General features: G+C 45.4%; 53 protein-coding genes (2 of these 53 cut by a window edge). 31 read left to right on the forward strand and 22 right to left on the reverse strand.

Going from position 1 to position 57671, the window contains the following annotated elements; all coding sequences use genetic code 11:
* Positions 1–99, forward strand: the end of a protein-coding gene (locus tag ASG85_RS06405; protein ID WP_082587992.1) for a cation diffusion facilitator family transporter. 900 nt of this gene lie to the left of the window's left edge; the window shows 99 of its 999 coding nt (coding positions 901–999); its start codon lies beyond the left edge, outside the window; its stop codon occupies positions 97–99.
* A 28-nt stretch (positions 100–127) separates the two neighbouring features.
* The gene (locus ASG85_RS06410; RefSeq protein WP_060645670.1) at positions 128–502 is read left to right on the forward strand and encodes an ArsR/SmtB family transcription factor; all 375 of its coding nucleotides are present in this window, start codon (positions 128–130) and stop codon (positions 500–502) included.
* A 46-nt stretch (positions 503–548) separates the two neighbouring features.
* Here the strand turns inward: ASG85_RS06410 and ASG85_RS06415 are convergent, their stop codons facing one another.
* The 5 genes from ASG85_RS06415 to ASG85_RS06435 form a co-directional block, all read right to left on the reverse strand.
* The gene (locus ASG85_RS06415) at positions 549–1682 is read right to left on the reverse strand and encodes a YheC/YheD family protein (protein WP_060645671.1); all 1134 of its coding nucleotides are present in this window, start codon (positions 1680–1682) and stop codon (positions 549–551) included.
* A gap of 6 nt (positions 1683–1688) precedes the next feature.
* Positions 1689–2816 carry a YheC/YheD family protein gene (locus ASG85_RS06420; protein WP_060645672.1) on the reverse strand — a complete coding sequence of 376 codons (1128 nt, stop codon included), beginning with the start codon at positions 2814–2816 and terminating at the stop codon, positions 1689–1691.
* Positions 2816–4180, reverse strand: coding sequence for a YheC/YheD family protein (locus ASG85_RS06425; protein WP_057307267.1), 1365 nt, complete (start codon positions 4178–4180; stop codon positions 2816–2818). Before ASG85_RS06425 ends, ASG85_RS06420 begins: the two co-directional genes overlap by 1 nt.
* Before the next feature lie 100 nt (positions 4181–4280).
* Positions 4281–5408: a YheC/YheD family protein gene (locus ASG85_RS06430; RefSeq protein WP_060645673.1), complete on the reverse strand. Its 1128-nt coding sequence runs from the start codon at positions 5406–5408 to the stop codon at positions 4281–4283.
* A gap of 9 nt (positions 5409–5417) precedes the next feature.
* Positions 5418–6794 (reverse strand): YheC/YheD family protein, encoded by a 1377-nt coding sequence (locus ASG85_RS06435; protein ID WP_057307269.1) that lies wholly within the window; start codon positions 6792–6794, stop codon positions 5418–5420.
* 285 nt (positions 6795–7079) lie between these two features.
* Here ASG85_RS06435 and ASG85_RS06440 point away from each other — a divergent pair, with 285 nt between their 5' ends.
* The 5 genes from ASG85_RS06440 (at position 7080) to ASG85_RS06460 (ending at position 11924) form a co-directional block, all read left to right on the forward strand.
* Positions 7080–7415: a YlbF family regulator gene (locus ASG85_RS06440; protein ID WP_060645674.1), complete on the forward strand. Its 336-nt coding sequence runs from the start codon at positions 7080–7082 to the stop codon at positions 7413–7415.
* Positions 7416–7603: 188 nt separating this feature from the next.
* Positions 7604–8659, forward strand: a complete 1056-nt coding sequence (locus ASG85_RS06445; protein ID WP_060645675.1) for an acyltransferase — start codon at positions 7604–7606, stop codon at positions 8657–8659.
* 240 nt (positions 8660–8899) lie between these two features.
* A complete protein-coding gene (gene nfsA, locus ASG85_RS06450) occupies positions 8900–9628 on the forward strand; it encodes an oxygen-insensitive NADPH nitroreductase (RefSeq protein WP_060645676.1) in 729 nt (242 codons plus the stop codon).
* 500 nt (positions 9629–10128) lie between these two features.
* The gene (locus tag ASG85_RS06455; RefSeq protein WP_235549470.1) at positions 10129–10416 is read left to right on the forward strand and encodes a hypothetical protein; all 288 of its coding nucleotides are present in this window, start codon (positions 10129–10131) and stop codon (positions 10414–10416) included.
* 179 nt (positions 10417–10595) lie between these two features.
* Positions 10596–11924 carry a DRTGG domain-containing protein gene (locus ASG85_RS06460; RefSeq protein ID WP_057307274.1) on the forward strand — a complete coding sequence of 443 codons (1329 nt, stop codon included), beginning with the start codon at positions 10596–10598 and terminating at the stop codon, positions 11922–11924.
* Here ASG85_RS06460 and ASG85_RS06465 read toward each other — a convergent pair.
* The 3 genes from ASG85_RS06465 to ASG85_RS06475 all read right to left on the reverse strand — a co-directional run bounded on the left by ASG85_RS06465 (position 11921) and on the right by ASG85_RS06475 (position 13130).
* Complete coding sequence (locus ASG85_RS06465) at positions 11921–12214, reverse strand: YtpI family protein (RefSeq protein WP_057307275.1); 294 nt, start codon at positions 12212–12214, stop codon at positions 11921–11923. The genes ASG85_RS06460 and ASG85_RS06465 overlap by 4 nt on opposite strands.
* A gap of 95 nt (positions 12215–12309) precedes the next feature.
* Positions 12310–12711 carry a hypothetical protein gene (locus ASG85_RS06470; RefSeq protein WP_156390260.1) on the reverse strand — a complete coding sequence of 134 codons (402 nt, stop codon included), beginning with the start codon at positions 12709–12711 and terminating at the stop codon, positions 12310–12312.
* 86 nt (positions 12712–12797) lie between these two features.
* The gene (locus ASG85_RS06475) at positions 12798–13130 is read right to left on the reverse strand and encodes a YtrH family sporulation protein (RefSeq protein ID WP_057307277.1); all 333 of its coding nucleotides are present in this window, start codon (positions 13128–13130) and stop codon (positions 12798–12800) included.
* A gap of 124 nt (positions 13131–13254) precedes the next feature.
* Between ASG85_RS06475 and ASG85_RS06480 the strand changes: the two genes are divergently transcribed.
* From ASG85_RS06480 to pyk, 6 genes are all read left to right on the forward strand, one after another.
* A complete protein-coding gene (locus tag ASG85_RS06480) occupies positions 13255–16884 on the forward strand; it encodes a DNA polymerase III subunit alpha (protein WP_060645677.1) in 3630 nt (1209 codons plus the stop codon).
* 71 nt (positions 16885–16955) lie between these two features.
* Entirely contained in the window at positions 16956–17456 is a 501-nt protein-coding gene (locus tag ASG85_RS06485) for a phosphatidylglycerophosphatase A (RefSeq protein ID WP_057307279.1), read from the forward strand.
* Positions 17457–17631: 175 nt separating this feature from the next.
* Entirely contained in the window at positions 17632–17820 is a 189-nt protein-coding gene (locus ASG85_RS06490) for a hypothetical protein (RefSeq protein WP_057307280.1), read from the forward strand.
* Positions 17821–17887: 67 nt separating this feature from the next.
* The gene (accD, locus tag ASG85_RS06495; protein WP_057307281.1) at positions 17888–18754 is read left to right on the forward strand and encodes an acetyl-CoA carboxylase, carboxyltransferase subunit beta; all 867 of its coding nucleotides are present in this window, start codon (positions 17888–17890) and stop codon (positions 18752–18754) included.
* Positions 18744–19718, forward strand: a complete 975-nt coding sequence (locus ASG85_RS06500; protein WP_060645678.1) for an acetyl-CoA carboxylase carboxyltransferase subunit alpha — start codon at positions 18744–18746, stop codon at positions 19716–19718. The genes accD and ASG85_RS06500 overlap by 11 nt, the downstream gene beginning before the upstream one ends.
* Entirely contained in the window at positions 19711–21465 is a 1755-nt protein-coding gene (gene pyk / locus ASG85_RS06505) for a pyruvate kinase (protein WP_057307283.1), read from the forward strand. Before ASG85_RS06500 ends, pyk begins: the two co-directional genes overlap by 8 nt.
* A 446-nt stretch (positions 21466–21911) precedes the next feature.
* On the opposite strand, the gene ASG85_RS06510 is transcribed toward pyk, so the two are convergent.
* A complete protein-coding gene (locus ASG85_RS06510) occupies positions 21912–22121 on the reverse strand; it encodes a hypothetical protein (RefSeq protein WP_057307284.1) in 210 nt (69 codons plus the stop codon).
* 113 nt (positions 22122–22234) lie between these two features.
* Here ASG85_RS06510 and ASG85_RS06515 point away from each other — a divergent pair, with 113 nt between their 5' ends.
* The gene (locus ASG85_RS06515; protein WP_057307285.1) at positions 22235–22699 is read left to right on the forward strand and encodes an acyl-CoA thioesterase; all 465 of its coding nucleotides are present in this window, start codon (positions 22235–22237) and stop codon (positions 22697–22699) included.
* Between the two features lie 13 nt (positions 22700–22712).
* The gene (locus ASG85_RS06520) at positions 22713–23108 is read left to right on the forward strand and encodes an FxsA family protein (RefSeq protein WP_057307286.1); all 396 of its coding nucleotides are present in this window, start codon (positions 22713–22715) and stop codon (positions 23106–23108) included.
* A gap of 24 nt (positions 23109–23132) precedes the next feature.
* On the opposite strand, the gene ytvI is transcribed toward ASG85_RS06520, so the two are convergent.
* Positions 23133–24269, reverse strand: coding sequence for a sporulation integral membrane protein YtvI (ytvI, locus tag ASG85_RS06525; RefSeq protein WP_057307287.1), 1137 nt, complete (start codon positions 24267–24269; stop codon positions 23133–23135).
* A gap of 200 nt (positions 24270–24469) precedes the next feature.
* Between ytvI and ASG85_RS06530 the strand changes: the two genes are divergently transcribed.
* Positions 24470–26602 carry an RNA degradosome polyphosphate kinase gene (locus ASG85_RS06530; RefSeq protein WP_082562601.1) on the forward strand — a complete coding sequence of 711 codons (2133 nt, stop codon included), beginning with the start codon at positions 24470–24472 and terminating at the stop codon, positions 26600–26602.
* On the opposite strand, the gene ASG85_RS06535 is transcribed toward ASG85_RS06530, so the two are convergent.
* Positions 26568–28103, reverse strand: coding sequence for a Ppx/GppA phosphatase family protein (locus ASG85_RS06535; RefSeq protein ID WP_060645679.1), 1536 nt, complete (start codon positions 28101–28103; stop codon positions 26568–26570). The genes ASG85_RS06530 and ASG85_RS06535 overlap by 35 nt on opposite strands.
* A 302-nt stretch (positions 28104–28405) precedes the next feature.
* Between ASG85_RS06535 and citZ the strand changes: the two genes are divergently transcribed.
* The 5 genes from citZ to ASG85_RS06560 all read left to right on the forward strand — a co-directional run bounded on the left by citZ (position 28406) and on the right by ASG85_RS06560 (position 34621).
* Positions 28406–29518 carry a citrate synthase gene (citZ, locus tag ASG85_RS06540; protein ID WP_057307289.1) on the forward strand — a complete coding sequence of 371 codons (1113 nt, stop codon included), beginning with the start codon at positions 28406–28408 and terminating at the stop codon, positions 29516–29518.
* A gap of 382 nt (positions 29519–29900) precedes the next feature.
* Positions 29901–31199, forward strand: coding sequence for an NADP-dependent isocitrate dehydrogenase (gene icd, locus ASG85_RS06545; protein ID WP_056834400.1), 1299 nt, complete (start codon positions 29901–29903; stop codon positions 31197–31199).
* A 51-nt stretch (positions 31200–31250) separates the two neighbouring features.
* Entirely contained in the window at positions 31251–32192 is a 942-nt protein-coding gene (mdh, locus tag ASG85_RS06550; RefSeq protein WP_060645680.1) for a malate dehydrogenase, read from the forward strand.
* Between the two features lie 197 nt (positions 32193–32389).
* On the forward strand, positions 32390–33964 hold the full coding sequence (locus ASG85_RS06555; RefSeq protein ID WP_060645681.1) for a hypothetical protein: 1575 nt from the start codon (positions 32390–32392) through the stop codon (positions 33962–33964).
* A 222-nt stretch (positions 33965–34186) separates the two neighbouring features.
* A complete protein-coding gene (locus ASG85_RS06560; protein ID WP_057307293.1) occupies positions 34187–34621 on the forward strand; it encodes a hypothetical protein in 435 nt (144 codons plus the stop codon).
* A 99-nt stretch (positions 34622–34720) separates the two neighbouring features.
* Here ASG85_RS06560 and yfbR read toward each other — a convergent pair whose 3' ends face one another.
* Entirely contained in the window at positions 34721–35302 is a 582-nt protein-coding gene (gene yfbR / locus ASG85_RS06565; RefSeq protein ID WP_057307294.1) for a 5'-deoxynucleotidase, read from the reverse strand.
* 40 nt (positions 35303–35342) lie between these two features.
* Positions 35343–36479, reverse strand: coding sequence for a polysaccharide deacetylase family protein (locus ASG85_RS06570; RefSeq protein ID WP_063860180.1), 1137 nt, complete (start codon positions 36477–36479; stop codon positions 35343–35345).
* Positions 36480–36595: 116 nt separating this feature from the next.
* On the opposite strand from ASG85_RS06570, the gene ASG85_RS06575 reads away from it, so the two are divergent.
* From ASG85_RS06575 to ASG85_RS06585, 3 genes are all read left to right on the forward strand, one after another.
* Positions 36596–38146: a fumarate hydratase gene (locus ASG85_RS06575; RefSeq protein ID WP_060645682.1), complete on the forward strand. Its 1551-nt coding sequence runs from the start codon at positions 36596–36598 to the stop codon at positions 38144–38146.
* A 147-nt stretch (positions 38147–38293) separates the two neighbouring features.
* A complete protein-coding gene (pnpS, locus tag ASG85_RS06580) occupies positions 38294–40090 on the forward strand; it encodes a two-component system histidine kinase PnpS (RefSeq protein ID WP_057307296.1) in 1797 nt (598 codons plus the stop codon).
* A gap of 96 nt (positions 40091–40186) precedes the next feature.
* A complete protein-coding gene (locus ASG85_RS06585; RefSeq protein ID WP_057307297.1) occupies positions 40187–40903 on the forward strand; it encodes a response regulator transcription factor in 717 nt (238 codons plus the stop codon).
* A gap of 34 nt (positions 40904–40937) precedes the next feature.
* Here ASG85_RS06585 and ASG85_RS06590 read toward each other — a convergent pair whose 3' ends face one another.
* Positions 40938–42038 (reverse strand): MerR family transcriptional regulator, encoded by a 1101-nt coding sequence (locus tag ASG85_RS06590; protein WP_060645683.1) that lies wholly within the window; start codon positions 42036–42038, stop codon positions 40938–40940.
* Positions 42039–42186: 148 nt separating this feature from the next.
* On the opposite strand from ASG85_RS06590, the gene ASG85_RS06595 reads away from it, so the two are divergent.
* Entirely contained in the window at positions 42187–43269 is a 1083-nt protein-coding gene (locus tag ASG85_RS06595; RefSeq protein ID WP_057307299.1) for a Gfo/Idh/MocA family protein, read from the forward strand.
* Positions 43270–43459: 190 nt separating this feature from the next.
* Here ASG85_RS06595 and ASG85_RS06605 read toward each other — a convergent pair whose 3' ends face one another.
* Positions 43460–44332: a helix-turn-helix domain-containing protein gene (locus ASG85_RS06605; protein ID WP_060645685.1), complete on the reverse strand. Its 873-nt coding sequence runs from the start codon at positions 44330–44332 to the stop codon at positions 43460–43462.
* Between the two features lie 166 nt (positions 44333–44498).
* Between ASG85_RS06605 and ASG85_RS06610 the strand changes: the two genes are divergently transcribed.
* Positions 44499–45350, forward strand: a complete 852-nt coding sequence (locus tag ASG85_RS06610; protein ID WP_060645686.1) for a phytanoyl-CoA dioxygenase family protein — start codon at positions 44499–44501, stop codon at positions 45348–45350.
* A 58-nt stretch (positions 45351–45408) separates the two neighbouring features.
* On the opposite strand, the gene ASG85_RS06615 is transcribed toward ASG85_RS06610, so the two are convergent.
* From ASG85_RS06615 to ASG85_RS06640, 6 genes are all read right to left on the reverse strand, one after another.
* The gene (locus ASG85_RS06615) at positions 45409–45693 is read right to left on the reverse strand and encodes a hypothetical protein (RefSeq protein ID WP_060645687.1); all 285 of its coding nucleotides are present in this window, start codon (positions 45691–45693) and stop codon (positions 45409–45411) included.
* Positions 45694–45707: 14 nt separating this feature from the next.
* Positions 45708–47186 (reverse strand): alpha-N-arabinofuranosidase, encoded by a 1479-nt coding sequence (locus tag ASG85_RS06620; protein ID WP_060645688.1) that lies wholly within the window; start codon positions 47184–47186, stop codon positions 45708–45710.
* Between the two features lie 9 nt (positions 47187–47195).
* On the reverse strand, positions 47196–48224 hold the full coding sequence (locus tag ASG85_RS06625; RefSeq protein WP_057307304.1) for a GntR family transcriptional regulator: 1029 nt from the start codon (positions 48222–48224) through the stop codon (positions 47196–47198).
* 252 nt (positions 48225–48476) lie between these two features.
* Positions 48477–49223, reverse strand: coding sequence for a type I methionyl aminopeptidase (gene map, locus ASG85_RS06630; protein ID WP_057307305.1), 747 nt, complete (start codon positions 49221–49223; stop codon positions 48477–48479).
* A 7-nt stretch (positions 49224–49230) separates the two neighbouring features.
* Entirely contained in the window at positions 49231–49815 is a 585-nt protein-coding gene (locus ASG85_RS06635) for a TetR/AcrR family transcriptional regulator (RefSeq protein WP_060645689.1), read from the reverse strand.
* Between the two features lie 289 nt (positions 49816–50104).
* A complete protein-coding gene (locus ASG85_RS06640) occupies positions 50105–51082 on the reverse strand; it encodes an AraC family transcriptional regulator (RefSeq protein ID WP_082587994.1) in 978 nt (325 codons plus the stop codon).
* A 181-nt stretch (positions 51083–51263) separates the two neighbouring features.
* Between ASG85_RS06640 and ASG85_RS06645 the strand changes: the two genes are divergently transcribed.
* Entirely contained in the window at positions 51264–52250 is a 987-nt protein-coding gene (locus tag ASG85_RS06645; protein ID WP_060645709.1) for an aldo/keto reductase, read from the forward strand.
* Between the two features lie 168 nt (positions 52251–52418).
* Entirely contained in the window at positions 52419–52787 is a 369-nt protein-coding gene (locus tag ASG85_RS06650; protein ID WP_057307307.1) for a nuclear transport factor 2 family protein, read from the forward strand.
* Between the two features lie 898 nt (positions 52788–53685).
* Here the strand turns inward: ASG85_RS06650 and ASG85_RS06655 are convergent.
* Positions 53686–54717 carry an alpha/beta fold hydrolase gene (locus ASG85_RS06655; RefSeq protein ID WP_082562607.1) on the reverse strand — a complete coding sequence of 344 codons (1032 nt, stop codon included), beginning with the start codon at positions 54715–54717 and terminating at the stop codon, positions 53686–53688.
* A 1274-nt stretch (positions 54718–55991) separates the two neighbouring features.
* Between ASG85_RS06655 and ASG85_RS06660 the strand changes: the two genes are divergently transcribed.
* The 3 genes from ASG85_RS06660 to ASG85_RS06675 form a co-directional block, all read left to right on the forward strand.
* Positions 55992–56462 (forward strand): hypothetical protein, encoded by a 471-nt coding sequence (locus tag ASG85_RS06660; protein ID WP_060645690.1) that lies wholly within the window; start codon positions 55992–55994, stop codon positions 56460–56462.
* 214 nt (positions 56463–56676) lie between these two features.
* Positions 56677–56892, forward strand: coding sequence for a hypothetical protein (locus ASG85_RS06665; protein ID WP_057307327.1), 216 nt, complete (start codon positions 56677–56679; stop codon positions 56890–56892).
* 567 nt (positions 56893–57459) lie between these two features.
* On the forward strand, positions 57460–57671 hold the 5' portion of the coding sequence (locus tag ASG85_RS06675) for a DNA-directed RNA polymerase subunit alpha C-terminal domain-containing protein (protein ID WP_057307328.1). The gene runs 64 nt beyond the window's last position; 212 of the gene's 276 nt are visible here — the first part of the coding sequence; its start codon is at positions 57460–57462; its stop codon lies beyond the right edge, outside the window.

Below are 57671 nucleotides of genomic sequence, written 5' to 3' on the forward strand. Positions count from 1 at the left end.
CAGAAAGCTATTCATCAAATAGAGGAACGATTTCAAATCACTCATGCTACAATTCAAATTGAAAATTCGACTAACGCCCATCCGGAACTAAAAGTATAACGAATCAAAACGCTAAGGAGGGATGATCATGGAAAAAATAGAGATAGAAGCAATTGAAGATGAGGACACTTGTACTTGTATAAGGGCTGATTCGGTACAGCTTATACAGGAACCTCAAATAACGGAGGAGCAGGCGGTAGGAATTGCGGAGGTATTCAAAGCCTTAGGCGATCCGACAAGGGTTAAAATGATCTATTACCTGCAGCAAAAGGAGCTATGCGTGCATGATCTTGCAACGCTTCTTGGGATGGGGCAGTCGGCTGTTTCACATCAGCTCCGCTACTTGCGGGATTTGCACATTGTCAAAAGACGTAAAGTGGGGAAAACGGTCTTTTATTCGCTAGACGATGACCATATTGAGCAAATTTTTGTTCAGACTTTGGGACATCTTCAGCATATGTAAGCCGGAAGCTGGCTAGTTTTTTAGCTGACGCTTCCGATTGCTTGCGTTATGATTCGGCTTTTGTTTCTTCTATTTGTTGTTCTTCTATTTTTATTTTCTTTTGTTTCATCATCCAGACAGCATATTCGAGTGGCCTTGTAACCGCCTTCTGATAGATCGAATGTTGACCAATTTTGCGAAATACTTCTCGTGATGGCTTAGGATTGACTTCAAGCAGCCAAATATTTCCTTTGGGATCTACAGCAATATCCATGCCTAACTCGCATAACTTACCGAATTTATTTTCCAAATAGTTAGCGAGCTTATACGCGAAGCTGTTCATCTCTTTCTTAATTGCATCCATTTTTTCTTCAGAAGAAAAACGGTAGGCTAACAATTTATCCTGGGTGACTGCACTCCCGCCGCCATGAAGATTTGAAGTGATGCTGCGATGAGGACCAATACGGCCCGCACAACCAGTCACTTCCCACTCACCATGGCCATTTTTCTGAATTAGCAAGCGATAATCGTGCACACGGCCATCCCTCAGTGTTAGCTGGATTCCTTGCTGAACCACATAATCGGGGCTCAATTTCAGGGTATGCAGTTTGATTGCAAGCTGTTTTTCCGTCGCACGGAATGGAGCGATGATAGTTCGTTGCTGATTCCTTCCTTGTAATAAATAAAGATCAGAACCGAGCTGTTCAATTCGTAATATTCCTCTTCCACCCGTGCCATTCTTTGGTTTTACATAGATTAGCTTATGCTTCTTTAGAACCTTTAGCAGCTCCTGCACGGAGCTATATCGGACAGTAGCAGGTAAATAGGGGCGAATGCTCTCATTCTCTGAAAGGATTTGATGCATCGACCATTTGTTAGCTAAAGGTTTACTTAAATACGTAAGCTTGGCATGTTGATTACGAAATGCTTTGAGCATCTGATAATTTGCGGCCGCTTTATACCGGCAGCGATCATAAATAATAGGTGGAAAAGAAGTCCGCTTGCGAATCCATTTCCCCAGACCGGAATCATACGTCAACGTACGAACGGAGTTGTCATCTTCGACGTCATCCGGGGTAAATACCTCAACTTGCACACCAAGTTTCTTTCCCTCCCTACTTAACCGCTGAAAGTAAGAGAGCTCTTCGAGCCGAGATTTACTTAAATAGATAGCGAGTACGCCCAGTCGTTTCGATGACAAGCATAATCACCTTCTTCTCCCATGATTGATCAAGTAAAGGCTGTAACGGATAATGCGTTCAAGTGACTTTTGACGAATTTTGGGTTCATCGAATTTCATTGGTTTAGAATTAGCTTCGAAGAACCAGATGTGTCCAGCGGTATCGACACCAATATCCATCGACATTTCGCCAAGTTGATTGCCGGATGATTTCTCAATTTGCGCAGCGAGTGTAACAGCGGCTTTGCGAACTCGTTTCAAAATATTTTTGGCTTCCGTGACACCAAATGCACTCGTAAGCAGCTTGCGTGGCTCGTCGATTGATCCGCCGCGAGGTACATGTGTCGTGATGCTAGCTTTACCAGCTACGCGAGCTCCGATACCGGATACACTCCAGACGCCTTTGGACGTCTTCTGGACCAAAGCGCGTAAATCGTAAGCTCGCCCTTTGTATCTCGTTAAAGCGATACCTTGCTGCACAATGTAGTCATGGGTACCACGGTATTTATTCCATTCATTCCATAGTTCATCCGTGGAATTGTGGTAACTATAAGCCATCTTCTTATCTTCTTGGCGGCTCAGCCGATAACGGCGGCCATTTGCAGTCGTTAATCGATCAATGCGCATAATGCCTCTCCCTGCTTTACCTTTAACTGGTTTTAAGTAGAGAACGGCATGTTTACGCAATAGCTGAGTCAGATCATTTGCCGAATTCAATTGCTGCGTATCGGGCATATAGGGTTTGCTTTCTTTGGCGCTATTTAACCACCCGAACAAGGTCCATTTGTTGAAGAAGGAAGGATTAAATAACTGAATGCTGGAGCTGCGATTGCATGATTGAATGGTTTGCTGGACCTCAGGCCTCATTTCCATCTTGCGATAGGGAATACGATTATATACGACTTGTGGAGCGGGAACGAGTTCCCTGCTCCATTTTTTGGTTTCGGCATTGAAGCGATAGCCGTATATTTCGGGGCTGGATAAGGTGAAGTCCTTCGTAGTCACGATGTATACATCAACGCCAAGCTGTTCGCCAGTTTGAATTAAATCCCGGAAATTGTCCAGATTGCCACGAAATACACGCTTACTATCCTTAACGGTGAGAATGGCCAGAGTAGGCTTCTTAAGTACTATCTCATGAAGGAAGAAGCCCATTAGTTTTCCCTCCTAGAGCGGAAGCGACTCAAAAAGAGGCAGTGCTCGTAAATATTTTGTAGGGTAGCGACGTCCCCTTCTTTCAAAGAGGGATGCTTGAAAATGGATCTCCCCGGTTTGGCATTTGCTTCGAACATCCAGATTTTCTCGCTTTGATCAATACCGATATCGAATCCGAGTTCTCCAAGTAGATGGTCATAGTTATTCTCGATACCCTCAGCGAGCTTAATAGCTGTTTCTTTGGCATTGGTAAGCACTTGCTCCGCGCGACTGCCGTAGATTTGACGCAGTACCTGTTCTGGCGTCATTAATTGACCGCCATTGCGGATATGGGTTGTGACGCTGCCTTTACCGGATTTCTTTGCGCCGATCGCTGCTACGACCCAATTGTTATTACCGTTCTTCGTTAAATGGAAGCGAAAATCAATAGGGCAGCTGTCAATTTCAATGAGACGAATTCCTTGCTGTGCGACATAATTCGTGAGGCGGCCACGTCCAGTTCCAAGCATTTGCATTAAACCGTCGAATTTTCCGTAACGGATGAGAACATTTTTACCGCCCTTGCGGTACCGAACGAAGTAGCCTCGCTTAGGGTTATAAGTCACACGGAAAATGCCGATGCCCAAAGAGCCTGCCGTTGGTTTCAAGTAAATGAATTTATGCTTATCAAGCATTTCCTTAATTTGATCAGCAGACGGATTGATCTTGGATTCTGGGACGAAGCGGAAAGCATCATCGCCATCTAACATCTTGTAAACGTCCCATTTATCAAAGAAGCTCCAGTTAAAGAGGGGAATCCCCCTTCGAACAAATCGGTCTTTAAAGCCTTCCATCCCTGCAGATTTCTCTGCTTTGCGGCTAGACATTCGATTATAGACAACATCAGGCAATGGGAATGTTTTACGTACCCAACCTCCGCCTTCTTTTGGAATAATGCCTGTAACCGTTTCTTGAATCCAATTTACGCTGCTGGGGCTGAAAGCGAAAGCGAAGGATTTCGATGAGGATGTACTCATAACTTGGCGAATGAATCCAGTTTTTGTACCGAATGGTGATGTACCGCTCGCTACGTTGGTCAAGATACCAATGACAGGACCAATACGAAGTTCTTTATTATTGTTATTGGTTACGAACACACTCCCTGTTCGAGGAATGCGTAAGGAGGCCATTAGGGAAAGCGGAATGTACATATGCTGACCACTTTTTTTGATCAGACGGATCGGTAGAGTCGCTTTTTTACTGCCAACTTTTACAGTTATCGATTTATTGCCGGTTAACCGTAAAGCTTTGACGAGTTCACTTGTTAAGTAGACCGATCTATCTGTTCGTTGTACGGCGTGGAGCATACACGTTGTCAAACTCATTAGGTTACCCTCCTAAACTTGTTGCCCTACGGGGCTTTCCGTGTCAAAACAGGCAGATATGACCATCTGCCTACTTTGGCACATACCAGCAAAGCCAAGCTCAACTCAGCTTTTTGTGGAGTAAGAATCCAGCATAATGTATAGGGTTTGCAATGGATGTCGTGCGTGCTTTCTCGTTACACATTCGTGCGAAAATCATCCTGCCCGGCTTCGAGTTCACTTCAAGAATCCACACGCGACCACAAGAATCAATCCCTAGATCTATACCAAGCTCAGCCAGTCGCCCGTGATGAGCTTCCAGAAAAGGGGGAATTCGGCTTGAAAGCATATCGAGTGTGGCTATAAGCTCATTTGCCTTCGAGTCACCAAACTCCTTGGTAAGGAACGAGGTCACATCTTCAGCAGTGCCTCCGCCATGTAGATTGGAGGTGATGCTTCCAGGTTTACCAATACGTACGGCCATGCCGGTACTTTCCCATAACCCACGGCCGTTTTTTTGCACGAGGGAACGTACATCGTAAGCCATTCCCTCTGTTGAGTGGAGAGTTAGGTATTCTTGTATTAGATAGGGTCGCATACCAATCAGGTTGCGAAGCCAAAACCAGCACGAGTCAAAGTCTTTAAAATCACGCTCTATAGGGTGATTATGGGCGTCGCGCCCTTTTATATGAAAAGAGCAGTTATCGTACATAGTACTTATCTTGTGAATGTGCAAGGCACCTCTGCCTTGGCTGCCACCCTGTGGTTTCAGGAAAACGTCGTTTCTTGTACGAAGCCACTTTCTTAGCTCGGTGCCACTTGTCAGCATACTCGTTTCAGGTAAGTAGAGATGCAAAGTGCTGTCTTTCTGTAGGATCTGACCCACTTCCCATTTTCCGCTCAAACCGTAACCGAGAAAACGAATATGGGGTTTCGCACGCAGCTTGCCAACATGGTAACGGTACTGCCTATAGCTGTGTTTATTGCTAAAGAAGCATCGATCATAGATTAGTGAAGGAAGAGGGAAGAGTTTCATGACCCACTCGTGTGTGTCACTCAAGTAGGTGTAACCTTTCACCATATCTTGCTTCCAATCGATACGATTCGGTGAGAATACGAACACGTCGAGGCCCTCGCTATCACCATAAGAAATGAGATGTTCAAAAAAGCCCGAACTTGCAAAAGGCAGCTTTCGATTCTGTTCCGTCACCATGATCCCTAACAAGGGACGAGTTGTGCTAAACCGCATGTTTTCACCTCAGAACTTCGCTAAAAAACGTGCATACTGCACGATTTGTTTCACAGACGGTCTAATTTTCCGTTCATTGTTAAGAGGGGTATTATCATCCTTGGATGGTTTGGAGTTTACTTCAAGCAACCAAACTTTCCCCATTTTATCTACAGCAAGGTCGATTCCTAGCTCTCCAAAATGATTAGGAATTTGTGTTTCAATCCCTTTGGCGATGTCTAGAGATGCCTTGCGCAAACGTCCCGAGACTGAGACACGTGTAGCAGACGAAAACGATGATTTAGCAAGTGCTCCAGTCACGGTCGTAAGGCTTCCGCCACGAGCCAGGTTAGAGACAAAATGCTGCGTTCCTGCAACGCGGCCAACAATCGACGTTATCGCCCATTGCCCTAGGGCTCCCCTCTGTACAAGTGCTCGGAAATCAACAGGGTTACCGTCGGAAGTGATGAGATCGAGTCCTTGTTGTAATTGATAACGTTGTGTCTTGAGCTTGCCGGATAAGGCCTGGAACACAGCGGTTAGCGAAGGGAAAGATTGTTTGCGAACCCCAGCTAGGTTCGTAAAATGGCAGGTAAAGCCATCTCCTGCTTCCTTGCGAATGCGAATGATTCCTTTACCTAAACTTCCGGTAATCGGTTTAAGGAATAGGACCGGATGGCGTGCAGCCATGGATTTCAACATCTGATAGTTTTTGAAAAGATAGGATTCGGGTAAATATCCATGGAGGGTGTTATCTTTGCGCAAGGCCTCGAATACTTCGGTTTTGTTCAAATATTTCTCATTAAAGATGTCAGTGGCATGGCGAGCTTTGACGTCTTTCATGAATTGTTGAACATTTGTCATGTTTTCATATTTGCGCGAGGTGAGACGATTATAGATGACATTGGGGATCGGAAACGTTTTTTTGCTCCAGGAACCATTGGAATAAGAATACGCAGATAGAGTTTGGGCATTGGCATGCATTTCATCTGGCGGAAAAAAGCACACAATAGCCCCAAAAAGGTCACACGCGTCCGTCATTTCTCTACAAAAAGCAGTGATAGCACCGAATGGGCGATCATTTGAGCTAGCATAAACTCGGCTAATCATTACGCCAATCAAGGGTCCGATCGACAAGGTGCTTTCTTTTTGCCTATAATAAAGATTGAGTTGGGCCCCATGATGAAGACCGATTTTGGAAGCGAGAGCAGGGTTTATACGTAAACTGTTCGACGTTGATGCGGTGACAACTTTGACATCCTGCTTGGCAGAGCCAAATCGCATAGTAATCGTTTGATTGGACGGAACTTTCCATTTTTTTGCAATGGCTTCACTTAGAACAACGGTCCGATCATCCAAATAGATGCTGGTGCCTTGAATGGATATTCCAACTTTCGTCCGGGTCAATAGCGAACACTCCTTCCAGCATGAGAAAACCCCTATCGAGGCCATTCATGGATGATCGACCGCGTTTAAAGGTGGTTTTTATCGCCAATAAGAAAGCTGTTTTCGGTAACCGAAAACTTAATCTTTCTTATGTGGGCAAAAATGGCATTGCTGCTTAAGCAAAGTAAACTACTCCATCATATGAGGACATATTTCCCTTGGTGCCTAGGCATCTGTCCGAAAGTGCCTTTTATTCGTTGAGTAAGTACATAGGCCATTACAAATAAAAAATGAGGAGGAAATAAAATGAATGTACATGATAAGGCTTACGAATTGGCAAAAGCAATTAAGGAAAGCAGCGAATATAAGGATATGAAGGAGTGCCGCTCCATCATTAACGGCGATGCATCCAGTAAGAGCTTGTTGGAAGATTTTCGCAATCATCAAAATGAACTGCAGCAGAAAATGGCGGGAGGCGAAATGCCACCGCAAGAGGATATGGATAAATTACAGAAACGATATGAGGAGCTCGCCCTCAATCCACGTATTAACCAATTATTCGATGCGGAGCGTCGATTGTCGATCATGCTGGAAGATGTGCAGCGGATTATTGCTGAGCCGTTAGAAGCAATGTTGAAATAAAAAAGAGTGTATCACTGTAGAGAAGTCTAGTCATCTAGTCGTCTGGAAGTCTACTCCTGGGCTACACTCTTTTTTAGTAAGCAATCTAAGAGCAGGGATACTTTTTTGCTAGGCTCGCTGTTGCGAAATAACTCGAAACTGTCTATAGTAAAAGGGTATTTATTAGGAAAAGAGGATTTGAAACCGTTATGGCAAAAGCAAAAATCACGGAGCTCGATCTCGTTAGAGCCTTCGCCATCCTTGCAGTCGTTATGATTCATGTTACCGCGGACTGGACAGTGGATCCGGCTTTGAAGGGGAGCAGCACAGAGCTAATCATTTTATTTTTGAACAAAATAAGCTATTTCGCTGTTCCGCTGTTTATTTTTTTGAGTGGCATTGTATTATTCTACATCTATACGGATAATTGGAGCGCGAAACAGGCCGGTATTTTCTACTGGAAACGTGTCCGCCAAGTGTTAGTTCCTTATATCGTTTGGTCCTTCTTCTATTATATATATAATCCTTGGCTTTGGACGCCGGGGCACCCTATTAAGTTTGATCTGCGTGTTTTTCTAGAACAATTAAAATGGGCGGATTCCGGCTATCACTTGTATTTTATGATTATTATTGTACAGTTCTACCTGTTGTTTCCGCTGCTAGTTTGGGCTGTTAGAAATGCGCCATGGTTTCGCCGGACGCTGGCACTTTGGGGACTAGCCATTCAAGCAGGCGTTTACATTTACACCCACTGGTTCGGTACAATTAGTCATAAACCAGAGCTTTGCATAACGTACTTCGGGTATTTTCTCGTAGGCGGTGCAATTGGCATGAACTACGGTTCCTTTCGTTCTTGGATGGATCGGAACAAGGGTTGGGTGCTGCCAGCTGCATTCCTCAGTGGTTTGGCCTATGTGATGCTTTACCTATTGGGACTAAAAGGATATAAGTTTGAAAATACGTGGTATGAAATTTTATGGCTACTCTACAGCATTGGCATTGGTGTAAGCTTTATCTGGATCGCGAAATGGCTTCTCCAAAAATCAACCAAAGTTGCCCGCTTTTTCGTCTCGTTAGGTTCGGTATCGTTTGGTGTCTACTTAATGCATCCAGCGTTGTTATCACTTTGGAAATATAAGGTGAATACGCCCGGCTCTATTTTGCTTTTTAACGTTTATAATGGGATCGTTTTTGTGCTGATAATTGCGATACCGTGGGTACTCACGCTGTTATATAGAAAAGTAAGAAAAGTGTTGTCGATATGATGGAAGATTAAGACCCCGTTGGTTGGGTCTTTTTTTGTTTACTTCACAGTCGCACGTTTCCTACAACCAAAAGCGATTATTTATTGAAAATTCCTCTCGGGTGTCGGATAATTGCAAAGACGGATTGTTGGACAGTCTGGTTTCAGTGAGTCGAGGTTGCTTCGATCGTGACAGTTTGTCGACCATATCGGTGGAGACTTTCTTAATATATTCTACATATAGAAGAAAGGTTGTTGAAGGATGAACGAAATCATTTCTTTATTGCAAAATCATCGCTCCATTCGTAAGTTTACGAATGAACCAGTAAGCTCGGAACAGCTGGATGTTATTCTGGCAGCCGCTCAAGCGGCATCTACATCCAGCAATATGCAAGCATATAGCGTTATCCATGTAACGGATGACGGGCTGAAGAACCAGCTTGCCGCGCTAGCCGGCAATCAAGCTTACGTCAGCGAGTGTCCGCTGTTCCTAGTGTGGTGCGCGGATCTGCATCGATACGCGCAGGCTGTCCACCGTCACGGGGACACTCCGGTTACTGGCAACGCTGAGAACTTCATCGTTGCCACGGTAGATGCTGCATTAGCTGCGCAAAATGCAGCCATCGCCGCCGAGTCACTCGGACTCGGCGTAGTGTACATCGGCGGGCTGCGCAATAAGCCCGCTGAGGTGTCTCAGCTGCTGGGCTTGCCGCAGCTGGTGTACCCGGTCTTCGGCATGTGCATCGGCATGCCGGATCAAGAGCCGCCGCAGCGCCCGCGGCTCCCGCGAGAAGCCGTATACCATGAGAATCGGTATACGGATAACGAAGGAGCGGTCGACGTGTACGACGAGAGCATCCGCGACTATATGAAGGTTCGATCGGGCGGCAAAGTCGATACGACCTGGTCCAAGGACATGGCCGCCAAAGCGCAGCGGCCTAGAGAGCACATGAAACCCTTCCTAAGCTCCCAGGGTTTCGAGATTGAGTAAGCGAGACCGTCGATTCATTCGATCAATCTTGCTCTACATTAATTTGTCATAAATTGGGATCAATCGCTATATAGGCAGAATTTGGGTTGCTGGATGAATTCTTATTCGCTGTTGAATGATGTTGTAGTAAGTACAACAATTTATGCCTAAACCTCGTCTCTCTCCCTTCATTGTTGCATCATGTACAACAATTTGGCCCAATATAGACCATTTCACAACAAATGTGCTCAAAATGTTGTACGGAATGCAACTTCAAGTTGTAAAATAGCCTTTTGGCGTATGAATTGTTGTAGAAAATGCAACATTGGTAACAACGATAGGCCATCTGCCCTCACGAAAGCTGAATGACGCTAAATTCGTATATTGGAGTTATGAATACCAGTTGTGAATCAATCGACAGTCTCTAAGCCTTAATCTTTCGCTTTGAACATATAACAAGAACTTGTCTCATACAATGAAATTAGTATGAGATAGTTTCTTGCTTATCTAAAGCGAAAGGAGTGATCATTTTGAAAGGCTTTAAAAATGTCGTTTACATGAGCTTAACGTTAGGTATGCTATTTTACTCCATTCCCCAATTGGAGTTTCGAGATGTAGGATCGCTGCCTATGGTGTTTAGTAGCATCTGGATCGTGATGGCCCTGCTTGTGACAGCCTCTCATTTGCATCAAATACTTGGTGTGGATGAAGAGAAACGCAAAGAAATGAACCGCATCAATCGGATGAAAAAATGGCAGTTGGAGCAGCTTGTTCAAGGTCGCCGGAAACTTCTGCAGTTTCGCAAGTAGCGAAGAAGAGATTTCCATTTTGACAACGAACGTATGTTTGCTATAATACAAATAAAGTATCCAATCCAATAGGGTTGGATTTTTTATTTAGGAAAAGCTGATTTCATTGTTCTTGCGCTTTGGAACGATTATACTAGTAGTACAGAGTAATACAGGAACAAGCGAATGAGGTGTAACAGTTGGATACACAATCCGTGGATACATTAACGAAGCATGAACAAATTTTACGCTATATTGAAAGCTTGAAGCTTGGCAGCCGGATCTCCGTTCGCAAAATTGCCAAGAACATGGAAGTCAGTGAAGGAACGGCTTACCGAGCTATTAAAGAGGCCGAGAATCAAGGTCTGGTCTCGACCAAAGAGCGAATCGGAACCGTAAGAGTCGAGAAAAAGCTGCGGCAGAACATTGATAAGCTCACATTTGCTGAGGTAGTGAACATGGTCGATGGGCAAGTACTAGGTGGCTCACGTGGACTCCATAAGACGCTGCACAAGTTCGTTATCGGCGCGATGGAACAGGATGCCATGATGCGTTACATTGAGGCCGGCAGCCTTCTAATCGTTGGTAACCGCAACCGTGCCCATATCTGTGCTTTGGAACAAGGCGCAGGCGTACTCATTACGGGGGGATTTAACACCAGTACAGAGGTGAAAGTCCTTGCCGATGAACTGGAGCTGCCTATTATTTCGAGCAGCTACGATACGTTTACAGTTGCCTCTATGATTAATAGAGCCATATACGATCGTTTGATCAAGAAGAAAATTATGCTTGTCGAGGACATCCTGGCATCAGGTGCTTCCCTTTATGCTCTTAAGGCAAATAGTACACTGAAGGACTGGCAGCGCATGTCAGAGGATACCGGGTACAGCCGTTTTCCTGTTGTAGACGAGTGGAACCGAATTATTGGTGTTGTGACCTCGAAGGATATGGTGGGAGCTAATTCTCTACAAACAGTAGATAAGCTTATGACGCGCAGTCCGCTTACTGTAACGCCCCAAACTTCAGTAGCATCAGCAGCCCATATGATGGTGTGGGAAGGTATTGAATTGCTGCCAGTCGTGGATACAAACCGCAAAATCCTTGGCGTTCTTAATCGCAGCGATGTGTTGAAAGCCATGCAGTATATTCAGAAGCAGCCGCAGAATGGTGAAACGTTCGAGGATTTAATCTGGTCCGGACTGGAAGAGGTCAGGGATGAAAAGGGGTCACTGCAGTTTCATGGCGTTATCACCCCACAGATGACGAATCATTTGGGGACGGTATCGGAAGGTGTTCTTACAACGCTGATGACCCAAGCGGCCTATCGCATCGTGCAGGAACATAAGAAAGGGGATCTCGTCATGGACAATATGTCGACCTATTTCTTAAAACCGCTGCAAATTGACTCCAAAATAGAAATACGACCCACCATCATTGAAGTGAGCCGTAAGTTTGGCAAAATTGATGTAGAAATTTATCATGCTGGGACTTTGGTTTCCAAAGCGATGCTAACCGCTCAAGTCATTTAACGCAGCATGCGATCGAAGTGCCCGTGGTTGCGAATGCCGGCGAATAAGTTGAACAGACCTAGCAAGACCAGCACGGTGCCGAAGATGCGGCGAAAGCTGGATTCACTAAAGAAGAAGATTTGGGTGATGGCAATAAGAACGAGCATCAAACCCATGCAAATATTCATGCGGGCCGAGAATAAACCGCGTCTAGCCGCAACCGTTTCACGTCGAGACCGGAAGCTGAAGTATACGGAAAGCCCAAGCAGTATGCAAATAAGAGAGAATAAAGTGATTTGAATGGCGAACATCTGGTTAATCCGTCCTTTAGGCGAGTTTACTGTTTACTTTAGCGATTTTAATGAAAGATTGCAATATTCTATCACCTAAAAAGTGCTCAGGGCGGTTATGTTCGCTTCTCTTGGGCTGTAATCCAGACAGTTAGTTCGGTTTGAATCAATATGATGGATTTGATCTCAACGACATATTTTTTATCATGCAAAATATAGGTCCGCTGGGTAATAATTCTTTCATAAAGGGGCTGTGAGTCCCGCACGAACGCGGCCTTTTGGCCAATAACGAGCTTGAGCTCACTCTTCACATCCACCTCGATTTCTTTCTGTATATCTTCACTGATGAGTTCATTTTGGTTTTTGGGAAGCAGATGAACATTGACTGTGTTAATTAATGCTTGTTTATTTTTTGTTTTATTTAAATTTTCGATATCATCAAGGAGATCGCGATTTTCCTCCAAATATTTATGCATTTGCACATAGAGCTGATTGTAGGTGTGCTGATGAATGCTCATATAAATTGCGCTCCCAATGATGGCTCCCGAAAGCATCAGTCCTAAACTCGAAAGCAGACGTTGATATCGGGCAAAAGGAGGGATCCTCAAGGCTGATTGCCCCCTTTGCAGATCATTTGAATAAGTGACGTGCCCATCTGAGCGCCTATAAAGGCAACAATAATCAGAATGATTTGCTTAATAGCGGGATTCAAATGCCCTATAGCTACATGGCTTTCAATATAGCGTATCGGATCAATCGTGCCGCCAACAGCAGCTACCATGGCCCAGATTTTAATGTTTTCTGAAATGGTTAGCATTTTTTCTGTCGGTGATTGAAGCGTGAGCACGGCTGCTATTCCACTTAACATGCTGCCTCCAAATACGACCCCGAATGCAATACAGAAATACACGATAATATTTGCCCAAAAGACATACATGTCCTTATCGCTTCCTTTCCAGCTAAGTTAAAGAGGACAAACTCTCTATACTTAATGTATGGGAATGCCTAGCTCCAATATGATAAAATATAAGGAATAAAATGAAAGAAGGGAGGACATGCTGATGAGTTCGTTTGTACACTTGCATGTTCATAGTGAATACAGTTTATTAGACGGTGCGGCACGTATGGAGGAGCTTGTTGCACAAGCAGCTAATCTTGGCATGACCTCTCTGGCATTGACGGATCACGGTGTCATGTACGGGGCCATTGCCTTCTACAAAGCCTGCAAACAAAGAGGCATTAAACCAATTATTGGTTGTGAAGTCTATTTCACAGCGGGATCTATTCGCGATAAAGGGACTAGACAGGAACAGCCGATTTATCACCTCATCCTGCTAGCCAAAAATTTCCAAGGCTATCAAAATTTAATGAAGCTCTGTTCAATCGGACATTTACAGGGCTTTCACTATAAACCGCGTATCGATTTGGAACATTTAGCCAAGCATTCAGAGGGACTTATTTGTCTGAGCTCCTGCTTAGGCAGCGAGGTTTCCCAGCATCTGCTTCACAATCGTCATGAAGAAGCCCGAAAAGCGGCTGAGCGCTATCGTGACATATTCGGAGATGATTTCTTTCTGGAAATTCAAGATCATGGGATGATTGAGCAGAAAAAAGTGATGGTCTCGATGATCGAGCTGAGCAAAGAAACCGGGATCCCGCTAATTGCCACGAATGATGTGCATTATGTGACTGAACCAGATCATGTGATGCAGGACATTCTCATCTGTATTGGAACAGGCAAAACGGTGGAGGACACCGATCGGCTTAAGATGGGTACAAGTCAGATGTATTTGAAAAGCGAGGAGGAGATGGGACGTTTATTCGTCCATGTCCCCGAAGCGCTTACGAATACAAGCGTTGTAGCTTCACGCTGTGAGCTCGAACTTACGTTCGGTAAATCGATTTTACCTAGCTTTCGTCCTATACCTGAGCACCTCACGGCTGGTGAATATTTACGAGAGCTTTGTATGCAGGGGTTGGAGCAGCGTTATTCTACTAAATCTGAGTGGCATACTGCGGATTCGCCGCTGCGGAAACAAGCTGAGGAACGTCTAGCTTATGAGCTCGGCGTCATTGAGAACATGGGTTTTTCTGATTACTTCTTAATCGTTTGGGATTTTATTCGTTTTGCGCACGAAAAGAATATCATGACCGGACCAGGTAGGGGATCTTCTGCCGGAAGTCTAGTTGCTTATGTACTCCGTATTACGAATGTCGATCCACTTAAATATAAGCTGCTGTTTGAACGTTTTCTTAACCCGGAACGGATTACGATGCCGGATATTGATATCGATTTTAGCGATGAACGCCGGGATGAAGTGATTGACTATGTGGTTGCCAAATATGGGCACGAGCATGTCGCGCAAATTATTACCTTCGGAACGATGGCGGCCAAAGCCGCGGTAAGGGACGTCGGACGCGTATTAAATGTACCCTATGGGGACGTTGACCGTGCGGCCAAGGCAATTCCGAATCAACTAGGTATGACTTTATCGGAAGCACTCCAGATTAGTTCTGATTTAAAGGGGCTGGTTGCAAGACAGCCCAAGACAGCAGAATTGCTGGAAATGGCGATGCGTGTTGAAGGAATGCCGCGCCATGCTTCAACGCATGCGGCAGGGGTTGTTATTTCCAGAGAACCGTTAACGCAGTATGTCCCTCTCCAAGAAGGCACGGCTCAGACAGCTCTTACCCAGTATACGATGGAGCATTTGGAGGCCATCGGACTGTTGAAAATGGATTTTCTCGGCTTGCGGACGCTGTCTATTATAGAACGAACGGTTGATTGGATAGCACAGATGGAAAATGTGCGTCTCAACTTTGATATGCTGGACATGGATGAGGATGCTGTGACCTACGGTATGCTTAGTAAGGGAGAAACGACGGGTGTCTTCCAATTGGAGTCATCGGGTGTACGCAAGGTGTTGAAGGATTTGAAGCCTTCTGTGTTTGAGGATATTATTTCCGTTGTGGCCTTGTACCGTCCAGGTCCGATGGAGTTTATACCTAAGTATATTTATGGGAAGCACGGACAGGTGGAGGTCGTTTATCCGCACCCCACGTTAGAGCCTATCCTTCGGGATACGTACGGCATTATCGTCTACCAAGAGCAAATTATGCAAATTGCCTCATCTATGGCTGGTTTTAGCTTAGGCGAAGCAGATTTGTTAAGACGAGCAGTGTCCAAGAAGAAGCGGGAAGTGCTGGATGAAGAACGGGCACATTTCGTTTCGGGCAGCTTGCGTCAAGGTTTTAATGCCAATGAGGCTAATCATGTGTATGATATGATCGTGCGTTTTGCTGATTATGGTTTTCCGCGTGCGCATGCAACGGCTTACGGGGTGTTGGCATTCCAAACGGCTTATTTAAAAGCGCACTATCCGATTTATTTTATGGCTTCTATGTTAACGGCTGTTATGGGGAATCATCGGAAGGTAGCCGAATATGTGGATGAGTGCCGGCGGGTGAAATTGGCTGTGCTGCCGCCTGATGTTAATGGCAGCGGAACGGTATTTACACCGGATCCTGCGGCCGGGGCTATCCGCTTCGGACTTGCAGCGATCAAAAATGTAGGCACTCAAGCTATCGATGCTATTCTTAATGAACGGAAAAAGTCACAGTTCGAGAGCTTGCTTGATTTCTGCAGACGTGTAGATTTACGCGTATGTAATAAACGAGTGATTGAATCGCTCATTCAAGGTGGAGCCTTTGACACTCTAGGCGGGCATCGCGCTCAGCTGATGGCTATTCTCGATGAAACCATCGCCTCCGCAACCAAATGGCGCAAGGAACGGGATGATCTGCAGCTTCACCTCTTTGGCTTCGTTGAAGAACCAAATTGGGAGGTGGAGGTTCCGAATATTCCTCCGATGCCGCAAAGTAAACAATTGGAGCTCGAGAAGGAACTTCTCGGCATGTATATATCTGGACATCCGCTTGATGCCTATGCGGAGCAGCTTATTGAGATGGAAGCGGCTATGCTTCATCAATTAGCCGAGCTGCCAGATAACAGCGAGGTGCTTGTAGCGGGGATGATCCTCTCGAATAAGACGATTGTCACGAAGAAAGGGCAGCCCATGGCGTTCATGGAGCTGGAGGATCGCATTGACAAGATCGAGGTGGTGTTGTTCCCCGAGACCTGGAAGAATGCGGCTCCGCTCGTGCAGAAGGGCAGACTGGTCCTCGTCCGGGCGAAGCTGCAGCTTCAGGACGAGGACCCGCCCAAGCTGCTCGCGGAGCAGCTTGTCGCGCTGGACGACCCTGCAGGCGTCCAGCGGCTTCGCCGGCAGCCAGGGGCGCATAGGCGATCAGCTGACGTAGTCAGTGATCGGCCTGCGCGCGCGGCTGCCATCTCAGGCGGCGCACGCAGCGCCGCCGCTGTCACACAGGCGGCCCCTGCGGCGGGCCGCCAGGAGTCCCGCGCTGCGGCGCAGCCGGCGCGCACGAACGCTGCGGAGCCGAAGGCGCAGCGCGTGTTCGTCAAGATCTCGGCTGACTGCGAGCAGCCGGATAAGCTTCTGCAGCTGAAGGCGCTGCTGAAGCTGCATAAGGGGGGGCTCGCAGTTGCGCTTTTCTACGAAAGGAGCAACAAGCTCTTGGCCCTGAGCGACCAATATTTGGTCGATCCTTCGAAGGATTTGTTCCGTATGATTGAGACCATAATGGGTAAAGATTCGGTCAGAGTGAAATAAAGATAGCATCCTTCGCATATGAATAGGAACCCGGTATTTCAAGGGCTTAATACATGCGTAGGAGGAGACTTATGACCGAACAACATATGATCCAGTTGCTGCAGAGACGTGGTGTAACGGTAGAGCAAATCTCTGAAATTGTGTTCAAGCTGCAAAAGCCCTATAATGATCAACTATCGCAAGAAGAGTGTATTGAGAGTGTGCTGGCTGTTCTCGCCAAGCGGGAAGTACAGTATACGCTTTATACGGGCATTGCTCTTGATGAATTGGCAGAGAAAAAGCTGTTGCCCGAGCCTTTGCAATCGATTCTTGAAGCGGATGAACCTCTGTTCGGTGTCGATGAAACTCTGGCCCTAGGCATTGTTCATGTATATGGGATGATTGGATTAACTAGCTTTGGCTATTTAGATAAAGAAAAAATGGGTATTATCCGAACATTGAATGATGATCGAAGTTCTGTTCATGTTTTTCTGGATGATTTGATCTGTGGTTTAGCGGCAGCGGCTTCTGCCAGAATCGCTCATCAGAATGAGCATGCGCCTGATTATAGCAGTAAATTACGTCTGGACTAGCTCAAAAAAGTTCAGACTTCACTTTTTTTCATGAACGTGCTCTGTTGCGGGAAAAAGAGAAATTATGATATCATTATTCCATTGTGTGCGCCTATGCTTATGTAGGATGTTAATTATCATCGTTGCTAACTTGCCCTAATCCATGTAGTTGCACGTCATAGGAGGTTTTTTTTTCATGTGGACGGTGATATACATAGCTCCTACCGCGAAGATTGCAGAGCGGATTAAACAGAGGCTGACGGAAGAAGGATTTCTCGTACAAGTTCGGGGTATATCCTTATCCAAAAATCAGTTCGAAATCGTCGTACCCGCAGGTGAAGTAGAGGAAGTTCAGGAAGTGCTCAATTCTATTTTACATAGATAATGAAAAGTAGAAGCAAGTAACGTGGCTTGTCAGAAGTTCAAGATAATAGCCAAGTAGAGGTGGAAATGTGCTAAAGGATTTATTTCAAAAGCGTAAATATGCAACGATTCCTTCCGAGAAAACAAAAAGGGATATTCCCGAAGGTTTAATGAATAAATGCCCGAAATGCGGTACGATCCAAACGAGTAAAGAGCTTGAGAAAAATCTAAAAGTCTGTACAGCTTGTGGCTATCATTATCGTTTAAGTGCCTTGGAACGTATCCAATTAACGCTCGATGAAGGTCAGTTTTTGGAATACGACGCAGACATGATCTCCGAGGATCCGTTGGAGTTCCCTGACTACGTTGAGAAATTGGATAAAGCGAAGAGCACAACGAAATTACAAGATGCAATTATGACCGGTGAAGGTACGATTGGTGGCTATCCGGTTATTGTTGCGGCCATGAGTTTTGACTTCATGGGTGGATCACTAGGCTCCGTTGTTGGGGAGAAAATAACCAGAGCAATCGAAGCTGCCATTCAAAAGAAAGTTCCAATTATCATTTACTCCACATCAGGTGGAGCTCGTATGCAAGAAAGCATTCTAAGCTTGATGCAAATGGCGAAGACAAGCGCTGCTTTGTCCAAGCTCGGCGCGGAAGGCGGATTGTTTATTTCTATTATTACAGATCCGACTTTCGGCGGTGTATCTGCGAGTTTTGCTATGCTAGGCGATATTATTATTGCTGAACCTGCTGCACCATTTGGATTTACAGGCCGTCGTGTTATTGAACAAACGATTAAACAAAAGCTGCCGGACAATTTCCAGACATCTGAATTCAATCTCGAGCATGGTCAGCTCGACAAGGTCGTGAGCCGTAAGGATATGCGTCCTACGTTAATCAAGCTGTTAGACATGCACGGAGTGAAGGGGGAGGCGACTTATGGCGGGTGAAATGCCGTTTGAACAGCCGCTGGCGGAACTAAAGAAGAAGATTGCGGAACTGCGTACTTTTGGCGCTGAGAAGCAAATTGACTTTTCAGAAGAAATCCGCCGTTTGGAAGAAAGATATGCTGAACTCGAAGATGAGCTTTATGCGAATATGTCTTCTGCTGAGAAAATGCAGTTGGCTCGCCATCCGCAAAGGCCGACAACGATTGATTATATTGGAACCATTTTCACGGATTTCATAGAGTTTCATGGCGATCGCCTTTATGGGGATGACCTCGCGATTGTAGGTGGACTAGCCAAATTGAACGGCATTCCAGTTACGGTTGTCGGTCACCAAAAAGGGAAAGATACGAAGGATAATATCGCTCGTAACTTCGGCTGTCCGCATCCAGAAGGTTTCCGTAAAGCGCTGAGGTTGATGCGTCAAGCGAACAAATTTAAGCGTCCTATTGTGACGTTTATTGATACCAAAGGTGCATTCCCTGGGAATGCTGCAGAAGAGCGCGGCCAAGGAGAAGCGATTGCCAGAAATTTACTGGAAATGGCCTCTTTTCGTGTGCCGATTATCTGTATTGTTATTGGGGAAGGCGGCAGTGGCGGCGCACTTGGATTAGGTGTAGGTAACAAGGTATTGATGTTGGAGAATGCTATTTATTCGGTTATTAGTCCCGAAGGCGCGGCTTCCATCTTATATAAAGATGCTTCCAAAGCTTTACACGCGGCAGAAGCAATGAAAATTACTGCAGATCATATCTTGGAGCAAAAGGTGATCGACGGTATTATCCCGGAGCCTAAAGGTGGCGCACACCGGGATTTAGCAGCACAAGCAGAATTGATCAAAACAGCTATCTGGGAACAGCTTCAGCATTTGCTAAGTATGAACGAACAGGAGCTGCTCGAGGACCGTTACCGTAAATTTAGAGAGATCGGCCGGTTCACATTCACTCAGGAGGGAAACCATGCGTAAAACGAAAATTGTCTGTACCATTGGACCTGCAAGCGAATCACAAGAGAATTTGAAAAAGCTTCTAGAAGCGGGAATGAATGTTGCCCGTCTTAACTTCTCCCACGGGGATTTTGAGGAGCACGGCGCACGTATCCGCAACCTTCGCGCTGCATCCGCTGAGACAGGCAAAGTAGCAGCTATTTTGCTTGATACCAAAGGACCGGAAATTCGCACGGGAAAATTGAAAGAAGAGCCGATTGAGCTTGTTCAGGACAAGCACATCATTTTGACAACAGAAGAAATCTTAGGCGATGCAGATCGTATCTCAGTAACCTATTCGAATCTGCCGCGTGACGTTGCTGTTGGATCTACCATTCTAATCGATGATGGTTTAATTGGTCTTTCTGTTGTTGGTATTCGTGGAACCGAAATCGAGTGCCGCATTGTCAATGGTGGAACGATTAAAAGCAAAAAAGGCGTAAACGTGCCAGGTGTAAAAATCAGTCTTCCAGGGATCACGGAGAAGGATGCCAACGATATCGTTTTCGGTATTGAGCAGGGCGTAGATTTCATCGCCGCTTCTTTCGTACGTAAAGCAAGTGACGTTATGGAAATTCGTGAATTGTTGGAAAGACACAATGCTTCACACATTCAGATCATTAGTAAAATCGAGAACCAAGAGGGCGTTGACAACTTAGACGAGATCCTCGAAGTATCCGATGGTCTGATGGTTGCTCGTGGGGATCTTGGCGTTGAAATTCCTGCAGAAGATGTTCCTGTTGTCCAAAAACAGATGATCAAAAAATGTAACATCGTAGGTAAGCCGGTTATTACGGCAACGATGATGCTCGACTCCATGCAGCGTAACCCGCGTCCAACGCGTGCAGAAGCAAGTGACGTAGCCAATGCGGTGTTCGACGGAACGGATGCTGTGATGTTGTCCGGTGAAACAGCTGCTGGTAAATATCCAGTTGAGTCCGTGCAAACGATGGCTCGTATCGCTGAGCGTGCAGAAGAAGCATTAGAATATAAAGAAATTTTCCTTCGTCAAGCTCAAGCTCAGCAAGTTACAGTAACTGAAGCGATTTCGCAAGCGGTAGCTAACTCAGCTTTGGAGCTGGGTGCGAAAGCGATTTTAACAGCCACAGAAAGTGGATATACGGCTAGAATGGTGTCCAAATACCGTCCAAAATCACCAATCATCGCAGTTACGCCTAGCGAGCAAGTCATTCGCCGCTTGTCCCTCGTATGGGGTGTTATTCCAGTGATGGGTGTGCAAGCGAAAACGACGGACGAGCTGTTTAACCTTGCTGTGGATAGCAGTATTAAAACGGGTATCGTGTCTCTTGGGGATATCGTTGTTATTACAGCAGGCGTTCCTGTTGGACGCTCCGGAACTACGAACTTGATCAAGGTTCATCAAGTAGGCGAGATGATCGCCAAAGGAACAGGTATCGGCATGCAGACGGCAAGTGGTATCGTTGTAACAGCTCGTACACCAGAAGAAGCGAATGCGAAAATGGTAGACGGTGCTGTACTTGTAACGGTATCGACGGACAAAGAATATATGCCAGCTGTACAAAGAGCTTCAGCGTTGATTACCGAAGTTGGCGGGATCACTTCCCATGCGGCAGTAGTCGCTTTAAGCCTTGGTATTCCGGTCATTGTAGGCGTCGAGAACGCAGTCGAAATAATCAAAGACGGCACAGAAGTTTCGATCTATCCAGAAGTTGGCGTTATCTACTCTGGTCAAGCGAGCGTTCTGTAAGTAAAGCAAAGAGTGAAGCGAGATTAGTCTCGGCTTCACTCTTTTTATTTTGCTAACTATGGAAACTTAAGCATTCATACCCGTCTCGAAGGTGACAGTCGAACTCAAACCGACGCCAAACGGAACGAGAGAACGCTATTTACTGTTAAATCTCGATTTCAGATGATTAACGGAACGTACAAACGTTATTTTTTCGAAATGAAGGGTTAAAAGGCTCAATTTTGCCGAAATAGCGTCACGTAGTTCCGCTTCATCCTTCTAAAAGGCTGAATTCAGCGAAATAAGGCTTCTGGGTTCCCCTAAGCGTCAGAATGTTGCTAACGTACCGAACAAATCATCCCAAAGAGATCATATAGAGAGAATACGGGACTTAGCATACACACTAACCAAGTGCCTAGACCCCGTCTAGTAGGACTTGGGTAATACTTCCAATTTGAGTACATAAATTACTCCCAGCACTCCGCATCACTTGCATCATTACGTGCCACTCCCAGCTCCGTATCATTCGTCTGACTCCGCATCACTTGCATCACTATGCGCCACTCCCAGCACTCCGCCTCACTTGCATCACTACGCGCCACTCCCAGCTCCGTATCATTCGTCTGACTCCGACTCACTCCCCAGCACTCCGCATCACTTGCATCATTACGCGCCACTCCCAGCTCTCCGTATCCTCAGCCTCACTCTACCTCACTCCCAGCACTACCCATCCCTAACCCTAGCTGTGCTATAATTGTTCTAAGACTTGTATTTGGAGGCGTACATCATCATGACTCAGGAGCGCTGGCATCAGCATCAGTTTCGTGTGAGATATGAAGAAACGGATCAAATGGGGGTTGTGTACCATGCCAACTATTTGACGTGGTTCGAGATTGGGCGGACCGAACTTATCAGGGAGCTTGGATACCCATACAGGCGGATCGAGGAGAAGGGGCTGTTGCTGCCGCTTGTCGAAGCGGAGATTAAGTTTAAGAAGCCTGCTCGTTATGATGACTTGGTATGTGTGAACACGCGAGTGATTGACATGAGCAGTGTTCGGCTCCATTTTGCCTATGAAATCCGTAGAGTTTCAGAAGAAATGATGGCTCTAACCGCAGATTCTGCTGCACAACCTACCGGGGACTTACTTGTTACTGGAGCAACTCATCACGTTTGGGTGAATCCTTCTTGGAAGCCAATACGTATAGAGAAGGAAGCGCCAGAATTATGGCAGCTGTTAGCTAAGTATTCTTAAAGGGGCTGAGCTTATGTTTCGAATCATTCTTGCCATTTTTATTCTAGTACCTGCCATAGAAATTACGCTTCTCATCACATTGGGGCATTTTATAGGCGGCTGGACAACATTCGCGCTTATAATTATTAGCGGCTTCCTAGGTGCTTATTTCGCCAAGCGGGAAGGACGCAAAGTACTGGAGTATGCCAAGTTTGAATGGTCGCAGGGCCAACTGCCGGCACAGCACTTGTTAGATGGAATCTGTATTTTCATTGGCGGCATTTTATTAATTACGCCGGGATTCATCACGGATATTTTCGGATTTCTACTTGTTTTTCCTTACACGAGACCGATCTTCAAAGTGATGCTGCTTGCACTGATTAAAAAACAAATCGGCAGAGGCCGAATCAATATCATAAAGCGTAGATAAAGAATAAAGGCTCGGTCACCCCGCCTATTTGGGAGGAACCGAGCCTTTTTGTATGTAAGTCGCAATATCATGAAAGATTCTTGCGCGATAGAACGCTGCAATCAGAATGAGAGTCACAGGACCCACAATAAGTCCGAGGAGTCCGAATAGTTTCAATCCAACGAACATAGCGATTAACGTAGCCAGAGGGTCTAATCCGACTGAGGAGGCGAGCACTTTGGGTTCCATAATCTGTCTGGCAATCACGATGACGCCATACAGCACACTGAGGCCGATTCCGAGGAAAAAATCTCCTTGTGCAAAGAAAACGTACAAAATCCAAGGCACCATGACCGCACCTGTCCCCAAATAAGGCATCAGGTCTGCTAAGCCTGTTAATAAACCGATGGTTATAGCATAATCAACGCGCAAGACCAGCAAGCCAATGATGACCACAAGAGCGGTTAGTGAAACAAGAATGAGTTGGGCGCGCATGTAGCCGAACAGAGCTTTTTGCAAATCAGTCCGAATCAATTGGGTGGTCTTCACGATCATGTCGGAGAAGATCCCTTTATACCGTTTAATAAGCTGATACCAATCTTTACTAATGAAAAAGGTGGCCAGCATAACAATAATGGTGATGGTCGCGATATTCGGTAAAGAAGTTAGAAATCTTTTCAAAGTATCAAATACATAGCCAATAATGAACTTACTTACGTCTGCAATGGAGCCTGCTGTCGAGGATAAATTATTGTTGACGGTTTCTTGATATTTCGGGTTATTTTCAAAAAACTGATTAATACGTTCAATCAAATCCTGGAAAGCTGTAGAATTAATGAAAACATTGAATTGCTCCACCCATAGGTTAATTTGAATCTGCAAGGTATCCGCAAGTGAACCTAATTCTACGACTATATTCGCAACTAGTAAGGTTATGGCCGTAACCATGGCACCTATAAATAACAACATAGATAAGGTAACGGCAAGCCAGCGCGGGAATTTCACTTTGAATTGGAAGAAGTTCACAAGGGGATTAAGCATAAGAGCTAGAATCCACCCGAAAATAAATGGGTAAATCAGAGGGATAACATAGTAGAAAGCGAGTCCGATTAGAACAATAATTAGTGCCACCCAAATGCCCCTGAAAATCTGGTGAACTAAACGTGGATTCAGGATACCCATGGTTTTTTCTCTCCTAGTTTCAAGTCTTTTCATTGTAACATGATCTTGGATAAATACGGAAATAACATCACCTTTACAAAATCTTCATATATTGAAACAGGGGATTCTGCATTGTCGGTGCAGAGCACGCATAGTACAATGAAGATATAAATGGCACAGATAACAGATAGAAAACATAAGAAAATATAAGTGGAGGCTTTATGAGTATTGCGCGTGAACCAGATTTGAAAGAAGTTAAAGAGCTCAAAGAAGTTAAGGAAGTCAAAGAGATTTCGACCAAGTACTTAAACCGGGATTTAAGTTGGATCGAGTTCAATTGGCGTGTTCTGGAGGAGGCTCAAGATGCGAGCACTCCACTGCTTGAGCGTGTGAAATTTCTGTCAATCGTATCCAGTAATCTCGATGAGTTCATGAGTGTTCGTGTCGCAGGACTGAAGGATCAAATCAAGGCTGGGTATACCAAAAAAGACTTCACAGGCTACACCCCCGCCGGACTTATTAAACGAATTATGAAGCGCACTGCCAAAATGGTAACAGAACAGTACAAAACGTACCGTGAAGTAACGAGACTGCTAACCAAAGAAGGCATTGTGTTTACGGAATTTGAAGATTTGAATACGACACAGAAAAAAGCTATGGATGCTTATTATCATGATATTATTTTTCCTGTATTAACACCGATGGCGGTGGATCAAAGTCGTCCATTTCCACTTGTACATAATCAATCCGTCTATTTAGCTGTCTTGCTTGTGCGGGAAGGGGATGATCCGGATGATGAGCCTTATTTTGCCATCGTTCAAGTACCGAGCAATTTATCCCGTTATATTCCCGTGCCAACACGGCCAAATAGTAAAAAAACAGAATTTATTCTTATTGAAGAATTGATCGAGCACCATATTGAATCGCTTTTCAGTGGATACATTCCGATTTCCGTTCACGGGTTCAGAGTGACTCGAAATGCCGATTTAACGCTCAATGAAGAAGGGGCGGAAGATCTGCTTGAGGAGATCGAGAAGGAGCTTAGACGCAGACGTTGGGGCTCTCCTGTTCGACTTGAAGTACAAGAAGGCATTCATCCTTACGCGCTTGCACAGCTTCAGGATGAGTTCGAGATTGAAGAACAAATTTTTGAAATTGACGGGCCGCTGGACATCACCTATTTCATGAAGCTGGCCGGTACGTTGAATGGCTATGAAAATCTTCGCTATCCGCGTATTGCTGCCAAATACCCCATAGAATTTGAGGATACGACTGACTTCTTCGAAGTTCTTAAGCAAAAGGATGTATTGGTGCATCATCCCTATGAAACGTTCGATGCTGTAACAGACTTCATCATCCATGCTGCCTATGATCCGAAAGTGCTCGCGATCAAAATGACACTGTATAGAGCGAGCGGAAACTCGCCGATTATTCAAGCGTTAGCCAGAGCCGCGGAGTCCGGGAAGCAGGTCACAGTAGTTGTTGAGCTGAAAGCCAGGTTTGACGAAGAGCGTAATATTGCATGGGCTAGAATGCTTGAAAAGTCAGGCTGTCATGTGGTTTATGGACTTGTTGGGCTCAAAACGCATGCCAAGATTACACTCGTCGTGAGACAAGAAGAACAGACGCTCCGCAGATATGTTCATGTGGGAACAGGTAATTATAACGACAGCACAGCCCGTCTTTACACAGATGTAGGGCTATTCACTGCAAATAGTGTGATTGGAGAGGATGCCTCCGCGCTTTTCAATGAAATTACTGGCTACTCCGCGCCTCATGACTGGCAGTCTTTCGCTGTGGCTCCTACGGATTTGAAGGATAAGCTATTCGAGCTTATCGAACGTGAAGCTGAGCACGCTAGAGCGGGCAGACCAGCCCGAATTATTGCAAAAATGAACTCATTATCCAATCAAGAGATGGTAGATGCCTTATATGCGGCGTCGCAAGCAGGTGTAAAGATTGAATTAATTATTCGCGGCGTCTGCTGCTTGCGTCCAGGGGTGCCTGGGATTAGCGAGAATATTACGGTTCGGAGTATTGTAGATCGTTTCTTGGAGCATTCTCGCATTTATTATTTCGAAAATGGCGGACTAGTTGATGTATATTTATCTTCGGCTGACTGGATGACACGTAATTTGACACGTCGTATTGAGCTGATGTGTCCGGTACTTGATCGGGAAATGAAGAAAGTGATGATACAAATTCTGAATGTTACCCTGCATGATAACGTCAAAGCAAGAGAACTGATGCCCAACGGGATGTACAGTCGCATAAAAAATGAACTGACCCCATATCGGAGCCAGTTCGAGGCGATGAAAATTACATCTTGGAAAAAACTCCGGCTTGGGTCTTAAGCTTAAGCCCCCAGATTTTTTCAAAATCTTTACTGATAGCCGCGAGTTCCTTTAGCTCCATAATGGGGTTGTGGATACATAACAGCTTGAGAGTTAGGGCTGATTCGGTTTGCGTTGTTTGCAGCTCTTGAACAGGCTGCGTCTCACTATGATCCAAAGCGATAGCTAATTTAAGCAGCGCACCTAACTTTACTATTAATGCCGCGTCGGATTCCATCAATAGGTCCTTGTAAGCTAGGACTTGTTGGTGGGTCCGGCTTTTTGTTTTGTAAGTAGCAATCAAAGAGCAAATAACAATTTCTCGATGACTGAGACCGTCGATATGTGCCCCTGTCATCATATATTGTGTATGTTTGAGGTAATGGTAATAATGGACGCTGGCTCCGATTCGATGCAAGAGAGCAGCGGTATGCAAGTATCTTTGGCTTCGATCTTCCCATTCGGGCGGAGCAGTGAGTGTATGATAAAGCTGCATAGCGAATTTATCTACATGAGAGACATGCTTCACAGCGGCGTTCGGATGGAGCATAAGCAAGTTATGGATACTTGCTTCAAGTACATCCGCCTTGATTGGGTGCATAGGATCGAATGTTTCGTAGAAGAGTCCATCACGAAGTCCTGATCCGCTGATAATGCACGCTGATGAACCCGCTGCTTCGAATATGGTGTCCATAATGATCAGTCCAGGAACCATAATATCTGCGCGATCTTTGGAGAGACCATCTATTTTTTTTCGTTTTTCTAATGGCATGGAGGATAACAAAAAGAGGAAATCACGAAGCTCCCCAGGTTTCAGCGTGTAATTGTGGGCAAGCTGAAGCGAGTATTTGCTTCGTTTTTGGCTGATTTTCCCAAGGGTTCGAATCGTTCCGCCTAGACCAATCATAGGCAGATTGGGAGAACCGGCAATCCAAGGATAAGCCAAAATCGCATCTTCAACCATCCGGCGAATATCGCCCATTTCCTGCTCGGTTAGATTGCCATTTTTCATAAATTGGCGTGTGGTGTTCACCGCACCGAATGGAAAGGAAACGCTGTGAAGCAATTTCCGGTTACGAAGCAAGGTGACTTCTGTACTCCCTCCGCCAATATCAATAATCAAGGCGTCCCGGATATCGATGGTATTGATTACGCCTAAATAGCCATATCGCGCTTCTTCTGCCCCACTCAGAACTTCAATATGAAGTCCGGTCTGTTCCTGGAGAATCCGCACAATTTCAGCTGAATTGGCCGCGTTACGTATGGCTGCCGTTGCTACGGCTCTTATTGTCGGAATCTCATGAACTTTGCATAACTGAGCATAGTGGGATAGAATTGGTACGATAGAGATAATGTCTTTGCTATGTAAGATGCCATCGGAACCGATGCGTTCGCTGAGTCTAGCGGAATCCTTATGCTCACTGACAACACGGTATGCCCCTTGGGCATTAATTTCGTAGATAACAAGTCGAATCGAGTTGGATCCGATATCAATGATGCCGATACTTGTGCTGCTGCTCATGTATTTGCTCCTTTTTCAGAGAAAAATCACTTTTACTTTGCCTACATTGTATCAATCTGGGCACGACTCGACAAACTTTTCCTACAGGGTTGTATAATTCGGGGAAATTAACAAAAACTTGTATCGTGTGTTTTGAAGAGATGGTTCAAAAAAACAGTGCCGATTTCCGCCAAAAAGATTCTTTATGATAGTGATAATGAAGTTTTATGTCTGCTTTTGTTCACTTATTAAACAAAATACTTTATTATTAAGTTAGGAAAAAAGCAATTTTTTGCTAATAGAGTAGCTAAGGAGAGATTCCCATGTCTGCAACCAAAGGTTTAGAAGGAATTGTAGCCACGACCTCGTCGATCAGCTCCATTGTAGATGGAGTGCTAACGTATCGCGGGATTGATATTGATGACCTCGCAGAAAATGCGACATTTGAAGAAGTTATTTATTTGCTTTGGTTCGGTAAATTGCCTAACCAAGCTGAGCTTGAGAAACTGCAAAGCGACCTGAACGCTTACAGCAAGGTGCCTGATGCGGTTATCAATCAGATTAAAGCATTCCCGAAAGATGTTAATTCCATGGCTGCTCTTCGTACAGCAGTATCGGCTCTTGCACTTTATGATGAAGAAGCGAACGATTTGAGCCCTGAATCCAATGTGCGTAAAGCGATCAAGCTGCAAGCACAAATTCCTGGCATTATCGCTGCTTTCGCTCGTATCCGTGAAGGTAAAGAACCATTAGCTTCCCCAGGATATGCTTCCGTTGCTGCTAACTTCTTGTTCCAGCTAACAGGTAACGAACCGGATAAAATCGCGATCGAAGCTTTGGACAAAGCATTGGTTTTACACGCTGACCATGAGCTGAATGCTTCCACATTCGCTGCACGCGTTACTGTTGCAACACTAACAGACATCTACTCAGGTATTACTTCAGCGATCGGCACGCTCAAAGGACCTCTTCACGGCGGTGCGAACGAAGCTGTTATGGCGATGCTGGAAGAAATCGGTACTGTAGAGAACGTAGTTCCTTACATCAACGATAAATTAGATCGGAAAGATAAAATCATGGGCTTTGGACACCGTGTTTACAAAAACGGAGATCCGCGTGCGAAGCACTTGCAAAAAATGTCCTATGAGCTTGGTAAACTAACTGGCAACCTGAAATGGTACGAAATGTCCATTAAAGCAGACGAATTGGTCACCAGCCTCAAAGGCTTGAAACCAAACGTTGATTTCTACTCTGCTTCCGTTTACACAACGTTGGAAATCCCACGCGACCTGTTCACGCCGATCTTCGCGATCAGCCGTACATCCGGTTGGGCTGCCCACATCTTGGAGCAGTACGAAAACAACCGTTTGATTCGTCCTCGTGCTGAGTACACGGGTCCGGTTAACCAAAAATACATTCCAATTAGCGCTCGCTAATTGTCACTTTAACTCTTTGTGCGGGCAGTTCGGTACCCGTCCTCGGCTCACCCCGGGGGAGTACCGCAACTCCCGTCACTTTTTGTGTGTTTACCTTCACTACTACGGTGACGAGTTAAATTTCTTAGGAAATTTCTCGCAGCAGTTATATAACAAAGTGGAGTGCTTGGCAGTGCCTGGAGAAACGTAAGTGTCCGCCTTTAGAATCCTACCCATACCTAATATAGGGATCTTTGATCGAGATCAAAGTCTCTCCTTAAAATCAATTCAATTGGACAGGATGATAACAGCGGTCGGAAGGCATTGCCAAAAGCATGCAACGTAACGCGCAACAGTAACTTTTTCGATAAACTAATCTACATAAATTTTAGGAGGAACTATCATGCCACAATTCGAATCTTACGAACTACCAAAAGAAGGTCAAAAAATCACCATCGAGAATGGTGTTCTGCAAGTACCTAACAACCCAATCATCCCTTACATTGAAGGTGACGGTACAGGTCCTGATATCTGGGCTGCTTCCGTACGCGTTCTGGATGCTGCAGTTGAGAAAGCATACAAAGGCGAGAAAAAAATCGCTTGGTACGAAGTTTTTGCCGGAGAGAAAGCTTTTAACAAATACAACAACTGGCTGCCTAACGATACATTAACAGCTATGCGCGAATACATCGTGTCCATCAAAGGACCTTTGACTACACCAATCGGCGGCGGTATTCGTTCCCTGAACGTTGCACTTCGTCAAGAATTAGATCTTTACGTATGTTCCCGTCCAGTTCGTTACTTCAATGGTGTTCCATCCCCAGTTAAACGTCCTGAGCTGGTTGACATGGTTATTTTCCGTGAAAATACAGAAGATATCTATGCTGGTATTGAGTGGGAAGCTGGTTCCGACGCAGTTAAGAAAGTTATTAAATTCCTTCAAGACGAAATGGGCGTTAACAAAATTCGTTTCCCAGAAACTTCAGGTATCGGTGTTAAACCAGTATCCTCCGAAGGTACTGAGCGTTTGGTACGTGCTGCAATCGAGTACGCGATCAAACATGGCCGTAAAACATTAACTTTGGTACACAAAGGTAACATCATGAAGTTCACAGAAGGCGCGTTCAAAAACTGGGGTTATGAGCTTGCAGAGCGTGAATATGCTGACAAAACATTTACATGGGCACAATACGATCGTATTAAAGAAGCAGAAGGCGCTGAAGCAGCTAACAAAGCTCAAAAAGACGCTGAAGCAGCTGGCAAAATCATCGTAAAAGATGCAATTGCTGACATCGCGCTGCAACAAGTATTGACTCGCCCAACTGACTTCGACGTAATCGCAACATTGAACTTGAACGGTGACTACCTGTCTGATGCACTTGCTGCACAAGTTGGCGGTATCGGTATCGCTCCAGGAGCAAACATCAACTACTTGACTGGTCACGCGATCTTCGAAGCTACGCATGGTACAGCTCCTAAGTACGCAGGTCTTGACGTAGTTAACCCAGGTTCCGTAATCCTATCTGGCGTAATGATGCTTGAGCACCTTGGCTGGTTGGAAGCGGCTGAATTGATCTACAAAGGTTTGGAAACATCCATCAATAACAAAACTGTAACATATGACTTTGCTCGTTTGATGGAAGGCGCGAAAGAAATCAAATGTTCCGAGTTCGCAAACGAAATCATCAAAAACATGGCTTAATTCTTTTGAGAAAAGTTGATCTACTAAAAACTATTAGGAGGTACATCTCAAATGGCAATTCGTCGTAATAAAATTACCGTTGTCGGCGCAGGTTTCACGGGAGCAACAACTGCTCTTATGTTAGCTCAAAAAGAACTTGGTGACGTTGTTCTTCTCGACATCCCGCAACTGGAAAACCCTACAAAAGGGAAAGCGCTCGACATGCTTGAAGCAGGTCCGGTTCAAGGATACGATAGCCAAATTACAGGTACTTCCAACTATGCGGATGCTGCTGATTCCGATATCGTCATCATTACAGCAGGTATCGCTCGTAAACCGGGTATGAGCCGCGACGATTTGGTAAACACGAATGCAGGTATCGTGAAATCCGTTTGTGAGAACGTGAGAGAAGTAGCTCCTAATTCCATCGTTATCATCTTGAGTAATCCTGTTGACGCGATGACTTACGTAGCATTCCAAGCACTTGGTTTCCCGAAAAACCGCGTAATCGGTCAATCTGGCGTACTCGATACAGCTCGTTACCTGACGTTCATCTCCCAAGAGTTGAATGTATCCGTTGAGGATGTTAAAGGTGTTGTTATCGGTGGACACGGCGATGACATGGTTCCACTCGTTCGTTACACATACGCTGGCGGCGTGCCAATCGAGAAGCTGATCCCAGCTGAACGTATTGAAGCGATCGTTCAACGTACACGTACTGGCGGCGGTGAAATCGTTAACCTACTTGGTAACGGTAGTGCATATTACGCACCAGCGGCTTCCCTTGTGCAAATGACTGAAGCAATCCTTAAAGATAAAAAACGTATCATCCCAACCATCGCTCTTCTTGAAGGTGAATATGGTTATGACAACTTGTTCATGGGCGTTTTAACTGTACTTGGTGCTAACGGTATCGAGAAAATTCTTGACATCGAGCTGACTGAGGAAGAGAAAACAGCTTTGGACAAAACAGCAAGCTCTGTTCGCAACGTAATCAAAGTTGTAACAGGTTAATAAGCTTTGGCAGAAGAATCAACTACCTGTGCGAATAGGTGGTTGGTTCTTTTTTTGCTCATTTTATTGTGGCGATGCCCAATTTTTTGTTAATATTGTAAATTGTTTTCCAATCACTATTCCCAGTTAATGGTCTATGCTACGATAGGCATAAGCCAGCATAATTGGCTAAAAAATCCATAGGATGGTGGGATTTGATGTTGAAGAAAAGCTTGCTAGGAACAAGAAACTGGAGAAGACTCTGTTTAACCGCAGTATTATCCGTATCAATGTTAGGCATTGTTCCACAAGCTTTTGCGGAAGGTCCGAATGACCCCGCGCCATCGATAACGCCGACAACGGCGAATGGCAAAAAGGTGCTGTTTGACAATACGCACGGTCAAACGGCAGGCGCAGCTGATTGGGTTATTGACGGCGGTTTCTCTGATTTTGCTAACGCATTAGGAAATGCAGGCTATTTGGTAAAAGAACTGCGTAAGAGTACAGCGATTACACTCTCCGATTTATCAGCGTATGATGTGTTCGTTATTGGTGAGGCTAACATTCCATATAAGACATCTGAGCAAAGTGCCATGCTGCAGTATGTGCGAGGCGGCGGCAGCATCTTCTTCATTGGTGATCATTACAATGCAGATCGTAATAAAAATCGTTGGGACGCTTCAGAAGTATTCAATGGCTTTCGCCGCGGCGCTTGGACCAATCCAGCTGCGGGAATGAGTACAGCAGAAGCTGCTTCGGCAGCGATGCAGGGTGTTGCAAGCTCTGATTGGTTGTCGGCCAATTTCGGAGTGAAGTTCCGTTATAACGCATTAGGTGATATTACAGCGAATAATATCGTGAGCCCCTCTCAGGCTTTTAATATTACGAGTGGTGTCTCCACGGTTGCTATGCATGCAGGCTCGACTTTAGCGGTTACTGACCCGAACAAAGCCAAAGGTATTGTTTACCTGCCAGCGACAACGACCAAATGGGCTAGTGCAGTGGATCAAGGGGTATACAACGGCGGAGGAGTAGCAGAAGGTCCTTATGTCGCGGTCTCCAAAGTGAGTGCAGGCAAAGCCGGATTCATCGGTGATTCCTCACCAGTTGAAGATGCGACGCCAAAGTATAAGAGAGAAGAGACAGGCGGTACGAAAACGACGTATGCGGGATTCCAAGAGCAGAATGATGCTTCTCTTTTAGTAAATATGGTGAACTGGTTGGCGACCAAAGAAAGTTATACAAGTTTAACGCAAGTGCCAGGCCTTACCTTGGATTCAGCAACTACAATTTACTCATGGGAGCAGCCGGCTAACACAACAGAGCTGCAGGCCGAGCCTTGGGCAGCACCTGCAGCTGGTTATAATTGGTGGGATCCTTCAACGTTTAAAGTAGGATCTTACGGATATAGTACCGCCACGAATACAACAGATCCGTTTGCATTTGTCCATCAAGCGCAATTGCCAAATCAGGCGGTTTTTCAAGTGAAGATTATTCTAAATGGCCTAACAGCAAATTCAACAACAACAGGCTATAATATTGGTATTTATAATGGTTCAGGTATCCAGGTCGCTAAGGTTCAAAATAGCAATGGCACATGGCCTTCCACTTACGGTTACAGCACGAGCTTCTCATTAACAGCTGACGCAAGCGGTCATGCGGAGAAGATTGTGAGTATTCAAATTAATCCAAGTATCTCCGGTTCTGCAAATATGCGCTTGAGACAGAACACGACTGCCAAATTTACTGAGGCCGTTACGATCGCTAATGTTCCAGTTGAGCCACTGCCTTAAAACGTTAAGCGTACAGGAATCAGCTCGATCTATAGGAAGTGAAAATAACCCTGCGGGCTCATGATCCTGATGAGTTCGTTGGGTTATTTTGCGTAAAATTGGTCACAGTTTTGTGTAGATATAGTGAATTAGCAGGATTCATGGGATCGCTTTCTTGTCGGGACTGTTCCAGTTCGGTTATACTTAATAAAACCAATACATAAAATTGCGGAGGTTGTCAAAATGTATCCAGTTATGATTTTTTTACATGTCGTTAGTGCTTTATTGCTTGGTGCTTATATCATGTTCCCATTCTTAGTGGGACGAGCTGCAACATTGTCTGGAGCTGCCCAAGAGAGTTTTGTCGGCGTGATAGCTAAGATCAATCGCATCGGTCAATTTTCACTGATTGTAACCTTCCTTACAGGTGGCGCGATGATCAGTCAAGTGGATCCAAAGCCGTCCGTCCTATGGATGATCTCTTCCATTGTTCTTCTTCTGATTGTAGGAGCAATTACGGGTATGGTCGGTGGTAGAATCAAAAAGCTGATTGCGAATAGCAAAGCAGGTAAAAGCACAGCTTCTGATGCTGCCAAAATTAAAACCTTCAGCTGGATCGCAGCCATCGCTGTTATCGTAGCTGTACTGATTATGACGAATCCGCAGCTGTTGTCGTAAGCTTAAGGAAACAGAAAAGAAAGAGCATGTTCATCTTCTGGATGACATGCTCTTTCTGCATTTTCGGGATTCGGATCATGTTCGAACAGGGTGCTCTGATTAATCCAATGTGATTTCATCTAATGTTTTCTCAAATGATGCACTCATATGCTCGAGGAAATAATCAACTTCAGGCATGTTCATTTTCTGTAAGCTTTCCAGAATTTGCTGCTTCGCGACGACGAACTCTCGGTTGCCAGTGGAGAGCTCGGTTAAGCATTTAATATACGCTTCGAGCAAGTCGGCGGCTTTCACCCAGCGGTAGAGCTCAGGGTCTGGCTCTTGAATTAAGCTGCGGTAAATACCGCTGATTTCAGGTGGAATCGTTTGAATAAGCCGTTCGACTGCGACATCTTCGATCTCACGGAAATTCCGCAGTATTTGCTCATTGTTATGCTTTACAGGCTGGGGGATATCCCCAGTTAGAACTTCAGAAGCGTCGTGGAACAATGCGATGGACACTACGCGATCCGTTGGTACATTGCGTCCATATACTTCGTTGGCAATGGTGCATAACATATGCGCAATCGTCGAGACATAGAAAGAATGCTCTGCTACGTTTTCTCTACGCATGTTCCACATGAGACTCCAGCGATCAATATATTTAAGTCGATATAAGTAAGCGAAAAAGTGATGATTCATCGGGTTAACTCCTCTTTCTATTAAAGTAAAACAAAACGGCTTATTTGACGCTCGGCGTCACCCTCACTGCCACCTTTCCGGTGGCCGGGGTGAAGACGAGCGGTTGCCCGATCAGCGCGCCAAGATCATCCAGCGCGATCGTGACCAGCCCGTGTTCGCGCAGCACGGGCTGCCGCAGCGTGACGCGCGCGTTCCCGCGCGTCGCTGACTTCGCATTCACCTGCAGGGTGAATGCCTCTTGCCCGAGGCGGAGGCGAAGCGCTCCGCCTTCCACTACAGCGCTGCCGCCGAGCTGCGCTGCGGCAGCGGCCACGTCCACGCGCAGCGGGGCGCTGCCCGGCTGCGCCAAGACCCGGCGCTGGATCGAGCGGTGCAGCAGCTCCGGCGTGATGCCGGGGCTACCCGCGTTGATCCGCGGGATCAACAGATGATCGGCGCTTCGCGTCGCCATCTCTGGCGAAATCGTGAAGGCGTAGCGGATTCCCGCCTTCGCAACCTGCTCTGTCGCCGCCGGCGACGTGATGCCGTATGGGTACGCCAACGTGTCGAGCGGCGCATCCGTTAAGCCCGCAAGCTTGCCGATGCAAGCTTGCGTATCCTTGTAAACACGCTGCGTATAAGCATCATCGCTCTCCGCATCCAATCTTCCTACCAGCGCTGCTTCACCACTTGGAAGCTTGTGGTGAAGATTGTTGGTATGGCAGCCAATATCGATAAAGTTCGTGGCATGCGTCATCTCACTGATTTGTTCTTTCGACATGGAAGGGATGTAGGACCCCAGCGGATTCGTTAAGTCATTGGTAATAACGAAATTCACAGCAGGAATTCGCAAGCTTTTCAAAATCGGATAGGCCGCTGTGTAAAAGCTTTGATAGCCATCATCGAACGTAACCAGGACAGCATTCGATGGAACGGTAGCGCCCTCCATGTACTGTTTGAACTCTTCTAAGGAAATAAAATGATAGCCTTTGCTAAGTAGGAATTGAAGCTGATTTTGAAAAAGCGAGCTTGTAATTGTGCTAGAGCTGGTGTCCTTTTCATGTACATGATGATACATAAGAACGGCCACTTGGTCCTGGTAGTAAATATCCTCTGAACGCTTAGCCTGCAGCGGCGTAAGCAAAAGGGTGAGCCCAATCAGGCTAACTAGAATCGAAATAGCGATTCTTTTGTACATGTCAGTGAATCTCCTTGTTTTCCTCACAAGAACCGTCGAACTCTTCATGGGAGGTATGTTATAATAGTTTGTAATTATTATTATGTGTGTATTTGAGAGAGGAGCCAGACCTAGTCATGCAGCATTTTTATCAAAGCGTCTACGATTTGATTGTCGAAACTTCCACAAACCTTCCCGGTGATGTGCGCCGTGCGGTGCAAGCCGCTCAGGAAAATGAGGACAAAGGCACGCGTTCTGCGTTATCTCTATCCCGCATTGCGGATAACATCCATATGGCGGAATGCAATGTATCCCCAATTTGTCAGGATACAGGTATGCCAACGTTTATTATACACTGTCCGGTTGGGGCAAACCAAATTATCATGAAGAAGCAAATCTTAGAAGCGGTTGCTAATGCAACCAAAGCCAGTAAGCTGCGCACGAACTCCGTAGACTCCCTTACAGGTGCAAACAGCGGAGATAATCTTGGGCCTGGTACGCCGGTTGTTCATTTCGAGCAATGGGAACGTGACGATATCGAAGTGAAGTTGATTCTAAAAGGCGGCGGCTGTGAGAACAAAAATATTCAATACAGCTTGCCTGCTGATCTTGAAGGTGTAGGTAAAGCAGGACGTGATCTTGACGGCATTCGCAAATGTGTCATGCATGCGGTTTACCAAGCGCAAGGTCAAGGATGCAGTGCGGGTTTCATCGGCGTAGGTATTGGAGGCGACCGTACAAGCGGGTACGAGCTGGCTAAGCACCAATTATTCCGTCATGTTGACGATGTGAATCCACATCCGGAGCTGCGCAAGGTTGAAGAGTACGTCATGGAGCATGCCAATACGCTTGGTATTGGAACAATGGGCTTCGGCGGTCAAGTGACACTGCTTGGCTGTAAAGTTGGCGTAATGAACCGATTGCCAGCAAGCTTCTTCGTTTCTGTTGCGTACAACTGTTGGGCGTTCCGTCGTCAAGGCGTAGTCTTGAATGCGGAAACTGGTGAAATCAATGGCTGGTCTTATCCAAGAGGGACAGAGGTTTCTTTCCAAGAGGCTTTCGAAGCGAGTGCAGAAGAAGCTAAGAATACGCCAAAAGAAGAGCGTCGTGAGATCGTATTGACAACGCCAATATCGGAAGAGCAAATCCGAAGCCTCAAAGTCGGTGATGTCGTAGTCATCAATGGTACGATGCACACGGGACGCGATGCGCTGCATAAATATTTGATGGATCATGATGCGCCGGTTGATCTCAATGGGGCTGCGATTTATCATTGCGGGCCGGTGATGAGTAAGGATGAAGCTGGCGAATGGCACGTTAAAGCGGCGGGACCAACGACTAGTATCCGTGAGGAACCTTACCAAGGTGATATTATCAAGAAATTTGGCATTCGAGCAGTCATTGGTAAAGGCGGAATGGGGCCGAAAACGTTAGCAGCTTTGAAAGAACATGGCGGTGTTTATTTGAACGCTATCGGTGGTGCTGCGCAATACTACGCACAGTGCTTTAAGAAGGTTGAAGGCGTTGATTACATGGAATTCGGAATTCCTGAAGCGATGTGGCACTTGGAAACAGAGGGATTCGCTGCTATCGTAACGATGGATTCACACGGCAACAGCCTACATGCTGACGTAGAGAAGAATTCACTTGAGAAGCTGGCAGCTCTGAAAGAGCCTGTATTCAAATAATTTTCTAAGCGGTGCACTTAACCTTCATCTTTACAAAAAAAATACTGGATTAGGCACGGAAGAAAGGGTTACTATGTAGAGTAGCTCTTTTCTTTTTGTTTTTCACCCATGAAATGGACAGACTGAACCATCGGAGGCTAGTATCAGATGACCAAATTCCGTGCCAAACTAACTTTTATTTTGATTTTATTGATTGGTTGTTCGATGCTGATTGCGGGCATTTTCATGGCTAAGGTACTTGAAAATTCTCACATAAAGTCTTTACAAGACAATATGGAACGCGAGCTGCAAGTTATTACGGCAGCTTTGGATTGGAACCGAAAAGGGACCGATGTAGAGTTGATTTCTTACTATACGGAACAAGCCAAACATCTTAAAGAAGCAACGAATGAGAGACTGACGTATGTTCGAGCGGATGGCAAAGTATTAGGTGACTCTGATCAAAGGCCCGAACAGATGGACAATCACTTGAATCGACCGGAGATTGCTTCGGCAGCAGCGAATGGCGTCGGCTACGTTACGCGTTACAGCGATACATTGAAAGAAAATATGCTTTATGCCGCTATTCCAGTGAAGAATGAAGCGCAGGAGACAACAGGTTTTCTACGTATTTCTATGAGCTTGGAACAAGTAGGGAAGTCGATTCGCAGCTTATGGTACTTCCTGATTTCTGGGTTGATCATTTTGTTTCTGATCGCAGGAATCGTTAGTTATCGAATTGCCAAAGGGATTACTCACCCCATTGAGAAGATGACGAAAGTAGCCCAGCAAATTACGAATATGAACTACCAATCTCGCGTTCCTGCTTACAGTAATGATGAGGTTGGACAGTTAGGTCAGGCGATTAATCGCATGTCCGAAAGCTTGCAGCAGCAAATGGCACGGATTCAGGAAAATGAACGCAGGCTTCAAGGCGTTATGGAAAATATGATGAGCGGCATTATGATGATTGACCGTGAAGAGCGGATTATGCTTTTAAATCCTGCTGCGGAATACATTTTAGGTTTCTCCTCACAGGAGCTTCTAGGGAAGAAATATAATGAAGCGAAGCAGCAATTTGAATTTACAAAGTTGATACAAGAATGTATTGAGACACAAGATCCAATTCGCGATGAGATGGTTTTCTATTATCCGGCAGAGCGAATTCTCGATATTCATTTGAGTCCAATTGCCCATGAAGATGAGGAATGGTCAGGTGTTCTTATCGTAATTCACGATATTACGGCTGTACGCAGACTTGAGCGGATGCGCAGTGAATTCGTCGCGAATGTATCGCATGAGTTAAAGACGCCAATTGCCGCGGTTAAAGGCTTTGCCGAAACGCTGCTGGCTGGTGCGCTTAACGATAAGGAAACGGCAGTGTCGTTCTTACAAATCATTTTTGATGAGAGTGAGCGGTTGAATCGATTAATAGGGGATATTCTAGAGTTATCCAAAATTGAATCAAAGCGGATTCCGATGAATTTTTCGCCAATTTACTTGCCTGAATTCCTAGAAAGATCGTTAAGTGTGTTGCGAAAAGAAGCGGAGAAGAAGCATATTGAACTAAGTATGCTGGTCGATGATGATATTTATATCGAGGCGGATGAAGACAGGTTACGGCAAATTATCATCAATCTCCTTTCCAATGGCATTGCTTACACCCATGATGGCGGCAAAGTGAAAGTGCGTGTAGAACCACTCGATATGAATGCTGATGGGGATTATGAACGGCTGCGATTAATTGTTTCGGATACGGGTATGGGCATACCTAAGAAGGATTTACCTCGAATTTTTGAGAGATTCTATCGTGTTGATAAAGCGCGCTCCAGAAGCTCAGGCGGAACGGGATTAGGCTTATCGATTGTGAAACATTTAGTTGAGCTGCATAAAGGAACGATTCGGGTCGATAGTGAGGTTGGCGTCGGTACGAGGTTCACGATTGAATTGCCTGTTATACACTAATTTACACAGCGATGACGAAACATTTACATTGTTTTTACAATCATGTGGTAAAATGAGGTTGTGCAATGTAAATATACTGTAAACGCGGGGGATCCCATGGCACAAAAAATACTAGTTATTGAAGACGAGCCAACTCTAGCTCGATTGCTATCATACAATCTATCTCAGGACGGGTATGATACGAAAGTTGTCGACCATGGTGGCGATGGACTTCAAGAGGCGTTGCAGCAGACATACGACTTAATTATTCTGGATATCATGCTGCCTGGACTGAATGGCTTCGAGGTATTGGCGAAGCTAAGGCAGAAAGGAAACAGCACACCTGTTATTATTTTAACGGCACGCAATGCCGAGGATGAAGTGGTGCAAGGACTTAAGCACGGTGCCGATGATTATATAACGAAGCCCTTTGGGGTAGCGGAATTGCTTGCCCGCGTCTCTGCCGTTCTGCGAAGAACACAATCGGAGGACGTGGCAGCGGATAAACTTAAGAGCAATGAGAAAGTGATTCAGGCGGGTGAATTGTTCATTTATCCGGAGAAATATGAAGTTGTCCTGAACGGGGATTCCATTCCGTTAAGACCGAAGGAGTTTGAGGTCCTGCTTTATCTCGTGCAGCGCCCGGGTGTCGTCGTAACAAGAGACGATCTAATGAATATCGTTTGGGGATTCGACTATATTGGCGGTCAGAGAACCGTAGATGTTCATGTGAGCTCGCTTCGTAAGAAGTTGGAAATGAATCAACAGTCTGTTCAAATTGATTCTATTCGTGGCGTTGGCTACAAGCTGGTAGCAAGTATGATCAAAAAATAATGAGCCTTGGGTGCTGGTTAACAGCGGCCCAGGCTCATTTTTGTGCGTAAACAACGTAAATGCTGTTCCCCAATGGCTCCGATTTGACTTGGCTTGTATGAGAGAGCAGCCATTCTGTTATATGAGTATGCGTCATGTAGAGGTCGACCTGCTCATGCATCATAGGCAGCTTGGTTGCCTTAGTCGAGATGAGGTTGGCTAGAAATACATCTGCCTCATTTCGATCTTGCATCATATAATCGGCTAAGCACACGATTCCGCCAGGCTTCAATACCCGCAGCATTTCACCCCATGCGAGTTCTCTTTGAGCTTCTGTCAGATGATGAAGGGCAAACGAACTGACAACATAATCAAATGTGTTATCCATAAACGGAATGGCGAGTACGTTACCAAGCTTGAGTTCAATGTCAGCATATTTGGCTGCGCAAAGCTTGAGCATTTGCTTGGATTGGTCGATGGCGGACATGGTTAGGCCGATCTGCTGCAGTTTGCCGGCTAAGTTGCCGGTACCTGTTCCTACATCAAGCCCCTTAAGGCCATGAGAAGGAGAGATAAGCTGGGCGATTTTGTCTAAAGTTGCTTCGTAGCTTGAATATACGGGAGGGCTGCTCATCTCAATGTCGTTCAGCAGGCCGTTTTCTGTGACATCTACAATCGAGGAAGCAGGATGCAGCAGCTCGTCAAACTGTAGGGCCTTTCGATCGAAATCCCAATGGTCGCGCCAGCTTGCTCTTAAGTCGCGCAGCTCCTTGCTTTGCTGGGCTAGCTCGTAGAGGAGATCAGTCGGCAGTATGCTGCTTCCTTGAGCGGCTTGGATCATCTGATCCATTGTTCCGATAATTTGTTTCATTTCTGTCCACTGTTGAAATAGCATCGAACGCTGCATTTGCAGAGCGCTTAGCACTTCTTCTTGTTGATTTAAATCGGTTTGGGCTAAGGTTTGACGAATACCTTCAAGTGTCATTCCGACTTCCCTTAGAGAAATAATGGTTTGTAATCTCCACGCATCTTGTTCCGTATAGGTTCGATAGCCATTCTCTTTCTGCTTTGCAGGAGTTAATAGGCCTTTCTGCTCATAGAAGCGAATTGCTCTGGCTGTGATGCCAAGTTTGCGGGAAATTTCGTTAATCAGCATGTATGGTCCTCCATCATGGCACAATTGCATACAATTTTCGCCAGATCAGAAATTTTATTTTTGTGGGTTTTTGTTATACTCTTATATAGTACTAGCTATGAGCAATTGTGAGAAGCCTAACGGTTATACATATCTAAGGAGGATTATCATGTCAAAAACGTATCGTATAGCAATTATTGGATGTGGCGGTATTGCCAATGGCAAGCACATGCCAAGTTTGAACAAATTAAAGAATGTAGAGATGGTTGCATTCTGTGACATTATTTCTGAAAAAGCGCAGGAAGCTGCTGCTAAGTATGGCAAAGAAGACGCTCGTGTCTACGAAGATTACCGCGAGGTTCTGAAAGACAGTTCCATTGACATCGTCCATGTCTGTACGCCAAATGATTCACATGCGGAAATCACGATTGCTGCATTAGAAGCAGGCAAGCATGTCATGTCAGAGAAGCCGATGGCCAAAACAGCTGCAGATGCACGCCGTATGGTGGAAGCAGCTAAGCGTACAGGTAAGAAGCTGACAGTTGGTTACAACAATCGCTTCCGTGGCGATAGCCAGCATTTGCACCATTTGTGCTCGGAAGGCGAACTAGGTGAGATTTATTTCGCTAAGGCTCATGCGATTCGTCGCCGCGCAGTACCTACTTGGGGCGTTTTCCTTGATGAGGAGAAGCAAGGTGGAGGCCCGCTGATTGATATCGGCACGCATGCACTTGATTTAACGATGTGGATGATGAACAACTATGAGCCGAAGGTCGTACTGGGTACTTCTTATCATAAATTATCCCAACGAGAAAATGCAGCTAATGCTTGGGGACCTTGGGATCCTTCCAAGTTCACCGTTGAGGATTCCGCGTTTGGTATGATTACCATGAAAAATGGTGCTACGATTATTCTTGAATCAAGCTGGGCGCTGAATACACTTGAAGTGGATGAAGCGAAATGTACACTTAGCGGAACTGAGGGCGGCGCTGATATGAAAGGCGGTCTTCGCATTAATGGTGAGAAGCACAGCCGTTTATACACGACCGAAGTTGAATTAAATGCTGGCGGCGTAGCCTTCTACGATGGTGAAACAGAAAGTGCGCCGGATTTAGAAATGCGCTTATGGATTCAAGCGATCGAGAATGATACAGATCCGGTAGTAACTCCTGAGCAAGCATGTGTCGTATCCGAAATCTTAGAAGCCATTTATGAATCAGCCAAAACAGGGAAAGCCGTTTATTTCGACTAGTTTCGACTATTTCCTGGGAAATGAAGGAACCCCTTCTTCGATATGGTTATTATCGGAGGAAGGGGATTTTTTTGTGCTACCACATAGGAAAGAATAATTTTTCTGTTCCAGAAAACGGCTTTCCTATTGGCGATAAAAACTACATCAAAACGCGGTCGCTCATCTTTAAATGGCTTCGATAGAGGTTTTCTCATAAAATGCTCTTGTTAGCTTTCCGATATTCACCAGGTGTAGAGCCCGTTCTTTTCTTGAACATTTTGGAAAAATGGTGTAAATCAGCAAAACCGCAATAGAGTGCTATAGATTCGAGACTAAGATCTGTGTTTGTTAGCAGCTCCTTGGCGTGATTAACCCGCATGTTGATTAAATACTGGTGAGGCGAGATGCCATATCGCTGCTTGAACATGAAACTGAATCTGGAAACAGAAAGGCTAGCTCGATTCGCCATGTCCTCTAATGAAATGGGTTCGCTTAGATGATTGGAAAAGTAAGAAGTAATCCAGTTGAACGAATGTACAGGTGTCTGTGTCACCTGATAGTAAGTCTCTAGTAGAGAAATGATAATTTCCGTAACGAGATGTTGGGTTTTCAGCTGTATGAGCGGATCCTGCTGCTGGGCATATTCAATAACCTGAAAAAGCGTTTCTTTCAATTTAGAAGGGCTAGACGGATGGACATGAACCGGCATTTGAATCCCATACAGATCGTTGATTGTTGGCTGCATCAGGTTCATATAAGCTGATAAATCAATCTGACCGGGTCGGGTTGGAAAGCTTTTTTCACGTTCAGAATTATAGCATAAATCAAAATGAATAAAAGGCGTAACAGTGTTAGTCAGTCCTTCGAGTGTTAGTAAGCTTCCCGGCTGTACGAGGCAGAATTGACCTGATTGAAACATATACTTCTTATGATCTACCCAAAAACAGCAAGTACCCTCTTGAATATAAACGAATAGGTAATCAAGCAACCTTCGCTCCGGATATGACCACGGCTTACGAACAGCAAACTCACTTTGCCTAACAAAAGGAACAATCGCATGTTGTTTCAATAATTCGGTGAGCATGCAGAATCCTTTCTTGAACCAATAATTTTTTCTTATGTCTTATTGTAGTACTTCATGGAACATCTAATCCAGTTGTTTTTGACAATAATAAAACCTTGTTTGACAAAGATTTTGCACCATTAGCCTCCTATAATAAAGCTATAATTATACAAGAGGTGAGCAGAGGATGAGCATTCCGGAAACAAATAATAGTCATGAATTACCCTCCATGGAAGACAACTATGAATTGTCTGAGCAGCAGAAAGAAAGTTATCAGAAAAAAGGACATATTGCTCTTAGACAGGTGGCAAGTAAGTCAGAAATCGCTTCTTACGAGCCTATTATTAGTGACTTGGTGCAAGAGTTGAATAAGCATGATAAGCCGCTTGAGCAGCGAGATACGTATGGTAAGGCCTTTATCCAGATCTCAAATCTATGGGAGAAAAGTGAAGCGATAAGGAGATTCGTGCTAGCAAAACGATTTGCCAAAATCGCAGCTGATTTAATGGGGGTGGATGGGGTACGAATTTATCATGATCAAGCCCTGTTTAAAGAACCTCACGGAGGTCATACGCCGTGGCATCAAGATCAAATCTATTGGCCGCTAGATACAGATAAGACGATTACCATGTGGATGCCGTTAGTTCCCATTTCCCGAGAGGTAGGATCTATGACCTTTGCATCGGAGTCTCATCTTATGGGCTACATTAATAAAATGGTCATCTCCGACGAATCTCACCGAACACTTGCCGGATACATTGAAGGCAAAGGATTCGAAACGATGTCTCACGGCGCTATGGAGGCAGGCGATGCAACGTTCCACTCCGGGTGGACACTGCACAGCGCGCCTGGCAACCCTACGGAAACCATGCGTAAAGTGATGACCGTGATTTATTATGCCGACGGAACAAGAGTGGCCGAACCGGATAGCAAAGCGCGTGAGAATGATTTGAAAGCATGGTTTCCCGGCATTCAACCAGGCGATGTGGCGGCAACTGCGTTAAATCCATTGGTTTACACCCATAGTAGCGCAAATTAAAAAAGGCTCGCTCCCCCTCATATTTTGAGAAGGGGAGCGAGCTTTGTTATGAAAAGAGCTACCATTTTCTCTCTTGCGGAGCCGGGCAACGGGCAGCCGTTAGTTTGGCCTTGATGGCCATGAGACAACCACACCAACGGCATGTTGTTCCGAATTGATAGTCTTTGCAGCCATTGCATATCGCGATCCGCCGATCATACTCTTCTTCCGTAGTCAGCTTAAGATTACGTACTTTGAGGGTTTCACCAAAAAGCTTGGTGATCTCTTCAGGCGTCACATGTACCGTTGTGGAACAACCTTTGCATGCAGGCATAGCTTCCATATTGTTATTCTGGCTTTCCATATCGGATAGGCTCCTTAAGAAAGACGAAGCGTGACAACAGATTTGGCAGGAAGCGTAACGATAAGCTGATCATTTTCAAATCTGTAGTTGGTGAAATCCGTTAGGTTTACTGTTTCAGGCTCATCGAAGGTATTATGTGATTGTATGGTTTCCGAAGTTAGAATTTGACCCGCGACTGATCCCACCGTACGTCCGCGAACGTCACAGTTCACTTCGAGTTGGTCTGAATGGTGCAGATTACATAGCGAAATATGTAATTGGTTAGCCGTATCTAAGGAGGCGGATACGCTGAGTTGATCGATTTTTTTACCATCCATCTCATATGATGGGCTCTCTGCATGAGTGCTAATGAGGCTAGCACCTTGATGAACCTTGTACATATCAAAGACATGGTAAGTAGGTGTAAGAAGCATGTCGGCGCCTTCGGTTAAAATGACAGATTGCAAGACATTGACGACCTGAGCAATGTTTGCCATGCGAACACGATCACTATGCTTATGGAAAATGTTTAAATTAATTCCAGCGACGAGCGCATCACGCATCGTATTTTGTTGATATAAGAAGCCAGGATTCGTTCCAGGCTCTACATTGAACCATGTTCCCCACTCATCGACAATAAGGGCAACTCGTTTCTCAGGATCATATTTGGTCATAATGGTATCATGGCGTGTGATGAGTTCGTCCATAAATAAGGTATTCTCAAGGGTTTGGAACCATTCTAGTTCCCCAAAGTCGGTAGCGGAGCCTTTATCCTTCCAATTCCCAGTAGGAAGGGTATAGTAATGAAGACTTAAGCCATCCATATGCTTAGCAGCTTCTCTCATTAATACTTCCGTCCAGTTGTAGTCGGCACTGTTTGCACCACATGCTATTTTGAAAATACGGTTATCCCCATAATTTCGTACATAACACGCATATCGGCGATAAAGATCAGCGTAGTATTCCGGACGCATGTCACCGCCGCAACCCCAGTTTTCATTACCTACGCCAAAATAGGTAAGTTTCCACGGTTTTTCACGCCCATTTTCTTGACGCCAGTTCGCCATGGGGGACTCGCCATCGAAAGTCATATACTCAACCCATTCGGACATTTCAGCTACGGTACCGCTTCCAACATTTCCACTAATGTAGGGCTCCGCTTCAATTAGCTCGCATAAACGCAAGAATTCATGTGTCCCGAAATGATTGTTTTCCAAGACACCGCCCCAGTGTGTGTTAATCATCCGCTTACGTTTCTCAGCTGGACCTACGCCGTCTTTCCAGTGATACTCATCGGCAAAACACCCGCCTGGCCAACGCAAAACAGGAATTTGAAGTTTTTTCAAAGCCTCGATCACATCGTTGCGCATACCTTCCGTGTTCGGAATTGGAGAGTCCAGACCAACCCAGATTCCCTCATAAATACAGCGTCCCAGGTGCTCAGAGAAATGACCATAAATATTGCGATCGATCGTGCCTTTCGGTGAATCCGCGTTTATAATCAGCTTGGCCATAGTGAGTATCTACTCCCTTAATTGTTTAATATTGGAAACCGACTCGCGACTAACGTAAGCAGCCGAAAGTACGATTTGTTCCCTAGAATCAGTCTGATTGGAAAGGTTCCGATGAATCGCCGAAAGCAGCTCTTCAACTAAATGCTTAGCATCCAAACTAAAAGTCGTAAGTCGTGGAGAAATTTGCGCAGCGAGTGGAATATCATCACATCCGATAACGGAAACATCCGCTGGGACTTGGTAACCATTTTCTCGCAGGCCTTGAATAAATCCAGCAGCCATCCAATCGTTGACGGCAAAGACGGCATCTGTAAGACCGCTTGAAAGCAAAGAGTCAGCTGCTCGCCGCCCGCCTTCCCAATTCATTTTCTCGGTAAAGACCTCTACATGGACACCTTGCTGCTGGCAATACTCTAGAAATCCTTGTTTCCTTAAGCGAGACGAGTCGTATTTATCAGGTCCTCCAAGAAGGGTGAAGGTACGGTGACCGCTATCGTAAAGTGTTTTGGCTGCTTTGCTGCCGATACGATAGTCATCAAAATAAATTTGGATGATATCATCACGATGCGCATAACGTTGAATGGCAAATAACTGCCCGGATGCTGACTTGATCTCATCCAATGTCTCGTCATCGATTTGCCCGATGATAACAAGCGGACTAGGAATAGAAGATTCCATAGGATGCTCAGGATTAACCATAGAGATCTTAATGGCTTGTTTGGCAGCCAAGTTGGTAATCTCAACAAGGAAATTCGTAAAGAAGGGGTCATTTCCTTTAATATCCCGAGAGCACAATAGATACAGTGTGTCTAAGAGGACAGAAGGGACAATATAAGTTCCTTTGCCGCGCAGTTGGACCAATAGGCCCTCGTTAGCGAGAATTTTAATCGCAGCACGTACGCTGACTCGGCTAGCATCAAAGCTTTCGGCCAAATCACGCTCAGAAGGAATCTTAACAAGTTGATCGGTTTGTAAGGATTGAATCTGATGGCGCAGCTGTTCGATCAGTTTTTCTTTGACAAGCGGAGATTTTTCCATGCAAGCAGGACCACCATTCAATACCAAATTAAAGACTATTTAATACCAATAAGATACCACGTGGTGCGGTGTTAGTCCATCTTTATTTTGTTGTTGTGTTGAGAGGAAGTGTCGCAGGCGTGGTCGTCCTCGTTTACTGAGGGTCATCTGGCCTTTCCATTTTTACATGATCACCTGTAACGAATAAAGAAAGATGCTATGCCGAATACGAAAAAAGAAGTCGACCATTTCGTTGGTCGACCTCTAATTTTTCTATTGCGCGGTCAAAATTTGTGGACCTTCAGCCGTGATGGCGATCGTATGCTCGTATTGGGCGGCGAGCTTGTTGTCCATCGTCCGTGCGGTCCAGCCGTCCGGATCAATTGTCATGAAGTAAGTGCCTTCGGTGATCATGGGCTCAATCGTGAACACCATACCTTCCTTGATACGGAGGCCTTTTCCAGGCTTGCCGACATGCATATAAGTCGGCTCCTCGTGCAGGTCGCGGCCGATGCCATGGGCGAGAAGGTCGCGCACGACGCCGAAACTGTGTGATTCCGCATGCCGCTGAATCGCGCTCGTCACGTCGCCGAGTCGATTGCCGGGCTGCGCCTGCTCGATGCCCAGGTCAAGACATTCTTTCGTGACACGCATCAACTTCTCGGCCGTCGGCGAGATCTGACCGACCGCATAACTCCAGGCCGAATCGCCGAGCCAGCCATCGAGCTCAGCGACCGTGTCGATCGTCACGATATCGCCTTCTTCAAGTGGCTTATTGCTAGGGAAGCCATGTGCGATCACATCGTTGGCGGAGGCACAGGTCGCATATTGATATCCCTTATAGCCTTTTTGGTATGGCTTTGCGCCGTGCTTCAACATAATGTCCTCGAATATGCGCTCAATCTCGTTGGTGGTAATACCCGGTTTGATAAGCGGTGCGATTGTACGATGGCATTCAGCCACCACTTGGCATGCCTTGCGGATAGCCTCAATTTCATGTTTGCTTTTTAAAATGACCATGTTTGTATCAGGACTCCTTCGTAATAGCTTGCATAGCGAGTCGGGCGATTCGATCGACGTCCAGGTCGGAATTGCCCGCATAGTAGTGCAGCCCACAGCAACCGACCAGCACGGCAAGCATATGGTCGACGCTGTCGTCTTCGCACTGGGCGATCGATTGGAGTGGAATGTACAGCCGTTCCATAAATTTACTTTTGGCGTGGTGTCGATCCCTTTCAGGCAAGCCTGCATAATGTTCCGCCGCCATTTTGTAGACGAGATATGCGCGGGCGTCCGACTGCCACAGCCGGAGCAGCGCTTTACAATACGTCAACAACTGCCAGTCATCCGGGGGGCTGCCGCTGATGTTCGCCCACTTTGCGATAACTTGCTCGCATCGCTCGAAGCCGCTTCCTAACACATCTTCAATTAATAAATGCCGGTTGGGGTAATAATGGTATACTGTGCCGTAACCAAGCCCTGCCTCGCGGGCGACGTCGCGAATATCAAAGCTGCCGCCCGTGCGAAAGTAGGAGCGCGCGGCGACGTCCAGGATCTGTTCTCTGCGCTGTATGCGTATGAGCTCATTTTGTTCTTTGGTACGGGGGCACATAGCGTGTTAACCTCCTTATATAGACCTGCAAATTTGTCGATATAAAAATAGTAACTCATGGGGTGGAGAAATGCAAAAGATTTGTTGGTGTTCGATAAAATGAAGTACTGAACAATAAAGAACTGTGATAATAAAGTTGTAGACTGGGCGCTGGCGTTAACCTAACTGAGAACGATAGCGCGGCGATGGAACCGATCCATCGCCGATTTGCATTGCTGCAGGCACCCCCCATTGGGGGATTTTATATATTAAAGTATACATATCCAAAGATCCGTGTGACGACAAGTCCTCAATCGATCTCCTGCACCGTCTCTTCCCGCAGCCTTCTGATGTCACTGATCGGCGGGAGTCCGAAAAGCTTTGCGTATTCGCGGCTGAAATGCGAGGGGCTCTCGTAGCCGACACGGTAAGCGGCATCGGCGGCATCGAGGGATTCAGCCAACAGCAGACGGCGCGCCTCTTGAAGGCGAATCCGTTTCAGGTACTGCAGCGGGCTCAGCGCAGTCACTTCCTTGAAGTAACGGTGCAGCGACGAGGGACCCATATGGGCCATTCTTGCGAGCTCGTCTATATGAAGCGGCTGGGCATAATCCAGCTTGATGCGGGCGATGACTCTGGCGATCCGGCTAGTGCCGCTGCCGGCGAGGGCAAACTGCTTAAAGGCTCCACCTTGGTTTCCCTTCATTATCCGGTAATAGATTTCGCGGACGACCAGCGGCGCCAGATGAGGAATGTCCCCAGGCGTATCCAGCAACCGGACGAGCCGAACCGCCGCGTCCAGAAGCTCGGGACTCGTCCGGTCGACGAAGGCGCCCCGCTTCGCCTCCCTGCCGTCTTCCGCCTCCGGCTCCGCGCCTTTCATCACTTCCAGCACCTGAGCGGGATCCAGTCCAAGCCGAATGCACAAATAAGGCGCTTCGGGAGAAGCCTGAATAAGACGTGAGGTGACCGGCAGATCGACCGATACGACAAAATGCGAGGAGGGACCATATGTAAAGTTGTCTCCTCCCAGCATAACGACCTTCGTGCCTCTGGCGACGATGACGATTGCTGGCTCATAAACCGTATTGACCGGCAGTGTGGTCTTTGAGCTGCGAATCAAATGCAGCGATGGCACGGACGTTCCGAACATCCCGTCACTGCCCGTATGACGCTCGATCAACCAGACCAGCTCGGCGAGCCGGTCAACTGTCTTATGGCCAAAATCGAACGAATGCCTGTCTTGATCGTCGCCTAACAGCGGCACTGCGAGTTGCGGATGCGGCATTTTTTCCCCTCCATCGTTTATCCCCTTTGGTAAGTTCATTATAGCACCGATCGAGGGCACCGTCTGTTCGGTTGGAGGATTAGGCAATAACTTGGTACAAACCGGCTACCCGGTATGGCGCCCATCGTCGCATAATAAAGGCGAAGATCAAACTTACCTAAAAAGAGAGGCGAAACCGAATATGAAAAGAAGAACGTTAGGCAAGAGTGGCCTTGAAGTGTCGGCGCTCGGACTCGGCTGCATGGGAATGTCCGACTTTTACAGCGGCAGGGACGATGAGGAGTCCCTGCGCACGATCGAACGCACATTGGAGCTAGGCATCAATCTGCTGGATACGGCGGATATGTATGGCGTCGGCAAAAATGAAGAATTGGTCGGCAAAGCGCTCAAGGGACGCCGCGACATGGTAGTAGTGGCGACCAAGTTTGGCAACGTGCGTAGCGAGGACGGCAAGTACCTAGGTATCAACGGCCGTCCGGAATATGTGAAGGCCGCCTGCGAAGCGAGCCTGCGTCGTCTCGGCGTCGACTATATTGATCTGTACTATCAGCACAGAGTCGATCCGAACACGCCGATCGAAGAGACGTTCGGCGCAATGGCCGAGTTGGTACGCGAAGGCAAGGTGCGATACCTTGGCATGTCCGAGGCGGCTCCGGCTACCATTCGCCGTGCGGCAGCCGTGCATCCGATCGCCGCGCTGCAGACGGAGTATTCGCTATGGAGCCGCGACGTCGAAGACGGCATCTTGGCTGTATGTCGGGAGCTTGGCATCGGCTTCGTGCCGTACAGCCCGCTCGGTCGCGGATTTCTGACCGGACAGATTCGCAAGTTCGAGGACCTGGCGGAGGATGATTACCGCCGATTCTCCCCCCGCTTCCAAGGAGAAAACTTCCAGCGTAATCTGGATCTCGTCGAGCGGGTCTCCGAGGTGGCCGCCGATAAGGGCTGTGAGCCGTCACAGCTGGCACTTGCCTGGTTGCTGGCGCAGGGAGACGATATCGTGCCAATCCCTGGTACAAAGAGAATCAAGTACTTGGAGGAGAACATAGGCTCGCTTGCAGTCGAGTTGACAGCAACAGACTTGGCGCGCATCGACGAAGTGGCTCCGCGAGGAACAGCCTTTGGCTTGCGTTATCCCGAAGCTGCGATGAGTGGCCTCAACCTGTAAGGCTGGTTCTCACGATCTAATTAAATACGTTAAAGGCGGCCGATCTTTGAGGGAGGCCACTGAAAAACTTACGTTTTTTCGGAAGATCGTCGATTCTTATATGTGATGTCAAATAAAAAACGAAAGCCGACCAGATAAACTGGTTGCGTGCGCTGGGAGGATTGAAGAATGAGTACAATGAATGAGCTAATGCAAAAACACTTCAAAATCTGGAGTGAAACAGATCACGAAAGAAGAAGAATGGCAATCGATGAGATTTACTCAGAAAACTGCCGTGTGTATGACCCTTTCTATGCAAATGTATTCGTTGGTCGCGATGCACTTATGACTTTGATAGATGAAGTACAAGGTAAGTTTCCGGGGTTTGGTTTCACTATTATTCCTGGATCTTTAGATGAACACCATGGTCATGTAAGGATTAGTTGGTATTACGGATCGACGGACAAGCCTCAAACTTTCACCGGGCAGGAATTTATGATTGTTGAAAATGGATCGATCCATTCTGTGACTGTCTATTTTGACGCACCTGCAGAATAAAGTTTTTTAATTTTATAAACTCGGGGAAATGTTTGAAACCAACTAAGGCTGGAACATATAATTGCGTACGTCCAGAGAAAAGCAAAAAAGCTGACGCCTGTTGCTCACAGACGCCAGCTTTATGCTTTTTAAGGAAGATCAATAAGCATAAATCTTGTATGATCTATTGCAGAAATGTCGGATGACAAGAACATTGTCCTAATCAAGTCCGTGTAAATTGCGGGCTTTTTAGTTATCGGATCAAGTTCTTGTCAATTGGCAATGTCAAGAACTTGATCCGATTGCCGATTTGTGACAAGAACATTGTCCGATTGCCGACAAATTAAAATAAACCGCTCCGCTAACGGGCAGTTTACTTCCAATATGTGTTAAAATGAGCAAGCAAAGTATTAAAGGCAAAACGTAGGAATCTGTTAGGTTATTAACAACCCCAAATATGGTAGTATGTTGAAAAGATTCAGTTCCGGAGGTGGAAAGTTGAAAGTACTTGGAATTGTAGGAATTATCTCTGGCATCTTTCTATTAGGATTAAGTGGGTTGGAAAGGTATTGATATTTGTTGCTGTTGCCGATAAAACAATTCAAATGGACGCAGTGAGAAACTTAACTCCATCGTATATTTGGAATATAACAAACTGGACATTTGGAACCGATTTATTTCTTTGTTTACTTGGGTGTGAATTATTTCCTCGTGTGCGCCGCATTGGATGATAATCAATGGAAGATAGTCTTAGCCCCAGTTAAATCAATAATTACAGATATGAGTGAGAGCCGCCATATCCCCTACCTCGATTTTCTTGGTGGATAATTCGAAACATTAACCCGTAAATCATTTTATCGTTCTTGATGAAGGAAAAATGCAGTGCATGGCTGAGTCTTGCCAAGCACTGCTTTTGTTGTTACTGGAAAAACTCATTAAACAGTTTAATGGTTTCCTGCGGTTTCTGCTCTGCTATCCAGTGTCCTGCTCCATCCAGTTTCACCGATTTTACATCAGTCGCATATTGACGCAAATGTGCATCAAGATTATTAAAAGTGGATTCAAAACCTCCAATACCGAGAACTGGCATTGATAGTTTTGGATAAGTTTTCAAATCTTCAATATCTTGCCTGAATGTTTTATACCACCCGTTACTTGCGCGAATTGCTTCAGCACTTGAATATGCCGCATAGTAGACTTCTTTGACCTCTTTGGTCATAGAAGGCTTGCCATAGGCCAAATAGTCAAAGAGCCAATCTTGATAAATACGCATTCCATTTCCTTGCAGCAATTTCTCAGGCAATTCTGGAACAGAATTGAGTCCAAACCACCAAGGGTAAATAGGATGGTCTTTAACGCTTGTATCGTACACTCCCGGTGGCGGCAAGAGAGGGAGTCCCAGATAGCGTTCAGATGGATGAGCAACATCCAACAAAGCTAGTTTTGTCGTAGCTTGAGGGTAATTAGCTGCATAAGCATAAGCAACAAATGCCCCAATGTCATGCCCTGCCATATTAACTTTCGTATAGCCAAGCTCTTTGACCAAGGCATAGACATCTGACGCCATTGTCTTCTTGTCATAGCCTGAGGCAGGCTTGTCAGAGCTGCCCATTCCACGATATTCAACGACATAAACATGATATTTCTTTGCTAGTTCCGGCATAATTTTGTGATACGCATACCATGTTTGCGGCCAGCCTGGAAGAAGGAATAGCGGTTCACCCTTACCCCCTTCAACATAGTGAAGCGTGATTCCATTTACCTTTTTGTATCCGTTTTTGAATCCTGGAAGTGTTTTGACGAGCTCCTTATCAGAATAAGCTTTGTTTGCGGATGCATCATTATTCTGGTTGTTGTTTGTTGTGAAAGCTGTAATAAGAGCAGACACAAGCGCTAACAACAGAAAAAATGCACTAAATTTGGCATACTTTCTCGTTGTTCCTTTTGACATAATAAATCCTCCATTAAAAATATTTTGGTAGTTACAACATAAAGCCTAGTTTCCCCCCACTTACAACGTCATTACAATTCCCAATTGCAAGGTAAGGTATGTATGAGTTCAGATACCGATTTGTTGCCTCATTTTGAAGGAGAATGTAGTGTGTTCGGGGATGGGGTTCTCATTAATTATGAAAATTACTCTTGATAAATCAAGGTTTTCCTATGCATTTTTCTCACTAAATATGACGCCACACACGTCGGTGAATCTAACGACACAAATATGACCCCATAAAACTCATTGAAAAGACCACGCCAACGTGCTTTTGGCACTTTCGTGTCGCTCGCCGCGACATAAAAGTGCCGACATTGTACTCAAACGACACAAATGTGGTGACATTACAGATCCTCGAAACGGTCAGTATAGGTTGCGAAAAGGTCTTTTATCACAACCAAGTCTAATACTTTAACTTTAAGAAATCCTCTGGGCTGTTTTGCAGCTTAGAGGATTTCTTTTTTGAGACAAGATTCAAAATAGTCGTACATTCATAGGTTCAGTCTAAAACTTATTTTTCTTAGCCGACAAAAAAAAGACTCGGTATCCCTCTGAATAAAAGGAGCTCCAGTCTAACACTATATTTTCACTTAACACAAGGAAAGCTTCTTTGACACAGATCGAGCAGCATGGTGTTAATAGGTAATGTCGGAACTGTTTGCTTGTGTATTTTGATAATTGCAGGGACAATTAATATTTTAGCTTTATTATAGTGATGTTATGACCCTTCCTATAATCGTCTGTACGCAATTTTAAATTTTCCACTCGCGAATATGTGTGTTCTGTATCTGTAAATGGCTAGAAAGTGGCAACGAGCGCGTTAGATGAGGATGGAGAGGAGATTTTAATGAAGTGGATTAGACAATTGTTTTGCAGACACAAAGTTTGCAACTTACGATGGGGATGTGACGTTTCACTTGGGCAAAATGCGGTAAGAAGCAAGATATAGTCTGGTGAATGAAAATTAGACCTACAACTTTCTAGCGCTGTAAGTCCAATTTCCTATATGTTATAACTGGGTTTGGTAGAACACAACCCGCTTCTCATAATAAATAAGAAGCGGGTTATCTTGGGCTGCTTTTGTTTTTTACATCGCTCGAAGCTGGTAGGACTAGCTTTTGACAGACCGTTACTAATTGCTCCACAGAAATTTTATTGAAAGCATCTTCCAATAGAAGTATTATTTATATGACAAAATGTCAACTTTGGGGCAGCGGGAGGGATGGCTAATAGTGAACGGAAAGAAAAAAACAATGTACACAATATTAGGTGTATTACTATTTGTTTTGTTGTTTCCTGGTTGTTCTAATAATCTAAGATATAAATTTGAGAAAACCTTCGGTAACCCACATTCATTTTTTTATGGTCTAGGCCTTGGAATTGCGAAAGGTAATCACCAAAATTATTATGATGATGAGTTTAACATGGATGATCACAAATCAATCTCATTTAACCTTGGAACGAGTCATGTGACAGTCTATGGTAAAGTAATAAATAGTGCAGATCCTCTTATTGTTATTCTAAATCAGAAAGTAATATACAACGGGGGGATGTCAAACAGTGATGTGCCGGGATTTTGGAATCATTTTTACATTAACAAGTATTTCGCGGTACCACTTGAAAACGTAAGCGCCGGTATGAATGAGCTCATTCTAACTAGTGGCAATGCGTCCGAAAAGATTATGATTGATGCGAGAAAGTAATTCCTTTACAGGGGAATTGTAAACAGCCACCAACTACGACTGCCACGTCATCAACCAATCATAAATACTACCTTCAATCCGCTTGTAATGAACCAGATACTAGCAACCATAGATCTAAGCCCCACCACCTTAATGCGGATTCATACTGATTATATTGTACTAATGGTATTATAGTTTTTGTGATTCCACTAAATTAGCATGGGGGAGTAACTAAATGAATGAAAGACGTGAGGAAATAAAAAGAGCCCTTCAAGAAGAGAAGGCAGCGAGAAACAAAAAAGATTACTATAAAGGACTCTATAAGGATAAGAATCGAAATAGACGAACTGTTGGTACTATTTTAATAGGTGTTTCGGTACTAACTGTATTATATTTTATTTTCACCAAAACACACTCAGGAACTATTGCTGGCTATGCTTACGCTTGCTAAAAGGGGCAATAGAGATAGTAATCCCCTCGTATTGGTTTCGTCCGTAATTCCCTTCGCCCTGTTAATTTTCTTTGGTTTTGCGAACTATCAAGCCCACCAACTCCCTGATGCCCCACATGTAGTAACAGAAAACGAGCAAGATGAATTGAATTGGGAAGCCCAATGCTCAGAGGATTGGGACTTAAATTGTCAGGACCATTTTTATGGCTTACAGGATCCGCCAAGCTAAGGATCAAGTTCGGGTACCGGCACACACTCAGTACGTGGATATACGCGTAGCGATGGAACACGCGTTGACGGATAGACTAGGACTAATCCTGACGGTATAACTAGCAACAATATTAGGAAATAAATTAAGGAAATGTTGTTTGCTGACAACTAACGGGTCGCGCGACCGTGTTATAATGTCCAGTAAATAAAGCCGTTACTAACCCTAGAACGTTTTTCAAGTCTCTTTATTATGTACAAAACTTAAATCCTCTGGAAATAGCAAGATTAAGTGGAATATCTGAAGCCCAGTTATTAAGAAAATTTAAATACACGTATGAAAAAATCAAATGCAAGAAGGTGCAACTTGACGGAGACACCGATCCACTAATTGAAGACCTGCTAGTATCAAAGGCGATTAAATCAACTTTACTTAAGGCAGGATTTAAGCGACTTAGTGATATTAGAGATTATTCTGTTGAAGAACTCTCTCGAATTCGTCAACTGGGAATCAATTCGATTCGGGAGCTTAAGGAAGCCTTGAAAGATTACTACAATATTTCAATAATTGA

It is taken from the genome of Paenibacillus sp. Soil724D2 (genome assembly GCF_001427935.1).
Classification (GTDB): Bacteria; Bacillota; Bacilli; order Paenibacillales; family NBRC-103111; genus Paenibacillus_E.

Excerpts from the sequence above, each read along its gene's own strand:
- ASG85_RS06410 (WP_060645670.1), top strand. The coding sequence starts at position 128 with ATGGAAAAAATAGAGATAGAAGCAATTGAAGATGAGGACACTTGTACT.
- ASG85_RS06420 (WP_060645672.1), bottom strand. The coding sequence starts at position 2,816 with ATGGGCTTCTTCCTTCATGAGATAGTACTTAAGAAGCCTACTCTGGCC.
- ASG85_RS06425 (WP_057307267.1), bottom strand. The coding sequence starts at position 4,180 with ATGAGTTTGACAACGTGTATGCTCCACGCCGTACAACGAACAGATAGA.
- ASG85_RS06430 (WP_060645673.1), bottom strand. The coding sequence starts at position 5,408 with ATGCGGTTTAGCACAACTCGTCCCTTGTTAGGGATCATGGTGACGGAA.
- ASG85_RS06440 (WP_060645674.1), top strand. The coding sequence starts at position 7,080 with ATGAATGTACATGATAAGGCTTACGAATTGGCAAAAGCAATTAAGGAA.
- ASG85_RS06445 (WP_060645675.1), top strand. The coding sequence starts at position 7,604 with ATGGCAAAAGCAAAAATCACGGAGCTCGATCTCGTTAGAGCCTTCGCC.
- nfsA (WP_060645676.1), top strand. The coding sequence starts at position 8,900 with ATGAACGAAATCATTTCTTTATTGCAAAATCATCGCTCCATTCGTAAG.
- ASG85_RS06465 (WP_057307275.1), bottom strand. The coding sequence starts at position 12,214 with ATGTTCGCCATTCAAATCACTTTATTCTCTCTTATTTGCATACTGCTT.
- ASG85_RS06470 (WP_156390260.1), bottom strand. The coding sequence starts at position 12,711 with ATGAGCATTCATCAGCACACCTACAATCAGCTCTATGTGCAAATGCAT.
- ASG85_RS06475 (WP_057307277.1), bottom strand. The coding sequence starts at position 13,130 with ATGTATGTCTTTTGGGCAAATATTATCGTGTATTTCTGTATTGCATTC.
- ASG85_RS06480 (WP_060645677.1), top strand. The coding sequence starts at position 13,255 with ATGAGTTCGTTTGTACACTTGCATGTTCATAGTGAATACAGTTTATTA.
- ASG85_RS06485 (WP_057307279.1), top strand. The coding sequence starts at position 16,956 with ATGACCGAACAACATATGATCCAGTTGCTGCAGAGACGTGGTGTAACG.
- ASG85_RS06490 (WP_057307280.1), top strand. The coding sequence starts at position 17,632 with ATGTGGACGGTGATATACATAGCTCCTACCGCGAAGATTGCAGAGCGG.
- ASG85_RS06500 (WP_060645678.1), top strand. The coding sequence starts at position 18,744 with ATGGCGGGTGAAATGCCGTTTGAACAGCCGCTGGCGGAACTAAAGAAG.
- pyk (WP_057307283.1), top strand. The coding sequence starts at position 19,711 with ATGCGTAAAACGAAAATTGTCTGTACCATTGGACCTGCAAGCGAATCA.
- ASG85_RS06515 (WP_057307285.1), top strand. The coding sequence starts at position 22,235 with ATGACTCAGGAGCGCTGGCATCAGCATCAGTTTCGTGTGAGATATGAA.
- ASG85_RS06520 (WP_057307286.1), top strand. The coding sequence starts at position 22,713 with ATGTTTCGAATCATTCTTGCCATTTTTATTCTAGTACCTGCCATAGAA.
- ytvI (WP_057307287.1), bottom strand. The coding sequence starts at position 24,269 with ATGGGTATCCTGAATCCACGTTTAGTTCACCAGATTTTCAGGGGCATT.
- ASG85_RS06530 (WP_082562601.1), top strand. The coding sequence starts at position 24,470 with ATGAGTATTGCGCGTGAACCAGATTTGAAAGAAGTTAAAGAGCTCAAA.
- ASG85_RS06535 (WP_060645679.1), bottom strand. The coding sequence starts at position 28,103 with ATGAGCAGCAGCACAAGTATCGGCATCATTGATATCGGATCCAACTCG.
- citZ (WP_057307289.1), top strand. The coding sequence starts at position 28,406 with ATGTCTGCAACCAAAGGTTTAGAAGGAATTGTAGCCACGACCTCGTCG.
- icd (WP_056834400.1), top strand. The coding sequence starts at position 29,901 with ATGCCACAATTCGAATCTTACGAACTACCAAAAGAAGGTCAAAAAATC.
- mdh (WP_060645680.1), top strand. The coding sequence starts at position 31,251 with ATGGCAATTCGTCGTAATAAAATTACCGTTGTCGGCGCAGGTTTCACG.
- ASG85_RS06555 (WP_060645681.1), top strand. The coding sequence starts at position 32,390 with ATGTTGAAGAAAAGCTTGCTAGGAACAAGAAACTGGAGAAGACTCTGT.
- ASG85_RS06560 (WP_057307293.1), top strand. The coding sequence starts at position 34,187 with ATGTATCCAGTTATGATTTTTTTACATGTCGTTAGTGCTTTATTGCTT.
- yfbR (WP_057307294.1), bottom strand. The coding sequence starts at position 35,302 with ATGAATCATCACTTTTTCGCTTACTTATATCGACTTAAATATATTGAT.
- ASG85_RS06570 (WP_063860180.1), bottom strand. The coding sequence starts at position 36,479 with ATGTACAAAAGAATCGCTATTTCGATTCTAGTTAGCCTGATTGGGCTC.
- ASG85_RS06575 (WP_060645682.1), top strand. The coding sequence starts at position 36,596 with ATGCAGCATTTTTATCAAAGCGTCTACGATTTGATTGTCGAAACTTCC.
- pnpS (WP_057307296.1), top strand. The coding sequence starts at position 38,294 with ATGACCAAATTCCGTGCCAAACTAACTTTTATTTTGATTTTATTGATT.
- ASG85_RS06585 (WP_057307297.1), top strand. The coding sequence starts at position 40,187 with ATGGCACAAAAAATACTAGTTATTGAAGACGAGCCAACTCTAGCTCGA.
- ASG85_RS06590 (WP_060645683.1), bottom strand. The coding sequence starts at position 42,038 with ATGCTGATTAACGAAATTTCCCGCAAACTTGGCATCACAGCCAGAGCA.
- ASG85_RS06595 (WP_057307299.1), top strand. The coding sequence starts at position 42,187 with ATGTCAAAAACGTATCGTATAGCAATTATTGGATGTGGCGGTATTGCC.
- ASG85_RS06605 (WP_060645685.1), bottom strand. The coding sequence starts at position 44,332 with ATGCTCACCGAATTATTGAAACAACATGCGATTGTTCCTTTTGTTAGG.
- ASG85_RS06610 (WP_060645686.1), top strand. The coding sequence starts at position 44,499 with ATGAGCATTCCGGAAACAAATAATAGTCATGAATTACCCTCCATGGAA.
- ASG85_RS06615 (WP_060645687.1), bottom strand. The coding sequence starts at position 45,693 with ATGGAAAGCCAGAATAACAATATGGAAGCTATGCCTGCATGCAAAGGT.
- ASG85_RS06620 (WP_060645688.1), bottom strand. The coding sequence starts at position 47,186 with ATGGCCAAGCTGATTATAAACGCGGATTCACCGAAAGGCACGATCGAT.
- ASG85_RS06625 (WP_057307304.1), bottom strand. The coding sequence starts at position 48,224 with ATGGAAAAATCTCCGCTTGTCAAAGAAAAACTGATCGAACAGCTGCGC.
- map (WP_057307305.1), bottom strand. The coding sequence starts at position 49,223 with ATGGTCATTTTAAAAAGCAAACATGAAATTGAGGCTATCCGCAAGGCA.
- ASG85_RS06635 (WP_060645689.1), bottom strand. The coding sequence starts at position 49,815 with ATGTGCCCCCGTACCAAAGAACAAAATGAGCTCATACGCATACAGCGC.
- ASG85_RS06640 (WP_082587994.1), bottom strand. The coding sequence starts at position 51,082 with ATGCCGCATCCGCAACTCGCAGTGCCGCTGTTAGGCGACGATCAAGAC.
- ASG85_RS06645 (WP_060645709.1), top strand. The coding sequence starts at position 51,264 with ATGAAAAGAAGAACGTTAGGCAAGAGTGGCCTTGAAGTGTCGGCGCTC.
- ASG85_RS06650 (WP_057307307.1), top strand. The coding sequence starts at position 52,419 with ATGAGTACAATGAATGAGCTAATGCAAAAACACTTCAAAATCTGGAGT.
- ASG85_RS06655 (WP_082562607.1), bottom strand. The coding sequence starts at position 54,717 with ATGTCAAAAGGAACAACGAGAAAGTATGCCAAATTTAGTGCATTTTTT.
- ASG85_RS06665 (WP_057307327.1), top strand. The coding sequence starts at position 56,677 with ATGAATGAAAGACGTGAGGAAATAAAAAGAGCCCTTCAAGAAGAGAAG.